A 41,481-nucleotide genomic window follows, 5' to 3' on the forward strand; every position below is an offset into this window, starting at 1 on the left:
GCCCGGGACCCCCGCCCGCCTCCGCGGTCTCCGGAGCGGACGGAGGCGAGTCCTCCGCGGCCTCCCCCACGCCTTCGGGCGTGTCGGCGGCCTCGGCCACATCGGCCCCGCCGGTCTCGGTGCCGGGGGCGCCTTCGGTCGGGGTTCCGGGGGCCGTCCCCGGGGGAAGCGCGGTCACAGGGTGCTCCAGTCCTGGTCGGGATAGCGGTGCACGGGCGCCGACACATCGTCCAGCGCCCGGCAGATCTCGTCTGGAAGACTAAGCGCCTCCACTGACAACGCCGCCGTGAGCTGCTGCGCGTTGCGCGCGCCGACGATCGGCGCGGTCACTCCGGGCCGGTCCCGCACCCACGCGAGCGCGACCTGCAACGGCGTCGCCGCGAGGCCGTCCGCGGCTATCGCCACCGCCTCGACGATCCGGCTGGCCGGCTCGTCGAGATAGGGCGCGACGAAGGGGGCGAGCGCCTGGGAGGCCCCGCGGGAGTCCGCCGGGGTGCCGTTGCGGTACTTCCCCGTCAGCACCCCGCGCCCCAGCGGCGAGGACGGCAGCAGCCCGATCCCGAGGTCGAGCGCGGCCGGCAGCACCTCCCGCTCCACCCCGCGCTGGAGCAGCGAGTACTCCATCTGCGTACTGGCCAGCCGGGTCCGTACGCCCGGGGCGCCCAGCTGCCAGGTGGCGGCCTTGGCGAGCTGCCAGCCGCAGAAGTTGGACACGCCCGCGTACCGCACCCGGCCGCTGCCGACCGCGATGTCCAGGGCCTGGARCGTCTCTTCGAGCGGGGTCGCCGGATCGAAGGCGTGCACCTGCCAGATGTCGACATAGTCCGTGCCGAGACGTTCCAGCGACTCGTCGAGCGCGGCGAGCAGATGGCCGCGCGAGCCGTCGAAGCGCCGGTCCGGGTCGGGCACGCTGCCCGCCTTGGTCGCGATGACCAGGTCGCGGCGCGGCACCAGCCGCTCCACCAGCCGCCCCAGCAGGTATTCGGCGTCCCCGCCCCCGTACACGTCCGCCGTGTCGACCAGGGTGCCCCCGGCCTCCCAGAAAGCCTTCAGCAGATCGGCGGCGTCGTGCTCGTCGGTGTCCCGGCCCCAGGTGAGGGTGCCGAGCCCGATCCGGGATACGCGCAGGCCCGTACGGCCCAGGTGCCTTAGCTCCATGGGGGCTGAGATTACTGGCCACGGCCGAGACCGGTGGGGCCCTGTGGACAACTCGGCTCCGGGAGCCCTGCCCCGGCGCCCGCCCGCGCGCTAGAGTCCCCGGGAACAGGGACGTTACTGATCAGTAAGGGGACCGTCATGCGGCTCGGGATCAACCTCGGCTACTGGGGCGCCGGAATGGACGGCGACAATCTCGCCGTCGCCCAGGAGGCCGACCGGCTCGGCTACGACGTCTGCTGGGCCGCCGAGGCCTATGGCTCGGACGCGCCCACCGTCCTGGCCTGGGTCGCCGCCCGGACCGAGCGCATCGACGTCGGCTCCGCCATCCTCCAGATCCCGGCCCGCCAGCCCGCGATGACGGCGATGACCGCCGCCACCCTCGACTCGCTCTCCGGTGGCCGGTTCCGTCTGGGCCTCGGCGTCTCGGGCCCGCAGGTCTCCGAGGGCTGGTACGGCGTCAAGTTCGACAAGCCGCTCGCCCGCACCCGGGAGTACGTGGAGATCGTCCGCCGGGCGATGACCCGCGAGCGGCTCAGCTACGAGGGCGAGCACTGGACGCTGCCGCTGCCCGGCGGCCCGGGCAAGGCGCTCAAGCTCACCGTCCACCCCGAGCGCGAGCACATCCCGCTCTACATCGCGGCCATCGGCCCCAAGAACCTGGAGCAGACCGGCGAGATCGCCGACGGCGCGCTGCTGATCTTCCCCTCCGCCGACCACCTGGAGGACACCGCGATCCGCCACATCCGGGCGGGCCGCGAGAAGGCGGGCAGGACGCTGGAGGGCTTCGACATCTGCCCCACGCTGCCGCTGGCGCTCGGCGCGGACGGCGATGTCGGCGCCCTCGCCGACATGTTCCGCCCGTACACCGCGCTCTACGTGGGCGGCATGGGCAGCCGCAAGCAGAACTTCTACAACCAGCTCGCGCAGCGCATGGGGTACGAGAAGGAGGCCGCGGAGATCCAGGACAAGTACCTCTCGGGCGACAAGGCGGGCGCCGCCGCCGCCATCCCGCACCAGCTCATCGACTCCACGACCCTGCTCGGCTCGGTGGAGCGCATCGCCGACCGGATGCGGGCCTACGCCGCCGCGGGGGTCACCACGCTCACCCTCGCCCCGGCCGGCTTCACGCTCGACGAGCGCGTTGCGGCCCTGCGCGCGGGCATGGAGGCGCTGGAGCACGCCGGTCTGGCGTAGCCGGGAAGGCGGAGGGAAGTCCGCGGCCGTGGTGGGGGCTCGGGGGGTCTTCCCCGCCACGGCCGTCACCCTCAACAACGCGCCGTGCGCCCCGTCGGTTACGGGCGGCGGCGCCCCGGCGCGTTCCTTCGTTCGGCCCAGCGCGGAGCCACCCCTGTTGCCCCGTTCTGTCCTGAGCACTTGACTTGCTCTTTGCGGATGTCTGTACGGGAGTCATGCGGAGGTACGGCGATGCTTTCGGCCAAGAGCCTGTTCCAGGAGATCCTCGACCACGACGAGTCGTACCGGCTGTTCTGCTCGATCGCGGCCGGCGGCGAGAGCCAGGGCGGCTGGGAGAACGGCCGTATCTCCGCCCTGGTCCCGCCGGAGCTCGGCCACCTCGCCCCCAGGGTCGCCCGGCACGGCGCCGACGAGGACAAGCACGGGCGGATCTTCCGCGCCCTGCTCAAGAAGCGCGGCCTCACCCCTGTCCCGGTACCGGCGGCGACCGACTACACGATGCTCCTGGAGCGCCGGGGCATCGGCCTCGCCCACGAACGGCTGCGTGCCAAGCGACCGCTCACCGAGCGGGACGTCATCACCTACCTCGCGCACAGCCGGGTCACCGAGCAGCGCGCCGCCGAGCAGATGGCGATGCTGGTGCGGTACTTCGGGGACCACCCCGAGGTGGGCCGGGCGGTCCGGATGATCAGTGACGACGAGGACAGCCACCTCGCCTACTGCCACGAGGAGCTGCTGCGCCTCGCCCGCGCCGGGCACGGCCGCACCATCCAGCGCGTGCTGCGCGAGTACGCGCTCGCCGAGATCCGGGTCTACCGGGACGTCGGCCTCGCCGTGACGGCCCACATGGGCCGCCTCCTGGGCTGGTCGCGGACCACGTCCGCGGCGCTGACGGCCGGCGTCCACATGATGTACGCCTGGGAACGGGCGGCCGGCTGGCGGCGGATGGTCTCCCTGAAGATGCCCGAGCGCCTCGACGCGCTCGGCGGACCGGCCCTCCCGGCGCCCGGGTTCGCGTGACGGGGGGCCGGGGGCCCGGAATCCCTAGAGCCAGCCGCGGCGTTTGAACGTGCGGTACAGCACCACTTCGAGCACCACCATCAGCGCCAGGACCGTCGGATAGGCCCAGACGTAGCCGAGTTCGGGCATGTGCTCGAAGTTCATGCCGTAGATCCCCGCGACCATCGTCGGCACCGCCGCCATCGCCGCCCACGCGGAGATCTTGCGCATGTCGTCGTTCTGCCGCACGCCCATCTGCGCGAGATGGGCGGAGAGGATGTCGGAGAGCAGCCGGTCCAGGCTGTCCACGCCCTCGTTGGCGCGGGTGAGGTGGTCGCTGACGTCGCGGAAGAACGGCCGTGCCTGGTCGTGCACGAACGGCACCCCGGCCCCCGCGAGCCGCTGCATGGGCTCCGCCAGCGGTCCGGTCGCCCGGCGGAACTCCAGCACCTGCCGCTTGAAGGTGTAGATCCGCGAGGCGACCGTGCCGCCCGCCTGGGCGCGGCCCCTGTTCTCCCGTCCGACCGGCGCGAAGACCTCGGCCTCCAGCTCCTCCAGGTCCGTCTGGAGCTCGGCGGCCACTTCCATGTAGTGGTCGACGATGGCGTCGCTCACCGCGTACAGGACGGCACTGGGACCCTGCCGCAGCAGTTCGGGCTCCGCCTCCAGGCGCATCCGCACATCGTGCAGCGGCGAGCCCTCGCCGTGCCGGACGGTCACCACGAACGAGTCGCCGATGAACAGCATCAGCTCCCCGGTGCTCACGGTGTCGCTCTCCGCCTCGTACGTCACCGGCTTGAGCACCGCGAACAGCGAGTCGTCGTACACCTCCAGCTTGGGCCGCTGATGGGCCGTCAGCGCGTCCTCGACCGCCAGCGCGTGCAGTCCGAACTCGCTTCTGACCAGCTCGAACTCGTCCTCGGTCGGCTCGTACATGCCCAGCCAGACAAATCCGCCCCCGGCCGAGCGGGCCTCTTCCAGCGCGTCGGAGTAGTCCGGCGGGCCCTCGGTGCGGCGGCCGTCCCGGTAGACGGCGCAGTCGACGATCACGGCGCGCATTCTTCCGCGAAACCGTACCGCCCGCACCCGTGCGCACCGCTCGGCCTACGCTGGCGGACATGGCCACGCTGATCCTCGTACGTCACGGACGCTCCACCGCCAACACCTCGGGCGTACTGGCCGGGCGCACACCCGGTGTGCCGCTGGACGAGCGCGGCGCCGCCCAGGCCGCCGCGCTGCCCGCCCGGCTCGCCGGACTGCCGCTCGCCGCCGTCGTCTCCAGTCCGCTGGAGCGCTGCCGGGAGACCCTGCGCCCGCTCCTGGACGCGCGGCCCGGGCTCGCCCTCCACACCGACGAACGCGTCAGCGAGTGCGACTACGGCGACTGGTCGGGCCGCAAGCTCGCCGAGCTCATGGAAGAGCCGCTGATGGAGGTGGTGCAGCAGCACCCGTCGGCCGCGGCCTTCCCGGGCGGCGAGTCGATGCCGGCCATGCAGCGGCGGGCCGTCGACGCGGTGCGCGAGTGGGACGCGCGCGTGGAGGCCGAACACGGGCCGGACGCCGTGTTCCTCGTGTGCTCGCACGGGGACATCATCAAGTCGGTCGTCGCCGACGCCCTTGGAATGCATCTGGACCTCTTTCAGCGGATCTCGGTGGAACCGTGTTCCCTGACCGTGATCCGCTACACCCGGCTGCGCCCTTTCCTGGTGCGGCTGGGGGAGACCGGGGACCTCGCCTCGCTGGCGCCGCGGGAGCCGAAGGGGGACGCGGACCCGGCCGCCGAGGGCCGGGCCGTCGTGGGGGGTGGCGCGGGAGCACCGTGATCGCCGGGCGCAGTAGGGTGGACGGGCCGAAAACACCGCGCTCCGCCCCGGCGGCCCCGCGCTCATCGCTCACTCCGACATAGGGAGACCAGGACGTGTCCCGTCAGGTGTTCTTCTACGACCCACCGGACCGCTTCGTGGCCGGTACGGTCGGGCTGCCCGGGCGCCGTACGTTCTTCCTCCAGGCGTCCGCGGGCAGCCGTACCACCAGCGTCGCCCTGGAGAAGACCCAGGTCGCCGCCCTCGCCGAGCGGATCGACGAGCTTCTCGACGAGGTCGTGCGGCGCACCGGGGGCAACGCGCCCGTACCGGCCGTCGCCCCCGCCGAGGTCACCGACACCGCGCCGCTGGACTCGCCGGTGGAGGAGGAGTTCCGGGTCGGCACGATGGCGCTCGCCTGGGACGGCGAGGAGCAGCGCATGGTGATCGAGGCGCAGGCCCTGGTCGAGCTCGACGCCGACTCCGACGAGGACCTCGCCGAGGCCGAGGAGCGGCTGCTCCAGGACGACGAGAACGGCCCGCCGATGCTGCGGGTGCGCCTCACCGGCGCCCAGGCCCGCGCATTCGCCAAGCGCGCCCTGGACGTGGTCAACGCGGGCCGCCCGCCGTGCCCGCTGTGCAGCCTGCCGCTCGACCCGGAAGGACATGTATGCCCGCGCCAGAACGGATACCGACGGGGAGCCTGACGCCGGTGGAACTGCTGGCCAAGGGCGAACTCACCGTCCGTGGCCGGATCCGCGAGGCGTCCAACGCGGTGCTCTACTGCTCCGTGTCGTACGAGGGCTCGCAGGCCCACTGCGTCTACAAGCCGGTGGCCGGCGAGCGTCCGCTGTGGGACTTCCCCGACGGCACCCTCGCCCAGCGCGAGGTCGCCGCGTACGAGGTCTGCGCCGCGCTCGGCTGGGACCTGGTGCCGCCGACCGTGCTGCGCGACGGGCCGTACGGCGAGGGCATGGTCCAGCTGTGGATCGAGCCGCCGACCGGAGAAACCGAGGCTTCCGGCCAGGACGGACTGCTGGCGCTCGTCGAGGGCGAGGAGCCGGGCGAGGGCTGGAAGCCGGTCGGGCTCGCGGACGTGGGCGAGGGCCGTACGGCCCTGTTGGTGCACGCCGACGACGAACGGCTGCGCCGGCTCGCCGTACTGGACGCGGTGATCAACAACGGTGACCGCAAGGGCGGCCATCTGCTGCCCGCCGAGGGCGGCCGGCTCTACGGCATCGACCACGGGGTCACCTTCAACGTCGACGACAAGCTGCGCACGCTGCTGTGGGGCTGGGCGGGGGAGCCGCTGACCGGTGAGGCCGTGGCGGCCCTGACCCGGCTCGCCGCCGCGCTGGCCCCCGGGGAGCCGCTGGCCACCCGACTGGCGGAGCTGATCACCGCCGCCGAGCTGGACGCCCTGCGGGGCCGGGTGGCGGGTCTGCTGGCCGACGGGGTGCACCGCAGCCCGTCCGGCGAGTGGCCGCCGATCCCCTGGCCACCGGTGTAGTCCCGCCGCCGGTGACGTATCGGGGCAAGCGGGATCCATGCACGGGCCGCCCCATCCGCGCAAGACCCCTCATTCGGCCAAGAGCGCCCATCCGGTTCGAATCTGGAGCGTGCGTCCGGTTACGCTCATGACATGTATGCCTGGCCCGCTTCTGAGGTCCCCGCCCTGCCCGGCAAGGGCCGCGACCTCCGGATCCACGACACCGCGACCGGCGGTCTGGTCACCCTCGACCCCGGTCCCGTCGCCCGTATCTACGTCTGCGGCATCACGCCGTACGACGCGACCCACATGGGTCACGCGGCGACCTACAACGCGTTCGACCTCGTGCAGCGCGTGTGGCTCGACACCAAGCGGCAGGTCCACTACGTCCAGAACGTGACCGACGTCGACGATCCGCTCCTGGAGCGGGCCATCCGCGACGGGCACGACTGGACCGCGCTCGCCGAGCGCGAGACCGCCCTCTTCCGCGAGGACATGACCGCCCTGCGGATGCTTCCCCCCGAGCACTACATCGGTGCCGTCGAGGCGATACCGGGGATCGTGCCGCTCGTCGAGCGGCTGCGGGACCTGGGCGCCGCCTACGAACTCGACGGCGACATCTACTTCTCGGTGGAGAGCGACGCCCACTTCGGGCAGGTCTCCGGTCTCGACGCCGAGGCCATGCGGCGGCTCTCCGCCGAGCGCGGCGGCGACCCCGAGCGCCCGGGGAAGAAGAACCCGCTCGACCCGATGCTGTGGATGGCCGCCCGCGAGGGCGAGCCGAGCTGGGACGGCGCGAGCCTGGGCCGTGGCAGGCCCGGCTGGCACATCGAGTGCGTCGCCATCGCCCTGGACCACCTGGGCATGGGCTTCGACGTCCAGGGCGGCGGCTCCGACCTCGCCTTCCCGCACCACGAGATGGGCGCCTCGCACGCCCAGGTGCTCACCGGCGAGTTCCCGATGGCCAAGGCGTACGTCCACGCCGGCATGGTCGCCCTGCACGGCGAGAAGATGTCGAAGTCCCGGGGCAACCTGGTCTTCGTCTCCCGGCTGCGCCGCGACGGCGTCGACCCGGCGGCGATCCGCCTCTCGCTGCTCGCGCACCACTACCGGGCCGACTGGGAGTGGACCGACCAGGTCCTCCAGGACGCCGTGGAGCGGCTGGCCCGCTGGCGCGCGGCCGTCTCCCGCCCCGACGGGCCGTCCGCGGACGCGCTGGTCGAGGAGGTCCGCGACGCCCTCGCCAACGACCTGGACGCGCCGACGGCGCTCCGCGCGGTGGACCGGTGGGCCGAGCTCCAGCGCGACGAGGGCGGTACGGACGAGAGCGCGCCCGGCGTGGTCTCGCGCGCCGTCGACGCACTGCTCGGCGTGGCGCTGTAACCAAGATCGCTCAGGCGAACCAAGATCGCTCAGGCGCCGGGCGGGCAGTGCCCACCCGGCGCCTTCTCATGTCGGCCCGCGTCCCACCCGGGGCGGCGAGGAGCCGGAGCCGCAACCAGGGCCGGCCGCGCGCCCCGGCCGGACGCTCCCGCTCAGCCCTCCGACGACTCGCCCTCGCCCGGGTCCTCCGGGTCCTCGCGCGACGGCTTCGGCGGCCGGGTGCGACCGCTGCTGGTGTCGCGCAGGTACGAGGTGGACTCGCCGCCCTCGGTGGCGTGCCCGCCGGCCACCGGGCCGCCGGGCCCCGGACCGCCGTCGCGGCGCCGCAGATACCGCTCGAACTCGCGGGCGATCGCCTCGCCGGACGCCTCGGGGAGGTCCGCGGTGTCCCGCGCCTCCTCCAGCGTCTGGACGTACTCGGCCACTTCGCTGTCCTCGGCCGCCAGCTGGTCCACCCCGAGCTGCCACGCCCGGGCGTCCTCGGCCAGCTCGCCCAGCGGGATGCGCAGGTCGATGAGGTCTTCGAGGCGGTTGAGCAGGGCGAGGGTGGCCTTGGGGTTCGGCGGCTGCGACACGTAGTGGGGCACCGCGGCCCAGAGGCTGACCGCCGGGACGCCCGCGTGGGTGCACGCCTCCTGGAGGATGCCGACGATGCCGGTCGGACCCTCGTACCGGGTCTCCTCCAGGTCCATCGTGCGGGCCAGGTCGGGGTCGGAGGTGACCCCGCTGACCGGAACCGGGCGGGTGTGCGGGGTGTCCCCGAGCAGCGCGCCCAGGATCACCACCATCTCCACGCCGAGCTCGTGCGCGAAGCCGAGGATCTCGTTGCAGAACGAGCGCCAGCGCATGGACGGTTCGATCCCGCGCACCAGCACCAGATCGCGCGGCTTGTCGCCGCCGACCCGGACGACCGAGAGCCGGGTGGTCGGCCAGGTGATCCGGCGGACCCCGCCCTCCAGGAACACGGTGGGCCGGTTGACCTGGAAGTCGTAGTAGTCCTCGGCGTCGAGCGCGGCGAAGACCTCGCCCTTCCACTCGCGTTCCAGGTGAGCGACGGCTGAGGAGGCGGAGTCGCCCGCGTCGTTCCAGCCCTCGAACGCGGCGATCATGACCGGGTCGACCAGCTCGGGAACTCCCTCCAGCTCGATCACCCAGTGCCTCCCTCCGAAGTTCTCTTGCGTACGTCCCAACCTTACGGCTTCAGCACTACCCCGCCGCAGCCCCCGTGCACGGTCCGCTGCCCACCGGAGTGATCCGCGCATGAAGGGGTGAAAGCCGGGGCACGGGCGAAGCGCTTCCTTGATTCATCCGAGCTGTGAAGCGAAAACCTCGGTCCCACCCCTGGACCGCAGGGTCCGGACGGCGCTATACATCCTCATACATCGGATGACCATGAGAGGTCGGATGTTCGAGCAGAAGTTCGTCGCAAGAGTTCTTCCGTCAGGACTCAGCCACAGGGGGCGCGCATGAGGCCGAGTGTCACCGGGTTCGACGTCCACGACATCCGCTTCCCCACCTCGGAGCGGCTGGACGGCTCGGACGCGATGAACCCCGACCCGGACTACTCGGCCGCCTATGTGGTGCTGCGCACCGACGGACCGGCCCGCACCGAGGGCCACGGCTTCGTGTTCACCATCGGCCGGGGCAACGAGGTGACCGCCGCCGCCATCGAGGCGCTGCGGCCGTACGTGGTGGGCCGCCCGGCGCCGAGGGACGCCGCCGACCTCGCGGCCCTCCATCACGACCTCACCCACGACTCGCAGCTGCGCTGGCTCGGCCCCGAGAAGGGCGTCGTCCACATGGCGGCCGGCGCGGTCGTCAACGCCGCCTGGGACCTGGCCGCGACCACTGCGGGCCTGCCCGTCTGGGAGTTCCTCGCCACGATGACCCCCGAGGAGCTGGTCTCCCTCGTCGACTTCCGCTACCTCACCGACGTCCTGACCCGGCAGGAGGCGCTCGCCCTGCTGCGCGCCGCCGAACCGGGCCGCGCCGAGCGGGCCCGGCTGCTGCGTGCCGAGGGCTACCCCGCGTACACCACCTCGCCCGGCTGGCTCGGCTACGACGACGCCAAGCTGGTCCGGCTCGCCAAGGAGGCGGTCGCGGACGGCTTCGCGCAGATCAAGCTGAAGGTCGGCGCCGACCTCGACGACGACGTACGGCGTCTGCGCCTGGCCCGCGCGGCCGTCGGACCCGGCATCCGCATCGCCGTCGACGCCAACCAGCGCTGGGACGTGCCGGACGCGCTGCGCTGGATGGCCGCGCTCGCCCCGTACGCCCCGTACTGGATCGAGGAGCCGACCAGCCCCGACGACGTGCTCGGCCACGCGGCGGTGCGGGCCGGGCAGCCGGTGAAGGTGGCCACCGGCGAACACGTCGCCAACCGGGTCGTGTTCAAGCAACTGCTCCAGGCGGGCGCGGTGGACTTCGTGCAGATCGACGCGGCCCGGGTCTCCGGCGTCAACGAGAACCTGGCGATCCTGCTGCTGGCCGCCAAGTACGGCGTACCGGTCTGCCCGCACGCGGGCGGTGTCGGCCTGTGCGAACTCGTCCAGCATCTGGCGATGTTCGACTACGTGGCCGTCTCGGGCACCCGGGAGGACCGGGTCATCGAGTACGTCGACCACCTCCACGAGCACTTCACCGACCCGGCCGTCATCGAGGGCGGCCGGTACCGCGCCCCGGACGCACCGGGTTTCTCGGCCCGGATGCGCCCCGAGTCGATCGCCGCCCACCGCTATCCGGACGGCCCGGCCTGGCGCTCCCGCCGGCCGGCCGAGGAGGTCATCTCATGAGCGTGCCCCAGGACTTCACCGCCCCCGGCGCCGCCCCCCAGGACTTCGCCGGCCTGGCCGCACTGGTCACCGGCGGCGCCTCCGGGATCGGCGCGGCCACCGCCGGGCTGCTCCTCGCCCGGGGCGCCCGCGTCGCCGTCCTCGACCGCGACGTCGCCGGCGCCCCGCCCGGCACCCTCGCCCTGGAGGCCGACGTCACCGACGACGCGGGCGTACGGGAGGCGGTGGAGCGGGCCGTGGCGGAGTTCGGCGCCCTGCACACCCTCGTCTCCAACGCCGGGACCGGCGCCACCGGCACCGTGGAGGACAACGACGACACCGAGTGGCACCGCGTCCTGGACGTCAACGTCCTCGGGATGGTCCGCGTCGCCCGGCACGCGCTGCCGCACCTGCGCCGCGCCGCGCGGGACCGGCCCGGCCACGTCTCCGTCACCCACACCTGCTCGATCGCCGCGACCGCCGGACTGCCCGGGCGCGCCCTGTACAGCGCCGCCAAGGGCGCGGTGCTCTCCCTCACCCTCGCCATGGCCGCCGACCACGTGGCCGAGGGGATCCGGGTGAACTGCGTCAACCCCGGCACGGCCGACACCCCATGGGTCGCCCGGCTGCTGGCCGGGGCCGAGGACCCGGAGGCCGAGCGGGCGGCGCTGCGGGCCCGCCAGCCCATGGGACGGCTGGTCACCGCCGACGAGGTGGCCGCCGCCATCGCGTATCTGGCGAGCCCGGCCGCCTCCTGTGTGACCGGTACCGGCCTGGCCGTCGACGGCGGTATGCAGGGCCTGCGCACGCGCCCCACCCACTGAGCCGCGAACCGCGAAGGACACGACCATGAGAGTGCGTACGACCACCGCCGCCTGCTGCGTCCTCCTGGCGGCCGGGGCACTGGCGGGCTGCAACCGCGAATCCGGCGGCGCCGGGGACCAGAAGGTCGGTATCGACCTGCCGCGCAGCGACGGCGACTTCTGGAACTCCTACCAGCAGTACATCGAGCGGGGCACCAAGGCGGGCGAGGTCTCGGCGCTGCCCCTCACCAACTCCCAGAACGACATCGGCAAGCTCGTCGCCAACGTCCAGGCCTTCATGGACCGGGGCGCCAAGGCGGTGATCATGGCCCCGCAGGACACCGGGGCCATCGCCTCCACCCTGGAGACCCTGCACGACCGGAAGATCCCGGTCATCAGCGTCGACACCCGCCCCGACAAGGGCGATGTCTACATGGTGGTGCGCGCCGACAACAAGGCGTACGGCGAGAAGGCCTGCGCGTTCCTCGGCGAGCAGCTGAAGGGCAGGGGCAAGGTCGCCGAGTTCCAGGGCGATCTGTCCTCCATCAACGGCCGCGACCGCTCGCAGGCGTTCAAGGCCTGCATGAGCAGCAAGTTCCCCGGTATCCAGGTCTTCGAGCTGGCCACCGACTGGAAGGGCGACGTCGCCTCCGCCAAGCTGCAGTCGACCCTCGCCGCCCACCCCGACCTGAACGGCATCTACATGCAGGCGGGCGGTGTCTTCCTCCAGCCCACCCTCGCCCTCCTGGAGCAGAAGCACCTGCTGAAGCCGCCGGGCGCACCCGGCCACCTCACCATCGTCTCCAACGACGGCATCCCCGAGGAGCTCGACGCCATCAAGGCCGGGAAGATCGACGCCACCGTCTCCCAGCCCGCCGACCTCTACGCCAAGTACGCGCTGTACTACGCCAAGGCGGCCCTGGACAAAAAGACCTTCAAGGAGGGCCCCACCGACCACGGCTCCACCATCGTCAAGATTCCCGGCGGGTACGAGGACCAGCTCCCGGCGCCCCTGGTGACCAGGGCGAACGCCGGTGACCCGGCGCTGTGGGCCAACCAGCTCCAGAAGAAGGACTGACCGTGGGCGCCGAGCCCGCCCTGGAGGCCCGGGGCGTCGTCAAGCGCTTCGGGCCGACCCTGGCGCTCGACTCGGTCGGACTGACCGTGCGTCCCGGCGAGTCCCACGCGCTCGTCGGCCGCAACGGCGCGGGCAAGTCCACCCTGGTCGGCGTGGTCACCGGACTGCACCGGCCGGACGCCGGGACGGTGGCCTTCGGCGGGGCGCCCGCGCCCGCGTTCGGCGACCGGGTCGCCTGGCAGTCCAGGGTGGCGTGCGTCTACCAGCGCTCCATGGTCGTCCCGGAGCTGACCGTCGCCGAGAACCTCTTCCTCAACCGGTTCGAGCGCGGTCCGATCCGCTGGGACCGGCTGCGGCGGCGCGCCGCGGAGCTGCTCGCCGAGTACGGGGTGGACGTCGACCCGACCGTACGGGCCAGGGAACTGACCGTGGAGCAGCGCCAGTTCGTGGAGATCGCCCGCGCGCTCTCCTTCGGCGCCCGGCTGATCGTCCTGGACGAGCCGACCGCCCAACTGGACGCGCGCGGCATCGAGCGCCTGTTCACCAGGCTGCGCGAACTCCAGGCGCAGGGTGTGGCGTTCCTCTTCATCTCGCACCACCTCCAGGAGGTGTACGAGCTGTGCACCGCCGTCACCGTCTACCGCGACGCCCGGCACGTGCTGACCGCGCCGGTGGCGGAGCTGGCCAAGGACGACCTGGTGGCGGCGATGACCGGCGAGACGGGCCGGGCGGCCCCGCGGCCCGCGGGAACCCGTACGGCGCGCCGGGACGCGGCGGCGGTCCTCACGGCCGAAGGGCTCGCCCTGGAGGGTGAGTTCGAGCCGCTGGACCTCGCCGTGCGGCCCGGCGAGGTGCTCGGCCTGGCGGGGGCCGCCGCCAGCGGGAACACCGCGCTCGGGGAGACCCTGGCCGGGATGCGCCGGGCGAGCACGGGCCGGATCGCGGTGCGCGGGCGGACGGTGCGGCCCGGCAGTGTGCCGCACGCCCTCGGCGCCGGTATCGGCTACATCCCCGAGGACCGGCACCGCCAGGGCCTGGTGCCCGGGCGCTCGGTCGCGGAGAACGCCACGCTCACGGTCACCGACCAGCTCGGGCCGTGGGGGACCGTACTGCCCTCCCGTACCCGGGAGTTCGCCCGGTCCATGATCGCCTCGCTCGACATCAAGGCCCGCGGGCCCGGGCAGCCCGTCTCCGGACTCTCCGGCGGCAACCAGCAGAAGGTCGTGGTGGCCCGGGCGCTGGCGAGGAAGCCGGTGGCGCTGGTCGCGGTGCGCCCGACCGCCGGGGTGGACGTGAAGTCCAAGGAGGCGCTGCTCGCGGTGGTACGGCGGGTCGCGGACGAGGGGAACGCCGCCGTGATCGTCTCCGACGAGCTCGACGACCTGCGGGTGTGCGACCGGGTGCTCGCACTGTTCCACGGGCGGGTCGTGGCGGAATACGACAGCGGGTGGAGCGACCGGGAACTGGTCGCCGCCATGGAAGGTGTGGGGGAGCGGCCATGACCGAGACGGTGACCACGGCGCCCGCCGAGGTGAAGGACGCGGGCGCGCCCGCGCGGCTCGCACAGGTGCGCTGGAGCGACTTCTCGCTGGTCCCGGTGATCCTGGTACTGATGGTGATCGGCTTCGTCGTCTCGCCGGTCTTCCTCACCTCGGACAACCTGATCGGCGTGGTCCAGCAGTCCTCCGAGCTGAGCCTGCTGGTGCTGGGCCAGGCCCTGATCCTCATCTGCGGCCGGATGGACCTCTCGCTGGAGTCCACGATCGGTATCGCGCCGGTGATCGCGATGTGGCTGGTGCTGCCCTCCGGGGGCGGCCGGTTCGCGGGGCTCGAACTGCTGCCCACCTGGACGGCGGTCCCGCTCTGCCTCCTGGTGGGCGTGGTGATCGGGGCGGTCAACGGCTTTCTGATGCTGAAGCTGAACGTCAACGGGTTCATCGCCACGCTCGGCATGCTGACGATGCTGCGCGGCCTCCACGTCGGCATCACCGAGGGCAAGTCGATCACCGATGTACCGGAGTCCTTCCGCTACCTCGGCAAGGCCGAGTGGCTGGGCGCCCCGGCCGCCGTCTGGATCTGCCTCACGCTCTTCGCCGTCGGCGGCGCCGCGCTCGCCTGGCTGCGGCACGCGCGGGCCCTGTACGCGATCGGGGGCAACCCCGAGGCGGCGCGGGCGGCCGGGATCCGGGTGGACCGGATCACCTGGGTGGTGCTGGCGCTGGGCGGTCTGCTCGCGGCGTTCGCGGGGATCCTCTACACCGGCCACTACGGCTCGGTGGCCGCGACCCAGGGCAACGGCTGGATCTTCCAGGTGTTCGCGGCGGCGGTGATCGGCGGGATCAGCCTGAAGGGCGGGCGCGGCACGCTGTTCGGGGCGCTCACCGGGGTGCTGACGCTGCAACTCGTCGTCAACGTCATGACGCTCGGCGGGGTCCCGGCGCTGTGGAACCAGTTCCTGAACGGGGCGATCATCATCGTGGCGCTGGTGATCTCGCGGTTCGCCAGCGGCGAGAAGCAGGACTGAGGGCCCGGCTCAGAGGGTCGACCTGAGCCACTGCTCCACGCTCGCGATGTGCACCGTCGCCCACGACCTCGCCGCCTCCGCGTCCCGGTCGCGCAGGGCCGCGAGGATGGCGCGGTGCTCGTGGAGGGTACGGGCCACTGCGTCCTCCTGCGTCAGCCCGCGCCACACCCGGGCCCGGGTGGTGGGGCCCGAGAGACCGTCCAGGAGGGAGCAGAGCACCGAGTTCCCGGCGCCGCGCACGATCCCTCGGTGGAACTCCAGGTCGCAGGCGACCAGCTCCTCCACCGACGGGTCCGGGCCGAGCGCGTCCAACTGGGCCGCCAGCGCGTCCAGTTCCGCGTCCCCGATCAGGGCCGCCGCCATCGCCGTGGCCGCGGGCTCGAGAATCCGCCGCACCGCCAGGAACTCCAGCACCGTGTCGTCCCGGTGGAAGTCCACGACGAAGCTCATCGCCTCCAGCAGCAACTGCGGGTCGAGGCTGGTCACATACGTACCGTCGCCCTGGCGCACGTCCAGGATGCGGATCAGGGACAGCGCGCGGACGGCCTCGCGCAGGGAGTTCCTGGACAGGCCCAGTTCGGCGGCGAGTTCGCTCTCCTTGGGCAGCCGGTCGCCCGGGCGCAGCGCACCGGAGACGATCATTTCCTTGATCTTCTCGATGGCCTCGTCGGTGACTGCCATGGGGCGACCTCCATACATCCGATGAATCGGACCCCATTATGCGTCTCCAGAACGCTCCGGCACACGGGAGCACGCGAAAGGGGCGGCTCCCCCCGTGGGAACCGCCCCTTCCGGCTGACTCGGCCGTTGCGGGCGTACGTCAGTCCTTCTTGCCCAGCAGGTCGTCGACCTTGCCGCGGATCTCGTCCGTGGCCAGGCCCCGGATCGTCAGCGTGGTGCGGCGGCGCAGCACGTCGTCGGCGGTCTCCGCCCACTCGTGGTCGCGCGCGTAGACGACCTGCGCCCAGATCTCCGGCGCGTCCGGGTGGATCCGCTCGGCCAGCGCCGCGTCCTCGTTGGCCAGGCGCGCGATGTCGAAGGAGAGCGAGCCGTAGTGCGTGGCGAGGTGCTTGGCGGTGTCGGCCGCCATGCGCGGGCCGGGCGCCGGGCCGTCCACCATCAGGCGGTGGGCGACGGCGCGCGGGTTGGCTATACCGGGCAGCGGCAGCTTGCCGGGCAGTTCGGAGATGGGCTCGAAATCATCACCGAGCGGGCGGCCGGGCAGCTGCTCCAGCTTCTTCATCACCGTACGGCCGATGTGGCGGAAGGTCGTCCACTTGCCGCCGGCGACCGACAGCATGCCGCCGCGGCCCTCGGTGACGACCGTCTCGCGCTTGGCCTTGGAGGTGTCGCCGGGACCGCCCGGCAGGACCCGCAGACCGGCGAAGGAGTACGTGATCAGATCGCGCGAGAGCTGCTGGTCGCGGATGGAGAACGCGGCCTCGTCCAGGATCTGCGCGGTGTCCTTCTCGGTGACCGCGACGTCCGCCGGGTCGCCCTCGAACTCCTCGTCCGTGGTGCCGAGCAGGAGCATGTCCTCCCACGGCAGCGCGAACGTGATGCGGTACTTGTCGATCGGGGTCGCCAGCGCGGCCTTCCAGGGGGAGGTGCGCTTGAGCACCAGGTGCGCGCCCTTGGACAGCCGGATGGAGGGGGCCGCGTCCGGGTTCTCCATCTTGCGCAGGTGGTCGACCCAGGGGCCGGTCGCGTTGAGCACCAGACGGGCGTCGATGCCGAACTCGTCGCCGGAGAGGCGGTCGCGCAGCTCGGCGCCGGTGACCCGGCCCCGGGTGAAGCGCAGCCCGGTGACCTCGGCGTGGTTGAGCACCGCGGCGCCCGCGTCCACCGCGGCGCGGACCGTCATCAGGGCCATGCGCGCGTCGTTCATCTGGTCGTCGCCGTACACGGCCACGGCCTTCAGGTTGTCCGTGCGCAGCTCCGGCACGTCCTGCGCCGCCTTGGAGGGCGAGAGCAGGTGGCCGACGCCGTCACCGAAGGCGGAGAGCGCCGAGTAGGCGAAGACACCGGCGCCGAGCTTGGCGGCGCCGTGCGGGCCGCCCTTGTAGACGGGCAGGTAGAAGGTGAGCGGGTTGGCGAGGTGCGGTGCCACCTGACGCGACACCGCACGCCGCTCGAAGTGGTTCTCGGCCACCAGCTTCACGGCGCCGGTCTGCAGGTAGCGCAGACCGCCGTGCAGGAGCTTGGAGGAGGCCGAGGAGGTGGCGCCGGCGAAGTCGCCGGCGTCCACCAGGGCCACCCGCAGCCCGGACTGCGCGGCGTGCCAGGCGGTGGAGATGCCCAGGATGCCGCCGCCGATCACCAGGAGGTCGTATGTCGCCTTGGAAAGCTGCTCCCGAGTTTCGGCGCGGCTCTGGGTGGAGCCGGAGGCCGGGTGCGTCCCCAGGGCAGGGACGCTCTGCGTGGTGGTCATGGTCGATCTACTCCTCGTCCTCGATCCAGCCCATGGTCCGCTCGACGGCCTTGAGCCAGTTCTTGTACTCGCTGTCACGCTGGTCGGCGTCCATGCGAGGGGTCCATTCCGCGGCGCGGCGCCAGTTGGCGCGCAGCGCGTCGGTGTCCGGCCAGAAGCCGACGGCGAGGCCGGCGGCGTAGGCGGCGCCGAGGCAGGTGGTCTCGGCGACCATCGGACGCACCACGGGCGCGTCCAGGAAGTCCGAGAGGGTCTGCATCAGCAGGTTGTTGGAGGTCATACCGCCGTCGACCTTGAGCGCGGTCAGCTCGACGCCGGAGTCCTTGGTCATGGCGTCGCTGATCTCGCGGGTCTGCCAGGCGGTCGCCTCAAGGACGGCGCGCGCGATGTGCGCCTTGGTGACGTACCGGGTGAGACCGGCGATCACACCGCGGGCGTCGGGGCGCCAGTACGGGGCGAACAGGCCGGAGAAGGCCGGCACGAAGTAGGCGCCGCCGTTGTCCTCGACCGAGGAGGCCAGGGTCTCGATCTCGGCGGCCGTCTTGATCATGCCCATCTGGTCGCGCATCCACTGCACCAGCGAACCGGTGACGGCGATGGAGCCCTCCAGGGCGTAGACCGGCTTCTGCTCGCCGATCTGGTAGCCGACGGTGGTCAGCAGGCCGTTGTAGGAGTTGACGGGCTTGTCACCGGTGTTCATCAGCATGAAGGTGCCGGTGCCGTACGTGGACTTGGCCTCGCCCTCGGAGAAGCAGGTCTGGCCGAACAGGGCCGCCTGCTGGTCGCCGAGCGCGGAGGCGACCGGGACGCCGTCCAGGACGCCGCCCTTGGCGTGGCCGTACACCTCGGCGGAGGAGCGGATCTCGGGCAGCACGGCCGCCGGGATCTCCATGGAGGCGAGGATCTTCTCGTCCCACGCCATCTCGTGGAGGTTCATGAGCAGCGTGCGCGAGGCGTTGGTGACGTCCGTGACGTGCACACCGCCCTCGGTGCCGCCGGTCAGGTTCCAGATGACCCAGGAGTCCATGGTGCCGAAGAGGATGTCGCCGCGCTCGGCGCGCTCGCGCAGGCCCTCGACGTTGTCGAGCAGCCAGCGGACCTTGGGGCCGGCGAAGTACGAGGCGAGCGGCAGGCCCGTCTGGCGGCGGAAGCGGTCCTGGCCGACGTTTCGGCCGAGCTCGCGGCAGAGCGCGTCGGTGCGGGTGTCCTGCCACACGAGCGCGTTGTGCACGGGCTCGCCGGTGTTCTTGTCCCAGAGCAGGGTGGTCTCGCGCTGGTTGGTGATGCCGATCGCCTTGACGTCGGCGGAGGTGATGCCCGCCTTGTCGATGGCGCCGGCCACCACTTCCTGGACGTTGGTCCAGATCTCGGCGGCGTCGTGCTCGACCCAGCCCGGCTTCGGGAAGATCTGCTCGTGCTCCTTCTGGTCGACCGAGACGATCCGGCCGTCCTTGTCGAAGACGATGCAGCGGGAGGAGGTGGTGCCCTGGTCGATGGCCGCGATGAACGGGCCGTGGCCGTGCGAGGCGGTGGTGTGGGTGTCGCTCACGGAGTTCTCCTGGAGGTCTGAAGGTCTCTACGGCTTCTCAACGCTGTACGGCTCAGGCGAACGCGAGGTTGTACAGGCCGCCCGCGAGGGCGGCACCGGCGAGGGGGCCGACGACCGGCACCCAGGCGTAGCCCCAGTCCGAACCGCCCTTGTTGGGCAGCGGCAGCAGCGAGTGCACGATGCGCGGGCCCAGGTCACGGAACGGGTTGATGGCGTAGCCGGTGGGGCCGCCGAGCGAGAGGCCGAGGCCGACGACGACCAGCGAGGTGATCAGTACGCCGATGACGCCGAGGCCCTTGCCGTCGCCGTTCAGGCCCTGGGTCAGGATGGCCAGGACCAGCACGGCCGTGCCGATGATCTCGGTGGTGAGGTTCTGTATCGCGTTGCGGATCTCGGGGCCGGTGGAGAAGATGCCGAGAACCGGGCCGGCGTGCGAGGCGCTGCCGTCGTGCGGTCCTTCGATCGCCTGGTCGGCAGGGTCGCCGATGATCTCCGGGTCGGTCAGATGCGCCTGGAACTGGCCGTAGTAGGCGAGCCAGACCAGGGTGGCGCCGATCATGGCGCCGAGCAGCTGCCCCGCGAGGTAGGTGGGCACGTCGCTCCACTCGGTGCCGCCCTCGATCGCGAGGCCGAGCGTCACCGCCGGGTTGAGGTGCGCACCCGAGAGCGGGGCGGAGATGTAGGCGCCGGTGAGGACCGCGAAGCCCCACCCGAAGGTGATGGCCAGCCAGCCCGCGTTGCGTGCCTTGGAGCTCTTCAGTGTGACGGCGGCGCACACGCCACCGCCGAGCAGGATGAGAACGGCGGTACCGATGATCTCGCCGGTGAAGATGTCGGAGCTGGACACCCGCGACTCCTTTGTCCTTCGTCCAGGGGAAGGCGAACCCCGGGTCCCTCCGGTGGTCCGCGCCCTCACGTCGAGGGCTTGACGGCCCTTGGCGTTGTCACACTCTAACTCGTATTGCCGTTAGGTGTTCGACAATGCCGACCGATGAACGGCAGTGTTGCCCCGGGGTGAAGTCGTCGTCAAGGGTTCTGTGGCCGGTATCCCGATCGTTACCAGTAGGTATCTTTCAGCCACATTGATCGAAAACTTCCGGCCAGGATCGGAAACGATCGAAGCGGGGCCGGAAGTGGCAGGTCAGGGGCTCAGAAGCGGCCGGCGCCCAGGTCGCGCGAGACCGAGCGGGCGCAGTCGCGCACCGCCGCCACCAGGTCGGAACGGATCTCGCCGTCCGCGCACACGCGCTCCACGGCCCCGGTGACGCCCACCGCGCCCACCGGCATCCGGCGCCGGTCGAAGATGGGCGCCGCCACCGAGGCCACCCCGTCCCAGGTCTCCTCCGTGTCGCCGGCCCAGCCGCGCGCGCGGATCAGGTCGAGCAGCTCCTCGAAGCGGGCGGGCTCGATCACCGTGCGGGGCGTGAACGCGGTCCGCTCGCCCTCCACGGCCTCGGTGTGCGCCACCGGGTCGAACGCCGAGAGCACCTTGCCGAGCGCGGTGGAGTGCAGCGGCTGCATCGCCCCGACCTCCAGGACCTGCCGGCTGTCGTCGGGCCGGAAGACGTGGTGCATGATCAGCACGCCCTGCTGGTGCAGCACGCCCACGTAGACGCTCTCGCCGCTGGAGCGCGCCAGGTCGTCCGTCCACACCAGGGCCCGCGCCCGCAGCTCGTGGACGTCCAGATAGCTGTTGCCCAGGCGCAGCAGCTCCGCGCCGAGCTGGTAGCGGCCCGAGGCCGGGTCCTGCTCGACGAACCCCTCCGCCTGGAGGGTGCGCAGGATGCCGTGCGCGGTGCCCTTGGCCAGGCCGAGCGCGGAGGCCACCTCGGACAGGCCGAGCCGCCGCTCGCCGCCCGCGAGCAGCCGCAGCATGGCGGCTGCCCGTTCGAGCGACTGGATGTTCCGCGCCATCGCGCTTCCTCCCACTTCGGAACGTTGAGTTCGACAATGCTGAACAGTATCGGCCGTTGTCGACCCCGTGTCACCGTGATGGACGCTCCCCGCCGCCATCCGGCCAGTTCAGATGACAGCCGTACCGCGGCCATCCGGCGGTCACCCGGCCGGCCCCCCGGGCCGTCCGCCCCGTGGGACGCCCGTGCCACGCGCCCGGCGCCCGGTTACCCTGACCGGGTGCGGCCTCCCCCCGGACGCCGCAAAGCCGACAGCCGTCGCACTCCAGGGAGCACATCCATGGCCTCGTTGCCGACCCCTTCCGCCGACAGCCGGACCCGCGCCGACGCACTACGCGAAGCGCTCGCCACCCGTGTGGTGGTGGCCGACGGTGCCATGGGCACCATGCTCCAGGCCCAGGACCCCACCCTGGAGGACTTCCAGGACCTGGAGGGCTGCAACGAGATCCTCAACGTCACCCGGCCCGACATCGTGCGCACGGTGCACCAGGAGTACTTCGCGGTCGGCGTCGACTGCGTGGAGACCAACACCTTCGGCGCCAACTTCTCCGCCCTGGGCGAGTACGACATCTCCGAGCGGGTGTACGAGCTGTCCGAGGCGGGCGCCCGGATCGCCCGCGAGGTGGCCGACGAGTTCACCGCCGCCACCGGACAGCAGCGCTGGGTGCTCGGCTCCATGGGACCCGGCACCAAGCTGCCCACCCTCGGCCACGCCCCGTACACCACCCTGCGCGACGCCTACCAGCGGAACGCCGAGGGCATGCTCGCGGGCGGCGCCGACGCGCTCCTGGTGGAGACCACCCAGGACCTGCTCCAGACCAAGGCCGCCGTCCTCGGCGCGCAGCGCGCCCTGGACACGGCCGGCTACCGGGTCCCGATCATCTGCTCGGTCACCGTCGAGACCACCGGCACCATGCTGCTCGGCTCCGAGATCGGCGCCGCGCTCACCGCGCTGGAGCCGCTCGGCATCGACATGATCGGCCTCAACTGCGCCACCGGCCCCGCCGAGATGAGCGAGCACCTGCGCTACCTCGCCCGGCACTCCCGGGTGCCGCTGTCCTGCATGCCCAACGCCGGACTGCCCGTCCTCGGCAAGGACGGCGCCCACTACCCGCTCTCCGCGCCGGAGCTCGCCGACGCCCAGGAGACGTTCGTGCGCGAGTACGGCCTCTCGCTGGTCGGCGGCTGCTGCGGCACCACGCCCGAGCATCTGCGCCAGGTGGTCGAGCGGGTCCGCGGCGTCGCCACGACCGAGCGGCGCCCGCGCCCCGAGCCCGGCGCCGCCTCGCTCTACCAGAGCGTGCCGTTCCGCCAGGACACCGCGTACCTGGCGATCGGCGAGCGCACCAACGCCAACGGCTCCAAGAAGTTCCGCGAGGCCATGCTGGAGGGCCGCTGGGACGACTGCGTGGAGATGGCCCGCGACCAGATCCGCGAGGGCGCGCACATGCTCGACCTCTGCGTCGACTACGTGGGCCGCGACGGCGTCGCCGACATGGAGGAGCTGGCCGGCCGCTTCGCCACCGCCTCCACCCTCCCGATCGTCCTCGACTCCACCGAGGTGAACGTCCTGCGCGCCGGGCTGGAGAAGCTCGGCGGACGCGCGGTGATCAACTCCGTCAACTACGAGGACGGCGACGGGCCCGAGTCGCGCTTCGCCAAGGTCACCGAGCTGGCCGTGGAGCACGGGGCGGCGCTGATCGCGCTCACCATCGACGAGGAGGGCCAGGCCCGTACCGTCGAGCACAAGGTCGCCATCGCCGAGCGGCTCATCGACGACCTCACCGGCAACTGGGGCGTCCATGAGTCGGACATTCTCATCGACTGCCTCACCTTCACCATCTGCACCGGCCAGGAGGAGTCCCGCAAGGACGGCATCGCCACCATCGAGGCCATCCGCGAGCTCAAGCGCCGCCACCCGGACGTCCAGACCACCCTCGGTCTGTCCAACATCTCCTTCGGCCTCAACCCGGCCGCCCGTGTCGTCCTCAACTCGGTGTTCCTGGACGAGTGCGTCAAGGCGGGCCTGGACTCCGCGATCGTGCACGCCTCCAAGATCCTGCCGATCGCGCGGCTGGAGGAGGAGCAGGTCAAGGTCGCCCTCGACCTCATCCACGACCGGCGTTCCGAGGGCTACGACCCGCTCCAGCGGCTCATGGAGCTCTTCGAGGGCGTCAGCACCAAGTCGATGAAGGCGGGCAAGGCCGAGGAGCTCCTCGCCCTGCCGCTGGAGGAGCGGCTCAAGCGCCGGATCATCGACGGCGAGAAGAACGGCCTGGAGGCCGACCTCGACGAGGCGCTGCTGACCCGCCCGGCGCTCGACATCGTCAACGACACCCTCCTGGAGGGCATGAAGGTCGTCGGCGAGCTCTTCGGCTCCGGCCAGATGCAGCTGCCGTTCGTCCTGCAGTCCGCCGAGGTCATGAAGAGCGCCGTGGCCCATCTGGAGCCGCACATGGAGAAGTCGGACGCGGAGGGCAAGGGCACCATCGTGCTGGCCACCGTGCGCGGCGACGTCCACGACATCGGCAAGAACCTCGTCGACATCATCCTGTCCAACAACGGCTACAACGTCGTCAACCTCGGTATCAAGCAGCCCGTCTCCGCGATCCTGGAGGCCGCCGAGGAGCACCGCGCCGACGTCATCGGCATGTCCGGTCTCCTGGTGAAGTCGACCGTGATCATGAAGGAGAACCTGGAGGAGCTCAACCAGCGCAAGATGGCCGCCGACTACCCGGTGATCCTCGGCGGCGCCGCCCTCACGCGCGCGTACGTGGAGCAGGACCTGCACGAGATCTACGAGGGCGAGGTCCGCTACGCCCGCGACGCCTTCGAGGGCCTGCGCCTGATGGACGCGCTGATCGCGGTGAAGCGCGGAGTGCCCGGCGCGGCCCTGCCCGAGCTCAAGCAGCGCCGGGTGGCCAAGCGGGCGACGGCCCTGCCCGAGCCGGAGGAGCCCGAGGGCTCGGTCCGCTCGGACGTGGCCGTCGACAACCGTGTCCCCGAGCCGCCGTTCTGGGGCACCCGGGTGATCAAGGGCATCGGTCTCAAGGAGTACGCGTCCTGGCTGGACGAGGGGGCGCTCTTCAAGGGCCAGTGGGGCCTGAAGCAGAACCGGGCCGGCGACGGGCCGAGCTACGAGGAACTGGTGGAGAGCGAGGGCCGGCCCCGGCTGCGCGGCTGGCTTGAGCAGCTGCACACCAGGAACCTCCTGGAGGCGGCCGTCGTCCACGGTTACTTCCCGTGCGTCTCCAAGGGCGACGACCTGATCATCCTGAACGAGGACGGCTCGGAGCGGACGCGCTTCACCTTCCCGCGCCAGCGCCGGGGCCGCCGGCTCTGCCTTGCGGACTTCTTCCGTCCGGAGGACTCCGGCGAGACCGATGTGGTCGGGTTCCAGGTGGTCACGGTCGGCTCGAAGATCGGCGAGGCCACGGCCGAGCTGTTCGCGGCCAACTCCTACCGCGACTACCTCGAACTGCACGGCCTGTCGGTGCAGTTGGCCGAGGCCCTGGCCGAGTACTGGCACGCGCGCGTGCGCGCCGAACTCGGCTTCGCCGGTGAGGACCCCTCCGAGGTGGAGGACATGTTCGCCCTGAAGTACCGCGGCGCGCGCTTCTCGCTCGGCTACGGGGCCTGCCCCGACCTGGAGGACCGCGCCAAGATCGCCGAACTGCTCGAACCCGAGCGGATCGGGGTGCACCTCTCCGAGGAGTTCCAGCTCCACCCCGAGCAGTCCACGGACGCCATCGTCATCCACCACCCGGAGGCGAAGTACTTCAACGCGAGGTAGGCGCTCCCGCGCCCGCGGTGCGCCCGGACCCGGACGTGACCCTCACCACGAGCGTTCCGCGGCGGCCGGACGTACACTGGTCGGTCCAGCGCAGGCCGGTTCCCCCCCTGGGAACCGGCCTTCTCGTCCCTCCAGGAGGTGTGCCCGGATGACCACCACGGTTCCCGCGCCCGTAACCGGTTCGGCTCAAGGCTCCGCCCTCGAAGCCGTCTTCCTCGACATGGACGGCACCCTGGTCGACACCGAGGGGTTCTGGTGGGACGTCGAGGTGGAGGTCTTCGCCGCGCTCGGCCACCCGCTCAAGCCGATCTGGCGCGACGTCGTGGTGGGCGGCCCGATGACCCGCAGCGCCGGGTTCCTGATCGAGGCCACCGGCGCGGACATCACCGTGCCCGAGCTCACCGTGCTGCTCAACGACCGTTTCGAGGCGCGCATCGGCGGGGGCGTGCCGCTGATGCCGGGAGCCGCCCGGCTGCTGGGCGAGCTGGCCGAGCACGCGGTGCCGACCGCGCTGGTCTCGGCCTCGCACCGGCGGATCATCGACCGGGTGCTGCACACGCTCGGCGCGCGCCACTTCGCGCTCACCGTCGCGGGGGACGAGGTGGGCCGCACCAAGCCGCACCCCGAGCCGTACCTCTTCGCCGCCGCCGGGCTCGGCGCGGACCCCACCAGATGCGCGGTCGTCGAGGACACCGTGACGGGTGTGGCCGCCGCCGAGGCGGCCGGCTGCCGGGTCGTGGCGGTGCCCTCCGTGGCGCCCATCGAGGCCGCCGAGGGCCGGGTCGTCGTGGAATCCCTCGAACAGGTCGACCTGGCTTTTCTGCGTACGCTGATCACCCGGATGAACTGATCCGTACACACAGCGTGCGCCCTGAATGCGACACAAACTGATCGCATCCGACCGTGCATTTTCCGTTACCCCGCAAGGCGGCGAATTCACGGCGGCCCAATCCTTGTCGGACCTTGCGACTCCCTTGTCACCTCCTTGTCACCCCCTTGTCAAGGGGGTGACGTTCGTCACCTGATCCGCCGTCAATCCACCACGTCAAGGGCGTCTCCAGACCTTCTGGAGGTGCCCTTGTGTCCTGTTTGGTGATCTCCTGTACGAAAGATTCCGCCGCCGCGATATCCGACGGCCGCTATTTCCGGCCACTGCATGCCATGTGAATGGAGCAGGCCCGGTACGGGCTTTCCCGGCCCGCCCACTAATCTCGTCGCGAGAACTTCGCCGCACCCTCAACTGCCCCGGCAACCACCAAGCCGCCGGGCGCGCAGGTCCGATCGTACGTACCGGCCCGATCGCCTCCCCGCCCCGACCGGGCGGCCCGCGGCGGAGTCTTCCGTACACCGCTGTACCCCAGTGCCGGACACATAGGGAGAACGTCCAGGATGAACCGCAAGACTTTGGTGCTGCCGGCCGTAGTGGGCCTGCTCGCCCCCGTACTCGCCGCATGTGGCGGCGCGGGAAGTGGGGGCGACGGCGGCAAGGCCATCGTCGTGGGCACCACGGACCAGTTCGTGGTCACCAAGGACGCGCCCGCTCCCTTCGATCCGGCCTACGCCTACGACACCGGCGCCTGGAACGTGCTGCGCCAGACCGTGCAGATGCTGGTCCACGTGCCGCGCGGCGGCGGCGAGCCGGTCCCGGACGCGGCCTCCAGCTGCGCGTTCACCGACAAGGAGAACGAGAGCTACCGCTGCAAGCTGCGCAGCGGCCTCAAGTTCGCCGACGGCTCCAAGCTGACCGCCGCCGACGTCCACTACTCCATCCAGCGCGTCCTGACCATCAAGGACGGCAACGGCCCCGTCGCGCTGCTCGAGAACATCGACACGATGGAGACCAAGGGCGACGACGAGATCATCTTCCATCTGAAGACCCCGGACGCCACCTTCCCGTACAAGCTCGCGACGCCCGCCGCCGCGATCGTGCAGAAGGACAAGTACCTGCCGAAGAAGCTGCGCGGCGGCTTCGAGGTCGACGGCTCCGGCCCGTACACCCTCAAGGCCGAATACAAGGGCGACCAGGTCGTCAAGGCGGTCTTCAGCAAGAACCCCAACTACAAGGGTGACTTGAAGGTCAACCACGACAAGGTCGAGCTCCGCTCGTTCCCGGACGCCGACGCCATGGGCGCCGAGCTCGAATCCGGCAAGATCGACCTGATGACCCGCTCGATGTCGCCGGAGCAGATCCAGAAGTACTCGGCCACCCCGCCCAAGAACGTCAACCTGGTCGAGATGCCCGGCCTGGAGATCCGCTACCTGGGCTTCAACACCAACGACCCGTCGGTGAAGAACAAGGCCGTCCGCCAGGCGATGGCCGCCGTCGTCGACCGCGGCGCGCTGGCCTCCAAGGTGTACGGGGCGACCGCCGAGCCGCTCTACTCGCTCATCCCGACCTCGATCGCCGGGCACACCAACTCGTTCTTCAACAAGTACGGCGAGCCGAGCAAGCAGAAGGCCGCGGGCATCCTGAAGGCCGCGAACATCTCCACCCCGGTGAAGCTCACGCTGAACTACACGAGCGACCACTACGGCCCGGGCACCGCCAAGGAGTTCTCGATCCTGCGGGACCAGCTGAACTCCACCGGTCTGTTCGCCACCACGCTCAAGGCGACCGACTGGCCCAAGTACCGCCCGGCGCAGAAGGCCGGCGAGTACGCCGTCTACGGCCTCGGCTGGTTCCCCGACTTCCCGGATCCGGACAACTACGTCGCACCCTTCCTCGGCCGTGACAACTTCCTCAACTCGCCGTACTCCAACGTCGAGGTGCGCAACACCCTGATCCCGGAGTCCCGCGTCGCGGCCGACCGCAACCAGGCCGCCAAGCCGTTCGAGAAGATCCAGGACATCGTCGCCAACGACGTCCCGGTGCTGCCGCTGTGGCAGGGCAAGCAGTACGTCGCCGCCCGCAGCGACATCACGGGCACCGAGTGGGCGCTCAACTCCTCGGCCGACCTCCAGCTGTGGGAGCTGGGCCGCGGTGTGAAGTAACGCAGGACCCGGCCGCGACTGGCACGTGCCGGGCAGGCAATTTCCGTGAGGCCGCGGCTCCCCGGGGGGCGACCCCCGGGGCCCGCGGCCGAGCAACGACTGTGAGGCACTCGCACGTGAAGATACGGAACCGATGGCTGACGGCCCCGCTCGCCGCGGGGCTGGCGGCCGGTCTCCTCAGCGGTTGCGGCTCGGAGGACGGCTCCTCCTCCGGCAGCGGGGATTCGGTGGTCATGGGGATGTCGGACGACATCCAGGCCACCGACCCGGCCTCCGGCTACGACCCGGGCTCCTGGCTGCTGTTCAACAACGTCTTCCAGTCGCTGCTCGGCTTCCCCAAGGGAAGTTCCACCCCGCAGCCCGAGGCGGCCGAGCGGTGCTCGTTCGACAAGGGCGGCTCCCAGGTCTTCCGCTGCACCCTGCGCCCCGGTCTGAAGTTCAGCAACGGCCACGCGCTGACCTCCGAGGACGTGAAGTTCTCGTTCGAGCGGGTGCTGCGCATCAACGACCCCAACGGGCCCGCCCCGCTGCTGGCCACCCTGGGGAAGATCGACACCCCGGACGAGCGGACCGTCGTCTTCCACCTCAAGGTGCCCGACGCCACCTTCCCCAGCAGGATCGCCTCCGGCGCCGGTTCGATCGTCGACCAGGAGACGTACCCGGCGGACAAGCTGCGCACCGACGGCAAGGCGGTCGGCTCGGGCGTCTACAAGCTGGACGCCTTCGGTGAGAAGCAGGCGAGCTTCTCGGTGAACTCCGGCTACCGGGGCAGCGCCAAGGTCAAGAACTCCGGCATGACCATCAAGCTCTTCCACGGCCGCCAGAAGGACCTGGCACAGGCCCTGAAGCAGGGCGACATCGACCTCGCCTACCGCGGTCTCACCGCCAAGGACATCGCCGACCTCCAGACCTCCAGCCTGGCCGACAAGAACGGCGTCAAGGTCGTCGAGGGCACCGGCGCCGAGGTCCAGCACCTGGTCTTCAACATGAACGACCCGGTCGCCGGCAAGCTCGCCGTCCGCAAGGCCGTCGCCTACCTCGTCGACCGCGAGGCGCTGGTGCGCGATGTCTACAAGTCGACGGCGACGCCGCTCTACTCGGTCGTCCCGGCCGGCATCACCGCGCACAGCACCGCGCTGTTCGACATGTACGGCGGCAGCCCGCAGCCCGCGAAGGCCAAGCAGGTGCTGCACAAGGCCGGCATCAGCGGCAAGGTGAAGCTCACCCTGTGGTCCACGCCCATCCGCTACGGACCGGGCACCGACGACGAGCTGCGGGCCATCGCCAAGCAGCTCAACACGAGCGGGCTGTTCGAGGCCGAGGTGAAGTCCGTCGAGTTCAAGCAGTACGAGAAGGACATCGCGGCGGGCAAGTACGGCGTGTACGTGAAGGGCTGGATCCCCGACTACCCGGACCCGGACAACTTCACCTCGCCGTTCTTCGGCAAGGACAGCGTGCTGTCCAACCACTACGTCAGCAAGGTGATCACGGACGAGATCCTCCCGTCCACGGCCGCCACCGAGGACCGCTCGGCCACCGAGGCCGACTTCGCCCGCCTCCAGGACCTCGTCGCGGCCGACCTGCCGATCCTGCCGCTGTGGCAGGGCAAGCAGTACGCGGTTGCCCGCGAGGGCGTGGCGGGCCTGGAGTGGACGCTGGACCCGTCGACGGTCTTCCGCTTCTGGGAGATCAGCAAGAACTAGGCGCCCACGCCGCGAACGCGGATACGGACGTCACGGATACGGTGAAGGGGTGCGGGAAATCGATTCCCGCACCCCTTCGCCGTATCCGCGGCGTCCGCCCTACTGCGCGCCGGGCCGGACCAGGCCGCTCTCGTACGCGTACACCGCCGCCTGGACGCGGTCGCGCAGGCCCAGCTTCGTCAGCACATGGCCCACGTGCGTCTTCACCGTCGTCTCGCTGACGAACAGGTCCGCGGCGATCTCCGCGTTGGACAGACCGCGCGCCACCAGCTTCAGGACCTCGACCTCGCGGTCGGTCAGGGTGTGCAGCGTGTCCGGGACCGGCTCCTCGCCCGAGGGGAGGTGGTCCGCGTACTTGTCCAGCAGGCGGCGGGTGATGGAGGGGGCGAGCATCGCCTCGCCCGCCGCGACCACCCGGATCGCCTGCACCAGCTCATTGGCCGGGGCGTCCTTCAGCAGGAAGCCGCTGGCCCCCGCCTTGAGCGCCTCCACCACGTACTCGTCGAGGTCGAACGTGGTCAGCACCAGCACCTTCGCGGGGCCGTCCTTGCCCGGCCCGCTGATCTGCCGGGTGGCCTCCACGCCGTCCATCCGGGGCATCCGGATGTCCATCAGCACCACATCGGGCTGGAGCGCCCGCACCTGGTCGAGGGCCTGGAGACCGTCGCCGGCCTCGCCCACCACCGCGATGTCCTGCTCGGCCTCCAGGATCATCCGGAAACCGGTGCGCAGCAGCGGCTGGTCGTCGACCAGTAGGACGCGGATCGCCACGGGAACTCCTCATCAGGATTGCTGGACCGGGTCCATTCTGCCCTGCGCGTCCCGCGCACTCCCGGTCGGGAGCAGCGGAAGCGGATAGGCCGGGGGAGTCCCCCCGAATTCCGGACAGACCGCCTGGTGGTCGCACCAGCCGCACAGCTTGGTGGGCCGGGGCCGCCAGTCGCCGGTCTCGGTGGCCAGCCGGATCGCCTCCCACAGGGCGTGCAGCTTCCGCTCCACCTGGTGCAGGTCCGCCTCCACCGGGTCGTACGTCAGCACGTCGCCGCTGCCCAGGTAGACCAGTTGGAGCCGGCGCGGCAGCACGTTCTTCAGGCGCCACACCACCAGGGCGTAGAACTTCATCTGGAAGAGCGCGCCCTCCGCGTACTGCGGGCGGGGGGCCTTGCCCGTCTTGTAGTCGACGATCCGCACCTCGCCGGTGGGGGCCACGTCGACCCGGTCGATCACCCCGCGCAGCCGCAGCCCCGACTCCAGCTCCGTCTCGACGAAGAACTCCCGCTCCACCGGCTCCAGGCGGGTCGGGTCCTCCAGCGAGAACCACCGCTCCACCAGCCGCTCGGCCTCCGCCAGCCACCCCGTCAGCCGCTCGCCGTCCGCGTCCTCGGCGAAGAGCTCCGTCAGCTCGGGCTTCGCTTCCAGCAGCCGGTCCCACTGGCCGGGGATCATCGCCTTGGCCCGCGGAACGGTCCGCTCCGCCGCGGGGTCGTCGAAGAGCCGCTCCAGCACCGCGTGCACCAGCGTGCCGCGCGTCGCCGCCTCGCTCGGCTTCTCGGGAAGTTTGTCGATCACCCGGAACCGGTACAGCAAGGGGCACTGCATGAAGTCGTTCGCCCGCGACGGCGACAACGACACGGGCCGCCGGTCCGGCGCGGCCTCCTGGGTGCTCGTATCCATGACACAGACCCTACGGCCCGCCACTGACAGCGAGCGGAATACCATCGACGACGAGCCCCCTCACACTGCATGATCGTGACAGAAGCACCGACGAAGGGACACCGTGGACGAGAGCGGCGACAGCAAAAGGCCGCAGTCCGGCGCGGGCGACGAAGGCCCGGGCGCCGCGCCCGGCGGCGGCAAGTCGCCCCGTCGGCCGGAGCCGGGCGGCGGACTCCTCATGGGGCGTCCCTTCGGTGTACCGGTCTACGTCGCCCCCAGCTGGTTCCTGGTCGCCGCCCTGATCACCTGGGTCTTCGGCGGCCAGCTCGACCGGGTGCTGCCCGAGCTCGGCGCCGCCCGCTACCTCGTCTCGCTCTTCTTCGCCGTCGCCTTCTACGCCTCGGTGCTGGTCCATGAACTCGCTCACACCGTCGCCGCGCTGCGCTTCCGGCTGCCCGTGCGGCGTATCCAGCTCCAGTTCTTCGGCGGTGTCTCCGAGATCGAGAAGGAGACCGAGACGCCGGGCCGCGAGTTCGTGCTCGCCTTCGTCGGCCCGCTGCTCTCGCTGGTCCTGTCGGGGCTGTTCTACGTGGGGATGCAGGCCGTCGAGCCGGGCACCGTCCCCGGTGTGCTGCTCGCCGGACTGATGATCTCCAACCTGATCGTTGCGGGCTTCAACCTGCTGCCCGGGCTGCCGCTGGACGGCGGCCGGATGCTCCGCGCCGTCGTGTGGAAGATCACGGGCAAGCCCATGAGCGGCACGGTCGCCGCCGCCTGGGTCGGCCGGGCGCTGGCCGTCACCGTCCTCATCGGCCTGCCGCTGCTCACTCAGACCGGCGCCCTGGGCAACGCGCCCGAAGAGGTCGACGGCATGGACACCGTCACCGACGCGCTGCTCGCCGCGATCCTCGCCGCGATCATCTGGACCGGCGCGGGCAACAGCCTGCGCATGGCCCGGCTGCGCGAGCACCTGCCGGAGCTGCGCGCCCGCAACCTCACCCGCCGGGCCGTCCCCGTGGAGTCCGCCACCCCGCTCTCCGAGGCGCTGCGCCGGGCCAACGAGGCCGGGGCGCGCGCGCTGGTCGTCGTCGACGGCCACGGCGACCCCACCGGCCTGGTCCGCGAGGCCGCCATCGTGGGCGTACCGGAACACCGCCGCCCCTGGGTCGCGGTGAGCGGTCTGGCCCAGGACCTCACCGACGGGATGCGCGTCCCGGCCGAGCTGGCGGGCGAGCCGCTCCTGGACCGGCTGCGGGCCACCCCGGCCACCGAGTACCTGGTGGTCGAGGAGAGCGGGGAGATCTACGGGGTGCTCTCGGCCGCCGACGTCGAGAAGGCCTTCGTGGCCGCGATGGCGCGGCCCACCGCCTAGGACGCGCCGTCGCGGCCGGCCGGGGACGCGCAGGCCGTGGCGCTGCCGGGTCAACAGGGCCGGTACCCTGTTCGTATGTCCGAACCGACCGGTGCCGCCCGCCGTCGCGGGCCCTTCAAGGTCGGGGACCAGGTCCAGCTCACCGACCCCAAGGGACGCCACTACACGTTCACGCTCGAAGCCGGGAAGAACTTCCACACCCACAAGGGTTCCTTCCCGCACGACGAGCTGATCGGCGCTCCCGAGGGCAGTGTTGTCCGTACCACCGGGAACGTCGCGTACCTCGCGCTGCGCCCGCTGCTCCCCGACTACGTCCTGTCCATGCCCCGCGGCGCCGCCGTGGTCTACCCCAAGGACGCGGGGCAGATCCTGGCCTTCGCCGACATCTTCGCCGGCGCGCGCGTCGTCGAGGCGGGTGTGGGCTCCGGCTCGCTCAGCGCCTTCCTGCTGCGCGCCATCGGCGACCACGGCATGCTCCACTCCTACGAGCGCCGCGCGGACTTCGCCGAGATCGCCCAGCAGAACGTGGAGCGCTACTTCGGCGAGCCGCACCCCGCCTGGCAGCTCACCGTGGGCGACCTCCAGGACAACCTGTCGGACACCGACGTCGACCGCGTCATCCTCGACATGCTGGCCCCCTGGGAGTGCCTGGACGCCGTCTCCAAGGCGCTGGTGCCCGGCGGCATCCTCTGCTGCTACGTGGCCACCACCACCCAGCTCTCGCGCACCGTCGAGGCGATCCGCGAGATCGGCTGCTTCGCCGAGCCGCAGCCGTGGGAGTCGATGATCCGCAACTGGCACGTGGAGGGCCTCGCCGTCCGCCCCGACCACCGGATGATCGGCCACACCGGCTTCCTCGTCACCGCCCGCCGCCTCGCGGACGGCGTCGAGCCCCCGCTGCGCCGCCGCCGCCCCGCCAAGGGCGCGTACGGAGACGACTACGAGGGCCCCAACAAGGACTGACGAGCCCGTCGGCCCCAACGCACCGGCGCCGCCGCCGAGTTCCCCCACCCGTGGAGGAACTCGGCGGCGGCGCTTTTCCGTTGGAGGTACCGGCCGGGTACGGGCCGGGTACGGGCAGGAGACGGGCCGGAGACGGCCCGGGCAGTGAACTCCGCCCCGACCCCGCTGTTCCGCCCGACTGTGACGTGTGGCACGATGCTGGCCACCTCCACCACCCGCACCGCCCCTCACAGGAGACCTCCCGCGTGCAGAACGCCGCCGTCCCCGAGCTCGCGCACACCCACGCCCGCCCGGTGCACTGGCTGGCCACGGCCGCCGCGATGGCCGGTGTCGTGGCGCTGGCCGGCTGGCTCCAGCCCGGCACCGCCACAGCCTCCCAAGGGGCCCCCGGAGCCCAGGTGGCGGCGGCCCCGGCCCCCGAGGCGTCGGCCGTCGCCTACCCGCTCCAGTGCGGCACGGTGGGCACCCAGGTCGCCGCCCGCGCCACCGGCGACCTCGACGGCGACGGCAGCCCCGAGACCGTGGCGGCCGTCCACTGCCGGGCCGGCTCGGGGACCCCGCCGAGCGGGCTCTACGTGCTGACCCGGCCCGCGGTGCCGGGCGGCCCGCCGCGGGTGGTGGCCACGCTCGCCGACCCCCGGGAGAAGCGGAGCGTCCGCGATCTCGCGGTCCGGGATGGCGAGGTCAGCGCGACCCTGCTCGGCTACTCCTCGCCGTCCGTGCCGCGCTGCTGCCCCGACGAGGAACTGGAGACCAAGTGGCGGTGGCAGGGCGGGAAGTTCGTCCGGAGCACCCGGTCCCCGGCGCCCAGCATCTGATCCGTCACCGAGCGTACGTCACTCGTCACTTACCGTCTCAGGCCGCGTCCGGACCGTAGACCTCGATGCTGTCCGAAACCCGGCGTACGTGGATGCAGTCGCCCGGGCAGTCCTTCGCCGAGTCGACCACGTCCTGGAGAAGCGGCAGCGGAACCGGCGTCACGGCGCCCGGCGCCTGCAACAGCTCGTCCTCGGAGCTCTTCACATAGGCCAGACCGTCGATGTCCAGCTCGAAGACCTCGGGCGCGTACTGGACACAGATGCCGTCGCCCGTGCAGAGCTCCTGGTCGATCCAGACCTCGAGAGCGTCGTTCATGTCGCCTGCCGTTCCTGCGCGGTGCTGTGTTCGTGCGGTGTGTCCCACCCCACAGGCCGATCGGGCAATCCGTACCAGTCCTGACGGGTGTTGACCGACTCGACGATACAACCGCCCGCTTTCCGATGTTGATGGGTGGGTATTCCCCTGGCGTGAGGGAGAGCGCAAGGGTGAAGATCGGACACACCCCGCAGTCTTTGTGATCTAGGGGTTTCAATCACCACCCGCCCAGGTAGGGTCAGGAAGCGTCCAGCTCCCCTTGGAGGAGGTGAGGACCGTGGCAGCCCACGACGACGACATCAACCGCGGCATCCGGCCGGGGCGGGGGTCTGAGGACCCAGCCGGCCAGGTTGCCTATCTAGAGCAGGAAATCGCCGTCCTGCGACGTAAGCTCGCCGACTCTCCGCGTCATACGAGGATTCTCGAAGAGCGGATCGTCGAGCTGCAGACCAACCTGGCGGGCGTGTCCGCGCAGAACGAGCGGCTCGCCAATACGCTCCGCGAGGCCCGGGACCAGATCGTGGCCCTCAAGGAGGAGGTCGACCGGCTCGCACAGCCGCCGGCCGGCTTCGGTGTCTTCCTGCAGTCCAACGAGGACGGCACGGCGGACATCTTCACCGGGGGCCGCAAGCTCCGGGTGAACGTCAGCCCCAGCGTCGAGCTCGACGAGCTCCGGCGCGGCCAGGAAGTCATGCTCAACGAAGCGCTCAACGTGGTCGAGGCCATGGAGTTCGAGCGCGCCGGGGACATCGTCACCCTCAAGGAGATCCTTGAGGACGGCGAACGCGCCCTGGTGGTCGGGCACACCGACGAGGAAAGGGTGGTGAGGCTCGCCGAGCCGCTCCTGGACATCACCATCCGCCCCGGCGACGCCCTTCTGCTCGAACCCCGCTCCGGCTACGTGTACGAGGTGGTTCCCAAGAGCGAGGTCGAGGAACTGGTCCTCGAAGAGGTCCCGGACGTCGACTACGACAAGATCGGCGGACTCGGCGGCCAGATCGAGATGATCCGCGACGCGGTCGAGCTCCCGTACCTCTACCCGGACCTCTTCAAGGAGCACGAACTGCGCCCGCCCAAGGGCATCCTGCTCTACGGTCCGCCCGGCTGCGGCAAGACGCTCATCGCCAAGGCCGTCGCCAACTCGCTCGCCAAGAAGGTCGCCGAGGTGACCGGCCAGCCCGCGGGGAAGAGCTACTTCCTCAACATCAAGGGCCCCGAGCTCCTCAACAAGTACGTCGGTGAGACCGAGCGGCACATCCGCCTGGTCTTCCAGCGAGCCCGGGAGAAGGCCAGCGAGGGCACCCCCGTCATCGTCTTCTTCGACGAGATGGAGTCCCTCTTCCGCACCCGCGGTTCCGGTGTCAGCTCGGACGTGGAGAACACCATCGTCCCCCAGCTGCTCGCCGAGATCGACGGTGTGGAGGGCCTGGAGAACGTCATCGTCATCGGCGCCTCCAACCGCGAGGACATGATCGACCCGGCCATCCTGCGCCCCGGGCGCCTGGACGTGAAGATCAAGATCGAGCGGCCCGACGCCGAGGCGGCCAAGGACATCTTCGCCAAGTACCTCACGGCCTCCCTCCCGCTGCACGCGGACGACCTGTCCGAGCACAGCGGTTCCAAGGACGTGGCGGCCCACGCGATGATCCAATCCGTCGTCGAGCAGATGTACGCGGAATCCGAGGAGAACCGCTTCCTGGAAGTCACGTACGCCAACGGCGACAAGGAAGTCCTCTACTTCAAGGACTTCAACTCCGGCGCCATGATCCAGAACATCGTGGACCGGGCCAAGAAGATGGCCATCAAGGCCTTCCTCGACCACAACCAGAAGGGCATCCGCGTCTCCCACCTCCTCCAGGCCTGTGTGGACGAGTTCAAGGAGAACGAGGACCTGCCCAACACCACCAACCCCGACGACTGGGCCCGTATCTCCGGAAAGAAGGGCGAACGGATCGTGTTCATCCGTACCCTCGTCACCGGAAAGCAGGGCGCGGACACGGGACGCTCCATCGACACCGTGGCCAACACCGGTCAGTACCTGTAGCGCACAGGGGCGGCTGCGGGTGCCCGGCCGGGGCATCCGCAGCCGCCTGCATTTCCGGCCGAATTCAGGCCATGGACCGACCAAGAGCAATGACGGAATTGATCTCCCCACCAGCGCAAAGGCGTTCTAGGCTCTTCCGTACCGCCGAGTCGCGCAGTGCGGGGACGGGCACCGCACACGCACCGGAGAAACAGCGGTACTTGAGCGCCGCTCCCACAGGGGAGCGCCGCCGGGCAAGGAGGGCCGCATGACCGTACGGCGAGTAATGGGCATCGAGACGGAGTACGGCATCTCCGTCCCCGGCCACCCCAATGCCAATGCCATGCTCACCTCGTCCCAGATCGTCAACGCCTACGCGGCGGCGATGCACCGGGCGCGCAGAGCGCGGTGGGACTTCGAGGAGGAGAACCCGCTGCGGGACGCCCGCGGCTTCGACCTCGCCCGCGAGGCCGCCGACTCCAGCCAGCTCACCGACGAGGACATCGGCCTCGCCAACGTCATCCTCACCAACGGGGCGCGGCTGTACGTCGACCACGCGCACCCCGAGTACAGCTCGCCCGAGGTCACCAACCCGTGGGACGCGGTCCTGTGGGACAAGGCGGGCGAGCGCATCATGGCCGAGGCGGCGGAGCGCGCGGCGCAGCTCCCCGGCGCCCAGCCGATCCACCTCTACAAGAACAACACCGACAACAAGGGCGCGTCCTACGGCACGCACGAGAACTACCTGATGAAGCGGGAGACCCCGTTCTCGGACATCGTGCGCCACCTCACGCCGTTCTTCGTCTCCCGGCAGGTCATCACCGGGGCCGGCCGCGTCGGCATCGGCCAGGACGGGCACGAGCACGGCTTCCAGATCAGCCAGCGCGCGGACTACTTCGAGGTCGAGGTGGGCCTGGAAACCACCCTCAAGCGCCCGATCATCAACACCCGCGACGAGCCGCACGCGGACGCGGAGAAGTACCGCCGGCTGCACGTCATCATCGGCGACGCCAACCTCTCCGAGATCTCCACCTACCTCAAGCTGGGGATGACGGCCCTCGTCCTCTCCATGATCGAGGACGGTTTCATCAACGTCGACCTCGCCGTCGACCAGCCGGTCCGTGCCCTGCACCAGGTCTCCCACGACCCGGACCTGCGCCATCTGGTCACGCTGCGCAGCGGCCGGACCATGACCGCCGTACAACTCCAGATGGAGTACTTCGAGCTGGCGCGCAAATACGTGGAGGAGCGGTTCGGCGCCGACGCCGACGACCAGACCAAGGATGTGCTGGGCCGCTGGGAGGACGTGCTCAACCGGCTGGAGAACGATCCGATGAGCCTCTCCGGCGAGCTGGACTGGATCGCCAAGCGGGAGCTGATGGAGGGCTACCGGCGGCGCGACGGCCTGGGCTGGGACGCGGCCAGGCTCCACCTCGTCGACCTCCAGTACGCCGATGTACGGGCCGAGAAGGGCCTCTACAACCGTCTGGCGGCCCGTGGGAAGATCAAACGGCTGCTGGAGGAGTCCGACGTCTCCCGGGCCCGGACGAAGCCGCCGGAGGACACCAGGGCCTACTTCCGCGGGCGCTGTCTGGAGCAGTACGCGGACGACGTGGCCGCCGCCTCCTGGGACTCGGTCATCTTCGATCTGCCCGGCCGTGACTCCCTCCAGCGCGTGCCAACCCTGGAACCGCTTCGCGGAACGCGTAATCACGTGAAGGAGCTGCTCGACCGGTGCCGTACGGCCGAGGATCTGGTCCGGGTGCTCTCGGGCGGCTGACCTGGGGCTGAAAAGCATGCGGCAGGGGAAACACAGAGGTAGACCCCGCACGTTCCACCAAGTGCGGGGCCGATGTCAGACCCTGCTTGTAGGGTCTGATCAAGGACATCGAACCGAGCGGGGTGAGGTAGATGGCGACCAAGGACACCGGCGGCGGACAGCAGAAGGCCACGCGTTCCACCGAGGAGGTCGAGGAGCAGACCCAGGACGCGCAGGCTTCGGAGGACCTCAAGGAACGCCACGAGAAGCTCTCGGACGACGTCGACTCGGTGCTGGACGAGATCGACGACGTGCTGGAGGAGAACGCCGAGGACTTCGTCCGCTCGTTCGTTCAGAAGGGTGGACAGTAGTCCACGAACGTGAACAGCGAGGGGTGCGGGTAAGGGGACGAGGGTTCCCGGTGGCGGGGCGGCGCGGTGTGTGCCCAACCCGCCCTGCCGCCCCCGCCGTTCATGTGGATCACCGCCACGGGACGGGTAAAGTCCGTGGCGTACGGTGCTTCAACTGCGATTCGGCCATCGGCAAGTTGGGAGACGATCCCGACACAGTTCGTCGGGCTGCCGCCTACCTGGAGGGAACCTCGTGGAAGCCAACACCCGTGGCACAGGGCGTCTACCAGCTGCCTTCCTGACGCCGGGCTCGTCCTCGTTCATGGACTTCCTGGCCGAGCACTCGCCGGAGATGCTGCCCGGCAAGCGCGTCCTGCCGCCCGTGCAGGGGCACGTGGAGGCCCCGCACGGCACCACCATCGTCGCCGCCACCTTCCCCGGCGGCGTGGTGCTCGCCGGTGACCGGCGGGCGACGATGGGCAACATGATCGCCCAGCGCGACATCGAGAAGGTCTTCCCCGCCGACGAGTACTCGGCGGTGGGCATCGCCGGCACCGCGGGTCTCGCCGTGGAGATGGTCAAGCTCTTCCAGCTGGAGCTGGAGCACTTCGAGAAGGTCGAGGGCACCACCCTCTCCCTGGAGGGCAAGGCCAACCGGCTCTCCACGATGATCCGCGGCAACCTCGGCATGGCCATGCAGGGCCTCGCCGTGGTCCCGCTCTTCGCGGGGTACGACGTGGACCGCGAGAGGGGCCGCATCTTCTCGTACGACGTGACCGGCGGCCGTTCCGAGGAGCACGGCTACGCGGCCACCGGCTCGGGCTCGATCTTCGCCCGGGGCTCGATGAAGAAGCTCTACCGCGAGGACCTCACCGAGGCGCAGACGACGACCCTGGTCGTCCAGGCCCTCTACGACGCGGCGGACGACGACTCGGCGACCGGCGGTCCCGACGTGGCCCGCCGGATCTATCCGATCGTCACCGTCATCAGCGACGAGGGCTTCCGGAGACTGACCGAGGCGGAGTCCTCCGAGATCGCCCGCTCGATCCTGGAGAAGCGCCTGGAGCAGCCCGACGGCCCGCGCGCCGCACTGCTCTGAGGCCGCAGAGATGACCCCGCCACTGACAGAAAGGGACGGATAGCCGGTGTCGACGCCGTTCTATGTCTCACCCCAGCAGGCCATGGCCGACCGCGCCGAGTACGCCCGCAAGGGCATCGCGCGCGGCCGGAGCCTGGTCGTGCTGCAGTACGCCGACGGCATCGTCTTCGTCGGCGAGAACCCGTCCCGTGCCCTGCACAAGTTCAGCGAGATCTACGACCGGATCGGCTTCGCCGCCGCCGGCAAGTACAACGAGTACGAGAACCTCCGCATCGGCGGTGTGCGCTACGCGGACCTGCGCGGCTACACCTACGACCGCGACGACGTGACGGCCCGCGGCCTGGCGAACGTGTACGCGCAGACGCTGGGCACCATCTTCTCCAGCGCCGGCGAGAAGCCGTACGAGGTGGAGCTGGTGGTCGCCGAGGTCGGGGCGACGCCGGAGGAGGACCAGATCTACCGGCTGCCGCACGACGGCTCGATCGTGGACGAGCACGGCTCGGTCGCGGTCGGCGGCAACGCCGAGCAGATCAGCACCTTCCTCGACCAGCGCCACCAGGACGGTATGTCGCTGGCCGAGGCGCTGAAGCTGGCCGTGCAGGCCCTCTCCAACCAGACCAACGGCGCCGACCGGGAGATCCCCGCGGAGCGGCTGGAGGTCGCGGTCCTGGACCGGACACGGCCGCAGCAGCGCAAGTTCAAGCGGATCGTCGGCCGTCAGCTCTCCCGTCTCCTGCAGACCGAGGAGGCGAGCGCCGAGCCGACCGAGGTGCCCTCGGACGACGACGAGGAGTAGCCGCGAGGCAGTGCTCCGCGGGCCCGTGCCCCACCGTCCGTGACGGCGGGGCACGGGCCTTTTGCGTTCAGGACGCGGGCGGCGCCGTGGAGCCGCGGACGACCAGGGAGACGGGCAGGTCGCCCGCCTCCGGCTCACGGCCCTCCAGTACGGCGAGCAGCGCGGCCATGCCCCGCTCGCCCACCCGCTCGGCGGGCAGCCGGACGGTGGTGAGCTCGGGTTCGAGGGCGGTGGCCAGGGCGAGGTCGTCGAACCCGGCCACCGAGAGGTCCTCCGGGACGCGCAGGCCCAGCCGCCGGGCGGCCTTGCAGGCTCCCGCGGCCAGGATGTCGTCGTCGCAGATGAGCGCCGTGGGGCGGGGGCCGGGCCGGGTCAGGGCGTGCTCGGCGGCGGCGCGGCCGGCGTCGACGGTGAGCGCGGAGGGCACGGTCAGGACCTCGGCGCCGGGCACCGCGCGCAGCGCGTCCTCCAGGGCCCGGGCGCGTACCCGGAACGTCCAGGAGTCCACGGCCGAGGCGAGGTGGACGAACCCGCGGTGGCCGAGGCCGAGCAGATGGTCCGTCACCTGCCGTATGCCGTCGGCGATGTCGAGGTTGACGCGGGCGGCGGGCCCGGACGCGGCGGGGTCGCTGTCGAGCATGACCAGCGGCAGGTCGGTGCCGCGGATGGACACGAGGGCGTCGGCGGCCATGGAGGAGGCGATGACCCCGTCGAGGGCCGCGCTGGCGGAGGCGAAGGGGTCGCGGGC

General features: G+C 71.0%; 36 protein-coding genes. 24 read left to right on the forward strand and 12 right to left on the reverse strand.

Features of this window, described 5'->3' with window-relative positions:
* Positions 1-174 precede the first annotated feature (174 nt).
* The gene (locus tag ACJA3G_RS01475; protein ID WP_406550995.1) at positions 175-1,158 is read right to left on the reverse strand and encodes an aldo/keto reductase; all 984 of its coding nucleotides are present in this window, start codon (positions 1,156-1,158) and stop codon (positions 175-177) included.
* 138 nt (positions 1,159-1,296) lie between these two features.
* Between ACJA3G_RS01475 and ACJA3G_RS01480 the strand changes: the two genes are divergently transcribed.
* Both ACJA3G_RS01480 and ACJA3G_RS01485 read left to right on the forward strand, forming a co-directional pair.
* Complete coding sequence (locus ACJA3G_RS01480; protein WP_406550996.1) at positions 1,297-2,352, forward strand: LLM class F420-dependent oxidoreductase; 1,056 nt, start codon at positions 1,297-1,299, stop codon at positions 2,350-2,352.
* A 231-nt stretch (positions 2,353-2,583) separates the two neighbouring features.
* Positions 2,584-3,372 carry a ferritin-like domain-containing protein gene (locus tag ACJA3G_RS01485; RefSeq protein ID WP_406550997.1) on the forward strand — a complete coding sequence of 263 codons (789 nt, stop codon included), beginning with the start codon at positions 2,584-2,586 and terminating at the stop codon, positions 3,370-3,372.
* Positions 3,373-3,396: 24 nt separating this feature from the next.
* On the opposite strand, the gene corA is transcribed toward ACJA3G_RS01485, so the two are convergent.
* On the reverse strand, positions 3,397-4,410 hold the full coding sequence (corA, locus tag ACJA3G_RS01490; RefSeq protein ID WP_406550998.1) for a magnesium/cobalt transporter CorA: 1,014 nt from the start codon (positions 4,408-4,410) through the stop codon (positions 3,397-3,399).
* Between the two features lie 59 nt (positions 4,411-4,469).
* Here corA and ACJA3G_RS01495 point away from each other — a divergent pair, with 59 nt between their 5' ends.
* From ACJA3G_RS01495 to mshC, 4 genes are all read left to right on the forward strand, one after another.
* Entirely contained in the window at positions 4,470-5,174 is a 705-nt protein-coding gene (locus ACJA3G_RS01495; RefSeq protein WP_406550999.1) for a histidine phosphatase family protein, read from the forward strand.
* 95 nt (positions 5,175-5,269) lie between these two features.
* The gene (locus tag ACJA3G_RS01500; RefSeq protein ID WP_358834913.1) at positions 5,270-5,860 is read left to right on the forward strand and encodes a DUF3090 domain-containing protein; all 591 of its coding nucleotides are present in this window, start codon (positions 5,270-5,272) and stop codon (positions 5,858-5,860) included.
* A complete protein-coding gene (locus ACJA3G_RS01505) occupies positions 5,824-6,663 on the forward strand; it encodes an SCO1664 family protein (protein ID WP_406551000.1) in 840 nt (279 codons plus the stop codon). Before ACJA3G_RS01500 ends, ACJA3G_RS01505 begins: the two co-directional genes overlap by 37 nt.
* Before the next feature lie 132 nt (positions 6,664-6,795).
* Positions 6,796-8,025, forward strand: a complete 1,230-nt coding sequence (mshC, locus tag ACJA3G_RS01510; protein ID WP_406551001.1) for a cysteine--1-D-myo-inosityl 2-amino-2-deoxy-alpha-D-glucopyranoside ligase — start codon at positions 6,796-6,798, stop codon at positions 8,023-8,025.
* A 152-nt stretch (positions 8,026-8,177) separates the two neighbouring features.
* On the opposite strand, the gene ACJA3G_RS01515 is transcribed toward mshC, so the two are convergent.
* Positions 8,178-9,176, reverse strand: coding sequence for a PAC2 family protein (locus ACJA3G_RS01515; protein WP_406551002.1), 999 nt, complete (start codon positions 9,174-9,176; stop codon positions 8,178-8,180).
* A gap of 315 nt (positions 9,177-9,491) precedes the next feature.
* Between ACJA3G_RS01515 and ACJA3G_RS01520 the strand changes: the two genes are divergently transcribed.
* Genes ACJA3G_RS01520 through ACJA3G_RS01540 form a run of 5 tightly spaced genes read left to right on the forward strand, consistent with a single transcriptional unit; the run spans position 9,492 to position 15,201 of the window.
* Positions 9,492-10,817, forward strand: coding sequence for an enolase C-terminal domain-like protein (locus ACJA3G_RS01520; protein ID WP_406551003.1), 1,326 nt, complete (start codon positions 9,492-9,494; stop codon positions 10,815-10,817).
* The gene (locus ACJA3G_RS01525) at positions 10,814-11,620 is read left to right on the forward strand and encodes an SDR family NAD(P)-dependent oxidoreductase (protein ID WP_406551004.1); all 807 of its coding nucleotides are present in this window, start codon (positions 10,814-10,816) and stop codon (positions 11,618-11,620) included. The genes ACJA3G_RS01520 and ACJA3G_RS01525 overlap by 4 nt, the downstream gene beginning before the upstream one ends.
* A gap of 25 nt (positions 11,621-11,645) precedes the next feature.
* On the forward strand, positions 11,646-12,677 hold the full coding sequence (locus tag ACJA3G_RS01530) for a sugar ABC transporter substrate-binding protein (protein WP_406551005.1): 1,032 nt from the start codon (positions 11,646-11,648) through the stop codon (positions 12,675-12,677).
* 2 nt (positions 12,678-12,679) lie between these two features.
* Entirely contained in the window at positions 12,680-14,179 is a 1,500-nt protein-coding gene (locus ACJA3G_RS01535; RefSeq protein WP_406551006.1) for a sugar ABC transporter ATP-binding protein, read from the forward strand.
* Positions 14,176-15,201 carry an ABC transporter permease gene (locus tag ACJA3G_RS01540; RefSeq protein WP_406551007.1) on the forward strand — a complete coding sequence of 342 codons (1,026 nt, stop codon included), beginning with the start codon at positions 14,176-14,178 and terminating at the stop codon, positions 15,199-15,201. Before ACJA3G_RS01535 ends, ACJA3G_RS01540 begins: the two co-directional genes overlap by 4 nt.
* Before the next feature lie 9 nt (positions 15,202-15,210).
* On the opposite strand, the gene ACJA3G_RS01545 is transcribed toward ACJA3G_RS01540, so the two are convergent.
* The 5 genes from ACJA3G_RS01545 to ACJA3G_RS01565 all read right to left on the reverse strand — a co-directional run bounded on the left by ACJA3G_RS01545 (position 15,211) and on the right by ACJA3G_RS01565 (position 21,095).
* The gene (locus tag ACJA3G_RS01545; RefSeq protein WP_406551008.1) at positions 15,211-15,882 is read right to left on the reverse strand and encodes a FadR/GntR family transcriptional regulator; all 672 of its coding nucleotides are present in this window, start codon (positions 15,880-15,882) and stop codon (positions 15,211-15,213) included.
* 139 nt (positions 15,883-16,021) lie between these two features.
* The gene (locus tag ACJA3G_RS01550) at positions 16,022-17,632 is read right to left on the reverse strand and encodes an FAD-dependent oxidoreductase (protein ID WP_406551009.1); all 1,611 of its coding nucleotides are present in this window, start codon (positions 17,630-17,632) and stop codon (positions 16,022-16,024) included.
* A 7-nt stretch (positions 17,633-17,639) separates the two neighbouring features.
* Positions 17,640-19,181 (reverse strand): glycerol kinase GlpK, encoded by a 1,542-nt coding sequence (gene glpK, locus ACJA3G_RS01555; protein WP_406551010.1) that lies wholly within the window; start codon positions 19,179-19,181, stop codon positions 17,640-17,642.
* A gap of 52 nt (positions 19,182-19,233) precedes the next feature.
* A complete protein-coding gene (locus tag ACJA3G_RS01560; RefSeq protein WP_406551011.1) occupies positions 19,234-20,028 on the reverse strand; it encodes an MIP/aquaporin family protein in 795 nt (264 codons plus the stop codon).
* A 302-nt stretch (positions 20,029-20,330) separates the two neighbouring features.
* Positions 20,331-21,095 (reverse strand): IclR family transcriptional regulator, encoded by a 765-nt coding sequence (locus ACJA3G_RS01565; protein WP_406551012.1) that lies wholly within the window; start codon positions 21,093-21,095, stop codon positions 20,331-20,333.
* A gap of 279 nt (positions 21,096-21,374) precedes the next feature.
* On the opposite strand from ACJA3G_RS01565, the gene metH reads away from it, so the two are divergent.
* From metH to ACJA3G_RS01585, 4 genes are all read left to right on the forward strand, one after another.
* Positions 21,375-24,887, forward strand: coding sequence for a methionine synthase (gene metH / locus ACJA3G_RS01570; protein ID WP_406551013.1), 3,513 nt, complete (start codon positions 21,375-21,377; stop codon positions 24,885-24,887).
* A gap of 148 nt (positions 24,888-25,035) precedes the next feature.
* Complete coding sequence (locus ACJA3G_RS01575) at positions 25,036-25,737, forward strand: HAD family hydrolase (protein WP_406551014.1); 702 nt, start codon at positions 25,036-25,038, stop codon at positions 25,735-25,737.
* 539 nt (positions 25,738-26,276) lie between these two features.
* Positions 26,277-27,878, forward strand: coding sequence for an ABC transporter substrate-binding protein (locus ACJA3G_RS01580; protein ID WP_406551015.1), 1,602 nt, complete (start codon positions 26,277-26,279; stop codon positions 27,876-27,878).
* 116 nt (positions 27,879-27,994) lie between these two features.
* Complete coding sequence (locus ACJA3G_RS01585; RefSeq protein ID WP_406551016.1) at positions 27,995-29,581, forward strand: ABC transporter substrate-binding protein; 1,587 nt, start codon at positions 27,995-27,997, stop codon at positions 29,579-29,581.
* A 99-nt stretch (positions 29,582-29,680) separates the two neighbouring features.
* Here the strand turns inward: ACJA3G_RS01585 and ACJA3G_RS01590 are convergent, their stop codons facing one another.
* Both ACJA3G_RS01590 and ACJA3G_RS01595 read right to left on the reverse strand, forming a co-directional pair.
* On the reverse strand, positions 29,681-30,352 hold the full coding sequence (locus tag ACJA3G_RS01590; RefSeq protein ID WP_053723497.1) for a response regulator transcription factor: 672 nt from the start codon (positions 30,350-30,352) through the stop codon (positions 29,681-29,683).
* 12 nt (positions 30,353-30,364) lie between these two features.
* Positions 30,365-31,255 carry a RecB family exonuclease gene (locus tag ACJA3G_RS01595; protein ID WP_406551017.1) on the reverse strand — a complete coding sequence of 297 codons (891 nt, stop codon included), beginning with the start codon at positions 31,253-31,255 and terminating at the stop codon, positions 30,365-30,367.
* Positions 31,256-31,358: 103 nt separating this feature from the next.
* Here ACJA3G_RS01595 and ACJA3G_RS01600 point away from each other — a divergent pair, with 103 nt between their 5' ends.
* The 3 genes from ACJA3G_RS01600 (at position 31,359) to ACJA3G_RS01610 (ending at position 34,390) form a co-directional block, all read left to right on the forward strand.
* On the forward strand, positions 31,359-32,609 hold the full coding sequence (locus tag ACJA3G_RS01600; protein ID WP_406551018.1) for a site-2 protease family protein: 1,251 nt from the start codon (positions 31,359-31,361) through the stop codon (positions 32,607-32,609).
* A gap of 75 nt (positions 32,610-32,684) precedes the next feature.
* Positions 32,685-33,572 (forward strand): tRNA (adenine-N1)-methyltransferase, encoded by an 888-nt coding sequence (locus ACJA3G_RS01605; protein WP_067156039.1) that lies wholly within the window; start codon positions 32,685-32,687, stop codon positions 33,570-33,572.
* A gap of 245 nt (positions 33,573-33,817) precedes the next feature.
* Entirely contained in the window at positions 33,818-34,390 is a 573-nt protein-coding gene (locus ACJA3G_RS01610; protein ID WP_406551019.1) for a hypothetical protein, read from the forward strand.
* Between the two features lie 37 nt (positions 34,391-34,427).
* On the opposite strand, the gene ACJA3G_RS01615 is transcribed toward ACJA3G_RS01610, so the two are convergent.
* The gene (locus tag ACJA3G_RS01615; protein ID WP_406551020.1) at positions 34,428-34,706 is read right to left on the reverse strand and encodes a ferredoxin; all 279 of its coding nucleotides are present in this window, start codon (positions 34,704-34,706) and stop codon (positions 34,428-34,430) included.
* Between the two features lie 277 nt (positions 34,707-34,983).
* Here ACJA3G_RS01615 and arc point away from each other — a divergent pair, with 277 nt between their 5' ends.
* From arc to prcA, 6 genes are all read left to right on the forward strand, one after another.
* The gene (arc, locus tag ACJA3G_RS01620) at positions 34,984-36,750 is read left to right on the forward strand and encodes a proteasome ATPase (protein ID WP_406551021.1); all 1,767 of its coding nucleotides are present in this window, start codon (positions 34,984-34,986) and stop codon (positions 36,748-36,750) included.
* A 247-nt stretch (positions 36,751-36,997) separates the two neighbouring features.
* Positions 36,998-38,509 carry a depupylase/deamidase Dop gene (dop, locus tag ACJA3G_RS01625; RefSeq protein ID WP_406551022.1) on the forward strand — a complete coding sequence of 504 codons (1,512 nt, stop codon included), beginning with the start codon at positions 36,998-37,000 and terminating at the stop codon, positions 38,507-38,509.
* 131 nt (positions 38,510-38,640) lie between these two features.
* Positions 38,641-38,859, forward strand: a complete 219-nt coding sequence (locus ACJA3G_RS01630) for a ubiquitin-like protein Pup (RefSeq protein WP_067134420.1) — start codon at positions 38,641-38,643, stop codon at positions 38,857-38,859.
* Between the two features lie 68 nt (positions 38,860-38,927).
* Positions 38,928-39,140, forward strand: a complete 213-nt coding sequence (locus ACJA3G_RS01635) for an endonuclease domain-containing protein (protein WP_406551026.1) — start codon at positions 38,928-38,930, stop codon at positions 39,138-39,140.
* Positions 39,092-39,937, forward strand: a complete 846-nt coding sequence (gene prcB / locus ACJA3G_RS01640; protein ID WP_406551023.1) for a proteasome subunit beta — start codon at positions 39,092-39,094, stop codon at positions 39,935-39,937. The genes ACJA3G_RS01635 and prcB overlap by 49 nt, the downstream gene beginning before the upstream one ends.
* Positions 39,938-39,983: 46 nt before the next feature.
* Complete coding sequence (prcA, locus tag ACJA3G_RS01645; RefSeq protein ID WP_406551024.1) at positions 39,984-40,733, forward strand: proteasome subunit alpha; 750 nt, start codon at positions 39,984-39,986, stop codon at positions 40,731-40,733.
* 67 nt (positions 40,734-40,800) lie between these two features.
* Here the strand turns inward: prcA and ACJA3G_RS01650 are convergent.
* Positions 40,801-41,481 (reverse strand): LacI family DNA-binding transcriptional regulator (locus ACJA3G_RS01650; protein WP_406551025.1); only part of this gene is annotated, 681 nt, incomplete at its 5' end.

The organism is Streptomyces sp. YS-3, assembly GCF_045257485.1.
Lineage (GTDB): Bacteria > Actinomycetota > Actinomycetes > Streptomycetales > Streptomycetaceae > Streptomyces.

Coding starts and splice junctions, on each gene's coding strand:
- ACJA3G_RS01575 (WP_406551014.1), top strand. CDS start 25,036: ATGACCACCACGGTTCCCGCGCCCGTAACCGGTTCGGCTCAAGGCTCC.
- ACJA3G_RS01605 (WP_067156039.1), top strand. CDS start 32,685: ATGTCCGAACCGACCGGTGCCGCCCGCCGTCGCGGGCCCTTCAAGGTC.
- corA (WP_406550998.1), bottom strand. CDS start 4,410: ATGCGCGCCGTGATCGTCGACTGCGCCGTCTACCGGGACGGCCGCCGC.
- ACJA3G_RS01630 (WP_067134420.1), top strand. CDS start 38,641: ATGGCGACCAAGGACACCGGCGGCGGACAGCAGAAGGCCACGCGTTCC.
- ACJA3G_RS01505 (WP_406551000.1), top strand. CDS start 5,824: ATGCCCGCGCCAGAACGGATACCGACGGGGAGCCTGACGCCGGTGGAA.
- ACJA3G_RS01545 (WP_406551008.1), bottom strand. CDS start 15,882: ATGGCAGTCACCGACGAGGCCATCGAGAAGATCAAGGAAATGATCGTC.
- ACJA3G_RS01495 (WP_406550999.1), top strand. CDS start 4,470: ATGGCCACGCTGATCCTCGTACGTCACGGACGCTCCACCGCCAACACC.
- ACJA3G_RS01615 (WP_406551020.1), bottom strand. CDS start 34,706: ATGAACGACGCTCTCGAGGTCTGGATCGACCAGGAGCTCTGCACGGGC.
- ACJA3G_RS01540 (WP_406551007.1), top strand. CDS start 14,176: ATGACCGAGACGGTGACCACGGCGCCCGCCGAGGTGAAGGACGCGGGC.
- ACJA3G_RS01550 (WP_406551009.1), bottom strand. CDS start 17,632: ATGACCACCACGCAGAGCGTCCCTGCCCTGGGGACGCACCCGGCCTCC.
- ACJA3G_RS01485 (WP_406550997.1), top strand. CDS start 2,584: ATGCTTTCGGCCAAGAGCCTGTTCCAGGAGATCCTCGACCACGACGAG.
- ACJA3G_RS01565 (WP_406551012.1), bottom strand. CDS start 21,095: ATGGCGCGGAACATCCAGTCGCTCGAACGGGCAGCCGCCATGCTGCGG.
- ACJA3G_RS01525 (WP_406551004.1), top strand. CDS start 10,814: ATGAGCGTGCCCCAGGACTTCACCGCCCCCGGCGCCGCCCCCCAGGAC.
- ACJA3G_RS01580 (WP_406551015.1), top strand. CDS start 26,277: ATGAACCGCAAGACTTTGGTGCTGCCGGCCGTAGTGGGCCTGCTCGCC.
- mshC (WP_406551001.1), top strand. CDS start 6,796: ATGTATGCCTGGCCCGCTTCTGAGGTCCCCGCCCTGCCCGGCAAGGGC.
- ACJA3G_RS01530 (WP_406551005.1), top strand. CDS start 11,646: ATGAGAGTGCGTACGACCACCGCCGCCTGCTGCGTCCTCCTGGCGGCC.
- dop (WP_406551022.1), top strand. CDS start 36,998: ATGACCGTACGGCGAGTAATGGGCATCGAGACGGAGTACGGCATCTCC.
- ACJA3G_RS01520 (WP_406551003.1), top strand. CDS start 9,492: ATGAGGCCGAGTGTCACCGGGTTCGACGTCCACGACATCCGCTTCCCC.
- ACJA3G_RS01595 (WP_406551017.1), bottom strand. CDS start 31,255: ATGGATACGAGCACCCAGGAGGCCGCGCCGGACCGGCGGCCCGTGTCG.
- ACJA3G_RS01480 (WP_406550996.1), top strand. CDS start 1,297: ATGCGGCTCGGGATCAACCTCGGCTACTGGGGCGCCGGAATGGACGGC.
- metH (WP_406551013.1), top strand. CDS start 21,375: ATGGCCTCGTTGCCGACCCCTTCCGCCGACAGCCGGACCCGCGCCGAC.